52 protein-coding genes, 1 tRNA gene and 2 rRNA genes (1 of these 55 cut by a window edge) are annotated in these 56,026 nt (G+C 60.8%); 39 read left to right on the forward strand and 16 right to left on the reverse strand.

Annotated features, from left to right (window positions below; translation table 11 throughout):
- Positions 1-4: 4 nt before the first annotated feature.
- The 6 genes from rrf (ABD806_RS11490) (at position 5) to ABD806_RS11515 (ending at position 3,685) form a co-directional block, all read left to right on the forward strand.
- Positions 5-119, forward strand: a 5S ribosomal RNA gene (gene rrf, locus ABD806_RS11490).
- Between the two features lie 10 nt (positions 120-129).
- Positions 130-205: transfer RNA gene (locus tag ABD806_RS11495), tRNA-Thr, on the forward strand.
- 27 nt (positions 206-232) lie between these two features.
- A 5S ribosomal RNA gene (gene rrf, locus ABD806_RS11500) occupies positions 233-347 on the forward strand.
- A 239-nt stretch (positions 348-586) separates the two neighbouring features.
- A complete protein-coding gene (gene ccoG / locus ABD806_RS11505; protein ID WP_344958076.1) occupies positions 587-2,005 on the forward strand; it encodes a cytochrome c oxidase accessory protein CcoG in 1,419 nt (472 codons plus the stop codon).
- A gap of 65 nt (positions 2,006-2,070) precedes the next feature.
- On the forward strand, positions 2,071-3,042 hold the full coding sequence (locus tag ABD806_RS11510) for a serine/threonine protein kinase (protein WP_344958078.1): 972 nt from the start codon (positions 2,071-2,073) through the stop codon (positions 3,040-3,042).
- Positions 3,043-3,082: 40 nt separating this feature from the next.
- Positions 3,083-3,685 (forward strand): thiol:disulfide interchange protein DsbA/DsbL, encoded by a 603-nt coding sequence (locus ABD806_RS11515; protein WP_344958079.1) that lies wholly within the window; start codon positions 3,083-3,085, stop codon positions 3,683-3,685.
- Between the two features lie 31 nt (positions 3,686-3,716).
- Here ABD806_RS11515 and ABD806_RS11520 read toward each other — a convergent pair whose 3' ends face one another.
- Positions 3,717-4,022, reverse strand: a complete 306-nt coding sequence (locus ABD806_RS11520; RefSeq protein ID WP_344958080.1) for a hypothetical protein — start codon at positions 4,020-4,022, stop codon at positions 3,717-3,719.
- 68 nt (positions 4,023-4,090) lie between these two features.
- Complete coding sequence (locus ABD806_RS11525; RefSeq protein ID WP_344958082.1) at positions 4,091-5,602, reverse strand: YifB family Mg chelatase-like AAA ATPase; 1,512 nt, start codon at positions 5,600-5,602, stop codon at positions 4,091-4,093.
- A 378-nt stretch (positions 5,603-5,980) separates the two neighbouring features.
- On the opposite strand from ABD806_RS11525, the gene ilvG reads away from it, so the two are divergent.
- The 7 genes from ilvG (at position 5,981) to ABD806_RS11560 (ending at position 14,195) form a co-directional block, all read left to right on the forward strand.
- Positions 5,981-7,630: an acetolactate synthase 2 catalytic subunit gene (ilvG, locus tag ABD806_RS11530; protein WP_344958085.1), complete on the forward strand. Its 1,650-nt coding sequence runs from the start codon at positions 5,981-5,983 to the stop codon at positions 7,628-7,630.
- Positions 7,627-7,887 carry an acetolactate synthase 2 small subunit gene (ilvM, locus tag ABD806_RS11535; protein WP_344958087.1) on the forward strand — a complete coding sequence of 87 codons (261 nt, stop codon included), beginning with the start codon at positions 7,627-7,629 and terminating at the stop codon, positions 7,885-7,887. The genes ilvG and ilvM overlap by 4 nt, the downstream gene beginning before the upstream one ends.
- 11 nt (positions 7,888-7,898) lie before the next feature.
- On the forward strand, positions 7,899-8,822 hold the full coding sequence (locus ABD806_RS11540) for a branched-chain amino acid transaminase (RefSeq protein ID WP_344958090.1): 924 nt from the start codon (positions 7,899-7,901) through the stop codon (positions 8,820-8,822).
- A 67-nt stretch (positions 8,823-8,889) separates the two neighbouring features.
- Positions 8,890-10,740 (forward strand): dihydroxy-acid dehydratase, encoded by a 1,851-nt coding sequence (gene ilvD / locus ABD806_RS11545; RefSeq protein WP_344958092.1) that lies wholly within the window; start codon positions 8,890-8,892, stop codon positions 10,738-10,740.
- Position 10,741: 1 nt separating this feature from the next.
- Positions 10,742-12,295 (forward strand): threonine ammonia-lyase, biosynthetic, encoded by a 1,554-nt coding sequence (gene ilvA / locus ABD806_RS11550; protein ID WP_344958094.1) that lies wholly within the window; start codon positions 10,742-10,744, stop codon positions 12,293-12,295.
- Between the two features lie 173 nt (positions 12,296-12,468).
- Positions 12,469-13,308 carry an urea transporter gene (locus ABD806_RS11555; protein WP_344958095.1) on the forward strand — a complete coding sequence of 280 codons (840 nt, stop codon included), beginning with the start codon at positions 12,469-12,471 and terminating at the stop codon, positions 13,306-13,308.
- A gap of 2 nt (positions 13,309-13,310) precedes the next feature.
- Entirely contained in the window at positions 13,311-14,195 is an 885-nt protein-coding gene (locus tag ABD806_RS11560) for an NAD(P)-dependent oxidoreductase (RefSeq protein WP_344958097.1), read from the forward strand.
- A 272-nt stretch (positions 14,196-14,467) separates the two neighbouring features.
- Here ABD806_RS11560 and ABD806_RS11565 read toward each other — a convergent pair whose 3' ends face one another.
- The 7 genes from ABD806_RS11565 to hemC all read right to left on the reverse strand — a co-directional run bounded on the left by ABD806_RS11565 (position 14,468) and on the right by hemC (position 21,727).
- On the reverse strand, positions 14,468-15,553 hold the full coding sequence (locus ABD806_RS11565; protein WP_344958874.1) for a cytochrome-c peroxidase: 1,086 nt from the start codon (positions 15,551-15,553) through the stop codon (positions 14,468-14,470).
- Positions 15,554-15,593: 40 nt separating this feature from the next.
- A complete protein-coding gene (locus tag ABD806_RS11570) occupies positions 15,594-16,244 on the reverse strand; it encodes an SCO family protein (protein WP_344958099.1) in 651 nt (216 codons plus the stop codon).
- 52 nt (positions 16,245-16,296) lie between these two features.
- Entirely contained in the window at positions 16,297-17,631 is a 1,335-nt protein-coding gene (gene mtoX / locus ABD806_RS11575) for a methanethiol oxidase (protein WP_344958101.1), read from the reverse strand.
- A gap of 138 nt (positions 17,632-17,769) precedes the next feature.
- Positions 17,770-18,951, reverse strand: a complete 1,182-nt coding sequence (locus tag ABD806_RS11580; RefSeq protein WP_344958103.1) for a heme biosynthesis HemY N-terminal domain-containing protein — start codon at positions 18,949-18,951, stop codon at positions 17,770-17,772.
- A 10-nt stretch (positions 18,952-18,961) separates the two neighbouring features.
- Complete coding sequence (locus ABD806_RS11585; RefSeq protein ID WP_344958105.1) at positions 18,962-20,059, reverse strand: uroporphyrinogen-III C-methyltransferase; 1,098 nt, start codon at positions 20,057-20,059, stop codon at positions 18,962-18,964.
- Positions 20,049-20,801: a uroporphyrinogen-III synthase gene (locus tag ABD806_RS11590; protein ID WP_344958107.1), complete on the reverse strand. Its 753-nt coding sequence runs from the start codon at positions 20,799-20,801 to the stop codon at positions 20,049-20,051. The genes ABD806_RS11585 and ABD806_RS11590 overlap by 11 nt, the downstream gene beginning before the upstream one ends.
- Positions 20,798-21,727 carry a hydroxymethylbilane synthase gene (gene hemC / locus ABD806_RS11595; RefSeq protein WP_344958109.1) on the reverse strand — a complete coding sequence of 310 codons (930 nt, stop codon included), beginning with the start codon at positions 21,725-21,727 and terminating at the stop codon, positions 20,798-20,800. Before hemC ends, ABD806_RS11590 begins: the two co-directional genes overlap by 4 nt.
- A 203-nt stretch (positions 21,728-21,930) precedes the next feature.
- On the opposite strand from hemC, the gene ABD806_RS11600 reads away from it, so the two are divergent.
- Positions 21,931-24,450 (forward strand): class I adenylate cyclase, encoded by a 2,520-nt coding sequence (locus ABD806_RS11600; RefSeq protein WP_425583117.1) that lies wholly within the window; start codon positions 21,931-21,933, stop codon positions 24,448-24,450.
- Positions 24,451-24,537: 87 nt separating this feature from the next.
- Here the strand turns inward: ABD806_RS11600 and cyaY are convergent, their stop codons facing one another.
- Positions 24,538-24,849, reverse strand: coding sequence for an iron donor protein CyaY (cyaY, locus tag ABD806_RS11605; RefSeq protein ID WP_344958113.1), 312 nt, complete (start codon positions 24,847-24,849; stop codon positions 24,538-24,540).
- A 69-nt stretch (positions 24,850-24,918) separates the two neighbouring features.
- Between cyaY and lptM the strand changes: the two genes are divergently transcribed.
- From lptM to ABD806_RS11655, 10 genes are all read left to right on the forward strand, one after another.
- Positions 24,919-25,044 (forward strand): LPS translocon maturation chaperone LptM, encoded by a 126-nt coding sequence (lptM, locus tag ABD806_RS11610; RefSeq protein WP_344958115.1) that lies wholly within the window; start codon positions 24,919-24,921, stop codon positions 25,042-25,044.
- A gap of 11 nt (positions 25,045-25,055) precedes the next feature.
- The gene (lysA, locus tag ABD806_RS11615; RefSeq protein WP_344958117.1) at positions 25,056-26,312 is read left to right on the forward strand and encodes a diaminopimelate decarboxylase; all 1,257 of its coding nucleotides are present in this window, start codon (positions 25,056-25,058) and stop codon (positions 26,310-26,312) included.
- Between the two features lie 9 nt (positions 26,313-26,321).
- Complete coding sequence (dapF, locus tag ABD806_RS11620; protein WP_344958119.1) at positions 26,322-27,149, forward strand: diaminopimelate epimerase; 828 nt, start codon at positions 26,322-26,324, stop codon at positions 27,147-27,149.
- A complete protein-coding gene (locus ABD806_RS11625; protein WP_344958121.1) occupies positions 27,146-27,826 on the forward strand; it encodes a DUF484 family protein in 681 nt (226 codons plus the stop codon). The genes dapF and ABD806_RS11625 overlap by 4 nt, the downstream gene beginning before the upstream one ends.
- A complete protein-coding gene (xerC, locus tag ABD806_RS11630) occupies positions 27,813-28,730 on the forward strand; it encodes a tyrosine recombinase XerC (RefSeq protein WP_344958123.1) in 918 nt (305 codons plus the stop codon). The genes ABD806_RS11625 and xerC overlap by 14 nt, the downstream gene beginning before the upstream one ends.
- Before the next feature lie 75 nt (positions 28,731-28,805).
- Positions 28,806-29,513: an HAD-IA family hydrolase gene (locus ABD806_RS11635; protein WP_344958125.1), complete on the forward strand. Its 708-nt coding sequence runs from the start codon at positions 28,806-28,808 to the stop codon at positions 29,511-29,513.
- Between the two features lie 227 nt (positions 29,514-29,740).
- Positions 29,741-31,909 (forward strand): DNA helicase II, encoded by a 2,169-nt coding sequence (gene uvrD, locus ABD806_RS11640; RefSeq protein WP_344958128.1) that lies wholly within the window; start codon positions 29,741-29,743, stop codon positions 31,907-31,909.
- Between the two features lie 334 nt (positions 31,910-32,243).
- Positions 32,244-32,822: a ferritin-like domain-containing protein gene (locus ABD806_RS11645; protein WP_344958130.1), complete on the forward strand. Its 579-nt coding sequence runs from the start codon at positions 32,244-32,246 to the stop codon at positions 32,820-32,822.
- A gap of 8 nt (positions 32,823-32,830) precedes the next feature.
- Positions 32,831-33,217, forward strand: coding sequence for a c-type cytochrome (locus tag ABD806_RS11650; protein ID WP_344958132.1), 387 nt, complete (start codon positions 32,831-32,833; stop codon positions 33,215-33,217).
- A gap of 10 nt (positions 33,218-33,227) precedes the next feature.
- On the forward strand, positions 33,228-33,938 hold the full coding sequence (locus tag ABD806_RS11655) for an RNA polymerase sigma factor (protein ID WP_344958134.1): 711 nt from the start codon (positions 33,228-33,230) through the stop codon (positions 33,936-33,938).
- A gap of 28 nt (positions 33,939-33,966) precedes the next feature.
- Here the strand turns inward: ABD806_RS11655 and ABD806_RS11660 are convergent, their stop codons facing one another.
- Both ABD806_RS11660 and rarD read right to left on the reverse strand, forming a co-directional pair.
- Entirely contained in the window at positions 33,967-34,458 is a 492-nt protein-coding gene (locus tag ABD806_RS11660; RefSeq protein WP_344958136.1) for an AraC family ligand binding domain-containing protein, read from the reverse strand.
- Positions 34,459-34,467: 9 nt separating this feature from the next.
- Positions 34,468-35,382, reverse strand: coding sequence for an EamA family transporter RarD (gene rarD / locus ABD806_RS11665; RefSeq protein WP_344958876.1), 915 nt, complete (start codon positions 35,380-35,382; stop codon positions 34,468-34,470).
- A 173-nt stretch (positions 35,383-35,555) separates the two neighbouring features.
- Between rarD and recQ the strand changes: the two genes are divergently transcribed.
- On the forward strand, positions 35,556-37,382 hold the full coding sequence (gene recQ, locus ABD806_RS11670) for a DNA helicase RecQ (RefSeq protein ID WP_344958138.1): 1,827 nt from the start codon (positions 35,556-35,558) through the stop codon (positions 37,380-37,382).
- Between the two features lie 26 nt (positions 37,383-37,408).
- On the opposite strand, the gene ABD806_RS11675 is transcribed toward recQ, so the two are convergent.
- Complete coding sequence (locus ABD806_RS11675; RefSeq protein ID WP_344958140.1) at positions 37,409-37,708, reverse strand: c-type cytochrome; 300 nt, start codon at positions 37,706-37,708, stop codon at positions 37,409-37,411.
- 120 nt (positions 37,709-37,828) lie between these two features.
- On the opposite strand from ABD806_RS11675, the gene ABD806_RS11680 reads away from it, so the two are divergent.
- The 4 genes from ABD806_RS11680 to ABD806_RS11695 all read left to right on the forward strand — a co-directional run bounded on the left by ABD806_RS11680 (position 37,829) and on the right by ABD806_RS11695 (position 41,249).
- Positions 37,829-39,265 carry a protein adenylyltransferase SelO gene (locus ABD806_RS11680; protein ID WP_344958142.1) on the forward strand — a complete coding sequence of 479 codons (1,437 nt, stop codon included), beginning with the start codon at positions 37,829-37,831 and terminating at the stop codon, positions 39,263-39,265.
- Complete coding sequence (locus tag ABD806_RS11685) at positions 39,265-39,519, forward strand: DUF3630 family protein (protein WP_344958144.1); 255 nt, start codon at positions 39,265-39,267, stop codon at positions 39,517-39,519. Before ABD806_RS11680 ends, ABD806_RS11685 begins: the two co-directional genes overlap by 1 nt.
- A 41-nt stretch (positions 39,520-39,560) precedes the next feature.
- Complete coding sequence (locus tag ABD806_RS11690; RefSeq protein ID WP_344958146.1) at positions 39,561-40,460, forward strand: EamA family transporter; 900 nt, start codon at positions 39,561-39,563, stop codon at positions 40,458-40,460.
- 126 nt (positions 40,461-40,586) lie between these two features.
- Positions 40,587-41,249, forward strand: a complete 663-nt coding sequence (locus ABD806_RS11695; RefSeq protein WP_344958148.1) for a 7-cyano-7-deazaguanine/7-aminomethyl-7-deazaguanine transporter — start codon at positions 40,587-40,589, stop codon at positions 41,247-41,249.
- An 18-nt stretch (positions 41,250-41,267) separates the two neighbouring features.
- Here the strand turns inward: ABD806_RS11695 and ABD806_RS11700 are convergent, their stop codons facing one another.
- Both ABD806_RS11700 and elbB read right to left on the reverse strand, forming a co-directional pair.
- The gene (locus ABD806_RS11700) at positions 41,268-41,840 is read right to left on the reverse strand and encodes a hypothetical protein (RefSeq protein ID WP_344958150.1); all 573 of its coding nucleotides are present in this window, start codon (positions 41,838-41,840) and stop codon (positions 41,268-41,270) included.
- Positions 41,841-42,111: 271 nt separating this feature from the next.
- On the reverse strand, positions 42,112-42,759 hold the full coding sequence (gene elbB, locus ABD806_RS11705; protein ID WP_344958152.1) for an isoprenoid biosynthesis glyoxalase ElbB: 648 nt from the start codon (positions 42,757-42,759) through the stop codon (positions 42,112-42,114).
- Positions 42,760-43,105: 346 nt separating this feature from the next.
- Here elbB and polA point away from each other — a divergent pair, with 346 nt between their 5' ends.
- The 8 genes from polA to mnhG all read left to right on the forward strand — a co-directional run bounded on the left by polA (position 43,106) and on the right by mnhG (position 52,263).
- Complete coding sequence (gene polA, locus ABD806_RS11710; RefSeq protein WP_344958154.1) at positions 43,106-45,859, forward strand: DNA polymerase I; 2,754 nt, start codon at positions 43,106-43,108, stop codon at positions 45,857-45,859.
- Between the two features lie 667 nt (positions 45,860-46,526).
- Positions 46,527-48,824 carry a putative monovalent cation/H+ antiporter subunit A gene (locus ABD806_RS11715; RefSeq protein WP_344958156.1) on the forward strand — a complete coding sequence of 766 codons (2,298 nt, stop codon included), beginning with the start codon at positions 46,527-46,529 and terminating at the stop codon, positions 48,822-48,824.
- Complete coding sequence (locus tag ABD806_RS11720) at positions 48,821-49,252, forward strand: Na+/H+ antiporter subunit B (protein ID WP_344958158.1); 432 nt, start codon at positions 48,821-48,823, stop codon at positions 49,250-49,252. Before ABD806_RS11715 ends, ABD806_RS11720 begins: the two co-directional genes overlap by 4 nt.
- Positions 49,253-49,600, forward strand: coding sequence for a Na+/H+ antiporter subunit C (locus ABD806_RS11725; protein WP_344958161.1), 348 nt, complete (start codon positions 49,253-49,255; stop codon positions 49,598-49,600).
- Entirely contained in the window at positions 49,597-51,099 is a 1,503-nt protein-coding gene (locus ABD806_RS11730; protein ID WP_344958163.1) for a Na+/H+ antiporter subunit D, read from the forward strand. The genes ABD806_RS11725 and ABD806_RS11730 overlap by 4 nt, the downstream gene beginning before the upstream one ends.
- Positions 51,096-51,569 (forward strand): Na+/H+ antiporter subunit E, encoded by a 474-nt coding sequence (locus tag ABD806_RS11735; protein ID WP_344958165.1) that lies wholly within the window; start codon positions 51,096-51,098, stop codon positions 51,567-51,569. Before ABD806_RS11730 ends, ABD806_RS11735 begins: the two co-directional genes overlap by 4 nt.
- 4 nt (positions 51,570-51,573) lie before the next feature.
- On the forward strand, positions 51,574-51,849 hold the full coding sequence (locus ABD806_RS11740; RefSeq protein WP_344958167.1) for a cation:proton antiporter: 276 nt from the start codon (positions 51,574-51,576) through the stop codon (positions 51,847-51,849).
- A gap of 36 nt (positions 51,850-51,885) precedes the next feature.
- On the forward strand, positions 51,886-52,263 hold the full coding sequence (gene mnhG, locus ABD806_RS11745; protein ID WP_344958169.1) for a monovalent cation/H(+) antiporter subunit G: 378 nt from the start codon (positions 51,886-51,888) through the stop codon (positions 52,261-52,263).
- Positions 52,264-52,291: 28 nt separating this feature from the next.
- Here mnhG and ABD806_RS11750 read toward each other — a convergent pair whose 3' ends face one another.
- A complete protein-coding gene (locus ABD806_RS11750; protein WP_344958172.1) occupies positions 52,292-53,293 on the reverse strand; it encodes a 4-hydroxyproline epimerase in 1,002 nt (333 codons plus the stop codon).
- A 137-nt stretch (positions 53,294-53,430) separates the two neighbouring features.
- Between ABD806_RS11750 and ABD806_RS11755 the strand changes: the two genes are divergently transcribed.
- Both ABD806_RS11755 and nhaC read left to right on the forward strand, forming a co-directional pair.
- Positions 53,431-54,741, forward strand: a complete 1,311-nt coding sequence (locus ABD806_RS11755; RefSeq protein WP_344958174.1) for an NAD(P)/FAD-dependent oxidoreductase — start codon at positions 53,431-53,433, stop codon at positions 54,739-54,741.
- A gap of 30 nt (positions 54,742-54,771) precedes the next feature.
- Positions 54,772-56,026, forward strand: the 5' portion of a protein-coding gene (gene nhaC / locus ABD806_RS11760; protein WP_344958176.1) for a Na+/H+ antiporter NhaC. Its footprint extends 209 nt past the window's final position; only the first 1,255 of its 1,464 coding nucleotides appear in the window; its start codon is at positions 54,772-54,774; its stop codon lies beyond the right edge, outside the window.

Here is a 56,026-nt window from a genome sequence, read left to right on the forward strand (position 1 = left end):
TATGCCTGGCGGCGATAGCGTTGTGGTCCCACCTGACTCCATGCCGAACTCAGAAGTGAAACGCACCCGCGCCGATGATAGTGTGGCAGCTGCCATGTGAAAGTAGGTCACTGCCAGGCACCCAATTCTGCTGATATAGCTCAGTCGGTAGAGCGCACCCTTGGTAAGGGTGAGGTCCCCAGTTCAAATCCGGGTATCAGCACCATATTAAAATTAGATATAGTAAGTTTTGTTTGACTGCCATAGCGTTGTGGTCCCACCTGATCCCATGCCGAACTCAGAAGTGAAACGCACCCGCGCCGATGATAGTGTGGCAGCTGCCATGTGAAAGTAGGTCACAGTCAAACACCTATCACCAAGCCCCGCTCGCAAGCGGGGCTTTTTCGTTTTTGCATTCAACCTCAGACATCTATATCCATATATTTATTAAGTGATCATGCTATTAAAAGGTGAAGATGATCACCTTTTTTTATCTGTATTTACCGCAAAATGTGGCATAACAGGCATTTTATCTGCAAGTTAACAAAAGGTTACCAGTTTTCCTGGCGATTGGCTGCAGCAAAGTCCAACTAACCATGTGAGCAAGATGAACGACAAAAATAACCAGATTGACATCAAAGATGTCACAGGAGCTGTGCGTTCCCACAGGCCGGTAGACAATGGCCATATCTATGTCCGAGCCCAGCAAGGCCGGTGGCAGCGTCTGCGTAAACAGATGGGTTGGTTTTTTATGTTGCTGTTCCTGGTAGGACCCTGGCTGACCTGGGATAGCCGTCAGGCTGTTTTACTGGATGTGGTTGAGCAGCGGTTCCATATTTTTGGTACCACCATCTGGCCTCAGGATTTTACCCTGTTGGCCTTGTTGTTTGTGGTGGCGGCCTTTGCCCTGTTTTTTATCACCACGTTTCTAGGCAGGGTGTGGTGCGGTTACCTGTGCCCGCAAACCGTATGGACCTTTTTATTTATTTGGTTAGAAGAGAAATTCGAGGGCAGTGCCAATAAACGTAAAGTGTTGGACAAGTCCCCTTGGAACCTCAATAAAGTATGGCGTAAAACCGGCAAACATCTGAGCTGGCTATTGGTTTCCCTGTTCACCGGTTTCACCTTTATCGCCTATTTTGTGCCGGTACAAGAGCTGGGCCTCGGTTTGCTTACCTTCTCCGCCGGCTTCTGGTCTGCCTTCTGGGTGGTCTTTTTCGCCTTCTGTACTTATGGCAACGCAGGCTGGATGCGTACCATTATGTGTACCCATATCTGCCCCTATTCCCGTTTCCAGTCGGCCATGTTCGACAAAGACACCTATACCGTCAGCTACGATGCGAAACGGGGCGAGGCCCGTGGCCCCAGACCTCGTAAGAAGGACCCCAGGGAGCTGGGCCTGGGTGATTGTATCGACTGTGATATGTGTGTACAGGTCTGCCCGGCCGGTATTGATATCCGTGATGGTCTGCAGTACGAGTGCATCAACTGCGGCGCTTGTGTCGATGCCTGTGATCAAACCATGGATCGCATGGGCTATCCAAAGGGGCTTATTAGCTATACCACGGAGCACAAGCTGCAGCATGATCAAACTCATGTGGCCAGGCCCAAGCTGATTGGCTACGGTTTAGTGATGGTGGTGATGCTGGCGGCCTTCGTATATATGGCCGCCAGCATCATGCCCATGGGGCTGGAAGTGATCCGCGATCGCAACCAACTGTATCGCGAAACAGCCGAGGGCCTGATCGAAAATACCTACACCCTTAAAATCATCAATAAGACCCTGGCGGCGGAAACCTATCAGCTGCATGTGGAAGGGCTGGACGAGGTTGAGTGGATAGGCCCTACCGAGGTTATCGTCCAGGGGGGTGAGGTCTATACACTTCCCATCAGCCTCTCGATAGACCCTTATAACCTGGCCAGCCCGGTACGGGATCTGGAGTTTGTGGTGACTCGCGAGGGCGTCCGCCCGGACGAACGGATGGCGGCGAGCCGGAGTCCCAGCAAGTTTTTCAGTTCACGCTAACAAGCGTTTAGGCCATGGGGGTGATAACCTCCATGGCTGCCTTCCCGTGATTTGTAGGATTTTTTATGGAATATACCCAGCTGACGCCGGATTTTATTGCCGATGCCCTCGGCAGCATGGACATCTATCTGGACTCCGGCCTGTTGGCGCTCAACAGCTATGAGAACCGGGTCTATCGTTTTAAAAACGATGAGTTGGGTGCCCTGGTAGTGAAGTTTTACCGCCCCGAGCGCTGGTGCAAGGAACAAATACAGGAAGAACATGGCTTTCTAACGGCCCTGTCTCAGGCCGGTGTCCGGGTGGCGGCGCCGATGAGCCTGCAGGGAGAAACCCTGTTCGAGTATCAGGGACGGCTGTTTGCCCTTTGGCAAAGCGTGGGCGGCCGACAATTCGAAGCCGATAACCTGGAGCAGTTGGAGGCACTGGGCGAGCAACTGGGGCGTTTGCATCAGGTAGGAGGCGCTTTTCCCTTACGGCACAGGCCGAGACTTACCACCGCCGACTATCTGCATCAATCCTATGACATGCTGAAGCAAAAGGCACAGATCAAGGCCGGCAGCACTGCCAGGGAATTTTTCGGTGTCTTGGAAAGGCTGATTACCAAGGCCGAGCCATTGTATCGTCCCCGGCATGAGCTTACCCTGCATTGCGACTGCCATGTGGGCAATATTTTATGGCGGGACGGCCCCCTGTTGGTGGACTTTGATGATTGCCGCAGCGGACCGGCGGTACAGGATATCTGGATGATGCTCAGCGGTTCCCGTCAGGAGCAGTTGGTGCAACTGGATACCATACTGGCGGGCTATGAAACGGTACGGAATTTCTCCCAGGCTGAATTGGCGCTGATCGAGCCGCTTCGGGCCATGCGCATGGTGCACCATATGGCCTGGCTGGCGGCTCGCTGGCAGGATCCGGCGTTCCCGGCCAACTTTCCCTGGTTCAATACCGATGATTATTGGTTGCAGCAGACCCGAATACTCAGCGATCAGCTGACAGCCCTCGATGCTCCGCCTTTGTCCTTGACGTCCTGGAATTGATTGCTTAATTTGAAGACGCCTTTAATGAATGGGATCCACTATGAAAAATATACTGTTTTCGCTGTTTGTTTTTATGCTCACACCCCTGGCGATGGCTGCAACTGAGTTCAAGGAAGGCGTTGAATACACCGTCGTTAAAGAGACGGCGACCAGTACACCTGAGGTCATAGAATTTTTCTCTTATGTCTGCCCCCATTGCTACAGCTTCGAGCCCCTGGTTAACGGCTTGGCGGAGCGGGTACCAGACGCTGATATCAAAAAGGTACCGGTAAGCTTTTTGGGCCGTGACATGGGACCGGTATTGCAGAAGGCCTATGCAGCGGCCCGCTTGCTGGAAGTCGAAGACAAGATGACCCCGGTTATTTTCGAGCAGATCCATCGGCACAAGAAGATGCCCCAATCCATGGATGATGTGAAGGCGATATTTGTCGCCAACGGGGTGGAGGCAAGAACCTTCGACGGTGTCATCAACAGTTTCGCCCTGAATGGCATGGTGGCTCAGTATGACAGGACAACCGAGGCCTTCAATGTCAGGGGAACGCCGACCATAGTCGTTAATGGGAAATATGAGCTTAATATGGGTGAGATCGGTTCAGAAGAGCGTTTTTACCGCATCGTTGAACATTTACTCAGCATGGAATAAAGGATATCGAGGGGCCCTGGCCGGCCCCCTATCAACATTTGGTTTTTTTATCGGTAATGGCGTGTACATTGCTGGCTTTCGTTTCTTGAGAGCCTTCACCATGTATGATCCATTGTTCCGTGGGCAGGTGAAACAGATAGTATTTTTCCCGGTGGAGATCGCCGACAAAACCCATGCCGTAGAGGGCCAGTTCATAATGGATGTCACGGATAAAATCCGGTGTGAAGCGTTGCCGCCCCGACAAGGTGCCAATATCGCTTCTGGTTAGGTAGACACCGGATTTTACATCTTTCAGCTGCCCCGCCAGCCAGTTGGCAAACTCTTTTGCACTTTTCATCAACACTTCCTTTTGCCGCCAGCCCATCCTATTTATAGCAGCAGTTAAAGCCTCAGTCTTGTTATTGTTTAGCCCCGCAGCTGTCGCAATAGCCTGTCCATGGCCCTGTAGCCGAGGGCTTCGATCAGGTGAGCCCTGGCTATCTCTTGCGTTCCCTCCAGGTCGGCGATGGTGCGGGCGACCCGGATCAGCTTGTGCCAGGCCCGTATGGATAACTTCATGCTGTTCAGGGCCAGCTCGAGGAAGGCAGCGTCATCGGCCTTGAGCGGGCAGAGCCTGTCCAGTTCGGACGAGTTCAGGCGGCCATTGGTTTTGCCGGCCCTGGCCAGCTGTCTCGCCCGGGCCGCCAGTACCCTTTCCCTGATCGTTGCCGTACTTTCGGCTTTGGGCCTGGGGCGACTGAGGGCTCCGGGAGGCAGCAGGGGAATTTCAACCGACAGGTCGAATCTGTCCAGGAAAGGCCCGGATACCTTGCCCAGATAACGCAGGATCTGCTCGGGAGAGCTGCGGCTCATGCCATCACCATAGTGGCCGCAGGGGCTGGGATTCATGGCGCCGATCAGCTGGAAATGGGCGGGAAAGGTGACCCTGTGGGCCGCCCTGGAAATGGACACAGAGCCTGTTTCAAGTGGTTCCCTCAGGGCATCCAGCACTCGTCGTTCGAACTCGGTCATTTCGTCGAGAAACAGCACTCCGTTATGGGCCAGGGAAATTTCTCCTGGCCTGGGGTAGCTGCCACCGCCTACCAGGGCAACGGCGGAAGCGGAATGATGAGGTTGGCGAAAGGCCCGCCGCCGCCAGTCATGGGGGTCCAGCCCCTGGCCACTGATGGAACGAATCGCCGCCGCCTCCAGCGCCTCCCGCTCCGACATGGGCGGCAACAAGCCGGGCAGGCGGCTGGCCAGCATGCTTTTTCCCGTGCCCGGTGGTCCCAGCAGCAAGAGGTTATGTTCGCCCGCTGCGGTAATTTCCAGGGCCCGTTTGCCGCTCTCCTGGCCGATCACCTCACTGAGGCAACCGTCTTGCTGTTGTTGGTGGTGTTCTGTCGGAGCCGGTGCGGCCAGCTCTCCCTGCCGGTGCAGCCAGGCGGTGATGGCCAGCAGGTGGGGAGCTATCTTGGCGGGGGTGGGATGGATCAGGCCGGCTTCGGCTTCATTACTGGCAGGCAATATCAGTTGCCGGCCGGTTTCCCTGGCCGCCAGCACGGCCGGTAGGGCACCTTTGATCGATCTCAGTTCACCGGTGAGCGCCAGCTCCCCCAGGAATTCCAGCCGCTCCAGTGACTGAGCCGGGATCTGCCCGGAAGCGGCGAGGATGGCGATGGCGATGGGCAGATCGAAGCGTCCGCCCTCCTTGGGCAGATCGGCGGGAGCAAGGTTGACCGTGATCCGCTTGGCTGGAAATTCAAATCCGGCATTGAGCAGGGCACTGCGTACCCTGTCCCTGGCTTCCTTGACCGTGATCTCCGGCAGTCCGACGATGTTGAATGCCGGCAGGCCATTGGCCAGATGGGCTTCAACCGTGACCAATGGAGCGGTGATCCCCAGGCTGGCCCGGGCAAAAACAACGGCTAGTGACATCCCTGTACCCTTATTTTTTATTCTGATAAAGATAGTTTTGCTGGTATTTCATACTGGTTGGATCGGGGTTGAATCTGGACTTTTTATTTCCTTTCCCGGATAAAAATCTTGTTTCATCCGGCCGCCCGTGCTAGTTCTATAGGCCAGTTGCAGCCGGTTTAGCCGGCGATCTCATTTATTATGGTCGGTATATGAATTTGTTCGCTCGTTTCGTCAACATTATCGTGGTCCTAGTGGTGATTATTAAATCACCGCTCGGGGCACCGTGGTCTGACGAAAGGTAACAACGCCGACAGACGACAACAAAACCCCCGAGCAAACCGCTCGGGGGTTTTTTTTTAAGCATATTTTCAGGCAAGTGACAGGACAACAACGCAAATGAATGGCGCTCAATACATTGTTCAGGCATTAAAACAACAAGGGGTAACCCAGATCTTCGGTTACCCGGGAGGAGCCATCATGCCGCTGTATGATGCCCTGTACGATGGTGGCGTCGAGCACCTGCTGTGTCGGCACGAGCAGGCTGCGGCCCTGGGTGCCGTCGGCTATGCCAGAGCCAGTGGTCAGGTGGGTGTCTGTATGGCCACGTCCGGCCCGGGCGCTACCAACCTGATCACCGGTCTGGCGGATGCCATGCTGGACTCCATTCCGGTGGTGGCCATCACCGGCCAGGTGCCGATGGCGGCCATCGGCACGGATGCCTTCCAGGAAGTGGATGTATTGGGCATGTCCCTGTCCTGTACCAAACATTCCTATCTCGTTGAAAGAGCGGAAGACCTTGGTGCCATCATCGCCGAAGCCTTCGAGGTGGCCAGCTCCGGTCGGCCCGGCCCGGTGCTTATCGATGTGCCCAAGAATGTCCAGGTAGCGCTGGTTGAGCCCAAGCCGCTAGGCACCAGCAGCGTCGAACCCGAACCCCTCGATGAGGTGGGCATAGCGGCCGCCAGGGCATTGCTGGCCGCCGCCGAAAAACCGATTCTCTATGTGGGGGGCGGTGTCGGCATGGCGTCGGCAGAAGCAGAATTACGTGCTTTTGCCGCCGCCAGCCAGATCCCGTCGGTGACCACCCTCAAGGGTATAGGCACGCTGGAACCGGACGATGAACTGTTTTTGGGCATGCTGGGTATGCATGGAACAAAAGCCGCAAATTTGGCAGTACAGCAGTGTGATCTGCTGTTGGTGGTCGGCGCCCGTTTTGACGATCGGGTGACCGGCAAGCTGGATGCCTTTGCGGTTAATGCTAAAGTCATCCATCTGGATAAAGACGCCGCCGAATTCGGCAAGGTGCGCCATGCCCAGGTGGGTATAGCGTCCGAGCTGAAGGCGGTGCTGCCCGCCCTGACCCTGGGTGAATTACAGATCGACGACTGGCGGCAGCGCTGTCTGGCGTTAAAGGCCCAGCATCCCTGGCGTTACGATCACCCGGGCGACAACATCTTCGCACCGCTGATGCTCAAGCAACTGAGCGAGGCACTGGATGACGGCGCCATGGTCAGCTGCGACGTGGGCCAGCACCAGATGTGGGTGGCCCAGCACATGCGCTTTACCAGCCCCCGTAACCACCTGAGCAGCTCTGGCCTGGGCACCATGGGCTTCGGCCTGCCGGCGGCGATCGGTGCCAAGCTGGCCCGGCCCGGGGACGAGTCGGTGCTGGTGTCCGGTGACGGCTCTTTTATGATGAATGTACAGGAGTTGGGCACCCTCAAGCGCGCCCAGCTGCCGGTGAAGATGGTGTTGCTCGACAACCAGCGCCTGGGCATGGTGCGTCAGTGGCAGGAGCTGTTTTTCGATGGCCGTTACAGCGAAACCATACTGACCGACAACCCGGACTTCGTGGCCCTGGCCGCTGCCTTCAATATTCCCGGGGAAACCATTACCCGCAAGGCCGAGGTGGCGCCTGCCATCCAGCGTATGCTGGCGGCCGATACCGCTTATTTACTACATGTTCGCATTTCAGCGGAAGACAACGTCTGGCCCTTGGTGCCGCCGGGCGTCGCCAACGATCAGATGATGGAGGATCAAGCATGAACCAGCACAACCTGCAGATAGAGACCCAGTTTCGCCCGGAAGTGCTCGAGCGGGTATTGAGGCTAACCCGCCACCGGGGCTTCCGGGTCGATGATATGGAAATGTCTACCTCGGTTGATTGTCAAAAGTTGAACATTCGGGTTACTGTCAGCAGTGAGAGACCCATTCAGCTGCTGAGTCGCCAGCTCGAAAAGCTGATGGATGTCACCCGTGTGGAAGCGCAGTTGCTGGAACAACGGCTCAAAAAAACGGCTTGAGGAAACAATAAATGTCTACCGCGAAATATATCTGGTTCAACGGTGAAATGGTGCCCTGGGAAAATGCCCAGGTGCACGTTATGACCCATGCCCTGCACTATGGTTCTTCCGTGTTTGAAGGCATCCGCGCCTACAAGACCCCCCAGGGTTCGATGGTTTTTCGCCTCGAAGAACATGTGCAGCGATTGTTTGATTCCGCCAAGATCTACCGGATGAACATCCCCTATACCAAGACCGAGCTGATGGACGCCTGCCGTCATGCGGTCAGCAAGAACGATCTGGACAGCGCCTACCTGCGTCCGCTGGCGTTTATCGGCAATGTCGGCCTGGGCCTGAATGCACCGAAGGACGTGCCCTGCGAGGTGATTGTCGGCGCCATTCCCTGGGGTGCTTATCTGGGAGAAGAGGGTCTGGAGCAGGGCGTGGATGTGTGCGTGACCTCCTGGAACCGGCTGGCGCCAAACACCATGCCCACCGGTGCCAAGGCCGGCGGCAACTATCTGTCTTCCCAGCTGATTTCCGGTGAGGCCAAGCGTCACGGCTACGCCGAGGGGATTTCCCTGGACGTGCACGGCCATCTGAGCGAGGGGGCCGGCGAAAACCTGTTCCTGATCAAGAACGGCGTGCTCTATACCCCGCCGGTGACCGCCTGTATCCTGCCCGGTATCACCCGCGATACCCTAATGACCCTGGCCCGCGATGCCGGTTACCAGGTGCGGGAGGAAGCCATCTCCCGCGAGGCCCTGTATCTGGCCGACGAAATGTTTATGACCGGCACCGCCGCCGAAGTGACCCCGGTGCGCAGCGTGGATGGCATCGAACTGGGCGAAGGCAAGCGCGGACCCATCACCGCCCAGTTGCAGAAGGCCTTCTTCGGGTTGTTTGACGGCACCACCGCCGACCAATGGGGTTGGTTGACCCCGGTAAAAGATTGATTATCAGATAGAGAGAGGGGCGCAGCGCGCCCCTGTTTTCCTCAGTTGTTTTTTCAGGAGTTAAAGAATGCCAAGGTATCGTTCAGCCACCACCACCCACGGCCGCAACATGGCCGGCGCCCGCGCCCTCTGGCGTGCCACCGGTATGACCGAAGAAGACTTCGGCAAGCCGATCATCGCGGTGGTCAACTCCTTCACCCAGTTCGTGCCGGGCCATGTGCACCTTAAGGACATGGGCCAGCTGGTGGCGCGGGAAATCGAGGCCGCCGGCGGGGTAGCCAAGGAATTCAATACCATCGCCGTGGATGACGGCATCGCCATGGGCCACGGCGGTATGCTCTACAGCCTGCCCAGCCGGGATCTGATCGCCGATTCGGTCGAATACATGGTCAATGCCCACTGTGCCGATGCCATGGTGTGTATCTCCAACTGCGACAAGATCACCCCGGGCATGCTGATGGCCGCGCTGCGGGTCAATATCCCGGTGATCTTCGTCTCCGGCGGACCCATGGAGGCGGGCAAGACCAAGCTGTCCGATCAAATCATCAAACTGGATCTGGTGGATGCCATGATCCAGGGTGCCGATCCCACCGTATCCGACGCCCAGAGCGAGCAGATCGAACGCAGCGCCTGCCCGACCTGCGGTTCCTGCTCCGGCATGTTCACCGCCAACTCGATGAACTGCCTGACCGAAGCCCTGGGTCTGTCCCAGCCCGGCAACGGCTCGCTGCTGGCCACCCATGCCGACCGGGAACAGCTGTTCAAGTCTGCCGGCCACCGTATCGTCGAGTTGACCAAACGCTATTACGAGCAGGAAGACGGTTCTGTGCTGCCGCGCAATATCGCCACCAAGGCGGCCTTTGAAAACGCCATGGTGCTGGATATCGCCATGGGTGGCTCCACCAATACGGTGCTGCACCTGTTGGCCGCCGCCCATGAGGCGGGGGTCGATTTCACCATGACCGACATTGACGCCCTGTCGCGCAAGGTGCCCCAGCTGTGCAAGGTGGCGCCGTCCACCCAGAAGTACCATATGGAAGACGTGCATCGCGCCGGTGGCGTGATGGGCATCCTCGGCGAGCTGGCCCGTGCCGGCCTGCTGCACACCGACGTGGCCACCGTACTGGGCATGACCCTGGCCGATCAGCTGGCCCAGTATGATGTGATGGTGACCGGCGATGAGGCGGTGAAGACCATGTTCCGCGCCGGCCCCGCCGGTATCCGTACCACCAAGGCGTTCAGCCAGGATTGTCGCTGGCCGACCCTGGACGACGACCGCACCGAAGGCTGCATCCGCAGCATCGACAACGCCTACAGCCTGGAAGGCGGTCTGGCGGTGCTGGCCGGTAACCTGGCGGTGGACGGTTGCATCGTCAAGACCGCCGGTGTCTCCGACGACAACCTGACCTTCCGTGGCCCAGCGCGCATCTATGAAAGCCAGGATACCGCGGTGGCCGGCATCCTCGGCGGCGAAGTGCAGGCCGGCGAGGTGGTGGTGATCCGTTACGAAGGCCCCAAAGGGGGTCCGGGCATGCAGGAAATGCTCTATCCCACCACCTACCTCAAGTCCATGGGCCTGGGCACCAAATGCGCGCTGATCACCGATGGCCGTTTCTCCGGCGGTACCTCGGGCCTGTCGATCGGCCACGTGTCGCCGGAAGCCGCCTCCGGCGGCACCATAGGCCTGGTGCAGAACGGCGATATGATCAACATCGATATCCCGACCCGCAAAATCGAACTGGACGTGCCGGTAGCCGAGCTGGCGGCACGTCGCGAGGCGATGGAAGCCAAGGGCGAGCAGGCCTGGCGTCCGCTTGATCGAGAACGGGAAGTGTCTTTCGCCCTGCGCGCCTACGCCTCACTGGCGACCAGTGCCGACAAGGGTGCGGTACGCGATCTCAGCAAGCTGGGAGGCTAACATGGCGCATTCGGCACCCAAGGACAGCGCAAAACCCCGCTCGGCGGCCGAGTATTTACGCAAGATCCTGCTGTCTCCGGTTTACGAGGCGGCCCGGGTGACCCCCTTGTCGCCGCTGAAGAAACTCTCCGAGCGTTTGGGGCACCCTGTGTCCCTGAAACGGGAAGATATGCAGCCGGTGCATTCCTTCAAGCTCAGGGGCGCCTATAACAAGATTGCCCAGCTGAGCCGGGAACAGCAGCAGGCCGGGGTGATCGCCGCCTCCGCCGGCAACCATGCCCAGGGGGTGGCCTTGTCCGCCTCCAAGCTGGGCATTGATGCCACCATAGTGATGCCGACCACCACCCCGGATATCAAGGTGGAGTCGGTGCGCCGTTTCGGCGGCAAGGTGGTGCTGTTCGGCAACAACTTCGACGAAGCCTATGGCCGCTGTTGCGAGCTGGCCGCGGCCCAGGGGCTGACCCTGATCCCGCCGTTCGATGACGAAGACGTGATCGCCGGCCAGGGCACTGTAGGCCGGGAGCTGCTGGAGCAGGACACCCACCTGACCCATGTGTTTGTGCCGGTGGGCGGCGGCGGCCTGGCCGCCGGGGTGGCGGTCTATATCAAGCAGCTGTTACCCCAGGTCAAGGTGATCGGCGTCGAGGCCGAGGGCTCCGCCTGCCTGAAGGCGGCGCTCAATGCCCACGAGCCGGTCACCCTGGAGCGGGTCAGCCTGTTTGCCGACGGGGTGGCGGTCAAGCGTATCGGCAGTGAAACCTTCCGCCTGTGCCAGCAGTATCTCGATGGGGTGATCACCGTCAGTTCCGACGAGATCTGTGCCGCGCTCAAGGATATCTTCGAGGATACCCGGGCCATTGCCGAGCCTTCCGGCGCCTTGTCGCTCGCCGGCCTGAAAAAATACAGCCAGGCCGGTGATTACGGCCATGCCCGCATGGCGGCCATTCTCAGCGGTGCCAACGTCAACTTCCATGCCCTGCGCTATGTGTCCGAGCGTTGTGAGCTGGGTGAAAAGCGGGAGGGGCTGCTGGCGGTGACCATTCCCGAATGCAAGGGGGCCTTCCTGGCGTTTTGCGAGGTACTCGGCAACCGTATGGTCACCGAGTTCAATTATCGCTACTCCGCCGAAGACAAGGCGGCCCTGCTGGTGTCGGTCCGGCTCAGCGAGGGTGACCGGGAGCTGGCGCAGATCATGATGGAGCTGGAACAGGCCGGTTATCCGGTGGCCAACATGACCGACAACGATCTGGCCAAGTCCCATGTGCGCTATATGGTCGGCGGGCGTCCGCCCAAGCCGTTGCAGGAGCGACTGTACAGTTTCAAGTTTCCGGAGCAGCCGGGTGCCCTGATGCGCTTTTTGCGCACCCTGGGTACCCACTGGAACATCAGCCTGTTCCACTACCGCAACCATGGTGCCGAATATGGCCGCGTGCTCTGCGCCTTCGAGCTTCCCGATGCGGATCTGGCTTCCTTCGAGCAGCACCTGGCCGAACTGGGCTACGTCTGGCACGATGAAACCCGGGATCCCGCCTATCGGTTCTTCCTGGCGAATTAAGCGTTGCCCACAGGCGTCTCCGGCCTGGTGGTGAAAGGGGTGGGCTGGACAGTTCTGTCAGCCACACCTCCGCACCTCCGCCAGCAAGATTGTGCACAACAATGTATTGATAAAGCCCCATTATCCTGCTCTAATCCTGAGCGCTTCTTCATTGCTTTCAGGGGTCCCTATAGATGGGTCTGTTGTCTGCTGTACTGGCTGGGATCGGCCAGATCTACTTTATCAACCGCCCCCTTCCCGGTTTGTTGATCACCCTGGCAGTGGCCTGGGTCTCCCCCTACATGGCGCTGGTCATGCTGCTGGCCACGGCCGGTGCAACCCTGACCGCCCACTGGCTCAGGTTCGATGCACAGCTGCAGGCGGAGGGGGTCTATGGCTTTAATGCCGCCCTGGTGGGGCTGGCCCTGGCCCTGTTCGCGCCCGATAATCCCTGGGTACCTTTGGTCGCCGTGGTACTGGGTTGTGTTTCTTGCTTGGTATATTTTTTATTACGCAAGCTTGGAAATATTCCCTGGTATACACTGCCCTTCAACCTGTTGATCCTGCCTTGGCTGTACTGGAGCGGGCAGCGTCTGGCCGATGAAGTTCCGGATGGCTATCAGTTTGCCTTGTCGGCGGTGGGCCAGGTGGTGTTTCTGCCCGATACCCTGCCGGCGGTACTGATTTGTATTGCCTTGCTGATGGCGGGTATCGGTATGCTGGGTTGGGCGCTGGCGGGCGGATTGCTTGCCAGCCTGTTGGCATTGGGGCTGCTGGTCAACCCGGATTATATGAACTTTGGATTGACCGGCTATAACGGGGTGCTGGCGGCGATCGCCATGTTCTGGCAGCGATTGAAGTTCGGCTGGAGCTTGGCCGCCGCCCTGCTGGCCGGGGGGATGACAGCCGTCATGCTCAAGCTGGGCCTGCCGATGCTGACTATGCCCTTCGTGTTGAGTTGCTGGCTTTGCCTGCTGGCCCAGTGGCTGGCTGGAAATAGGTGTCAGCCCACACCTCCAAAGATAAGGATATAGAGATGATGAAACTGGGATTTATTGGTATCGGCCTGATGGGTCAACCCATGGTGCTACGTCTGCTGGCGGCGGGTTTTGAAGTTCGGGTGTGGAACCGCAGTCCGGACAAGCTGGCGGTGGTGAAGGCGGCGGGTGCCACCGAGGAGGCAAGCATCGCCGAGCTGGTGGCCGGGGTGGATCTGGTATTGCTGTGCCTGGCCAATACCCAGGTGGTGGAGCAGCTGGTGTTCGGTAAAGACGGGGCGGCGGCCCATGGCCGGCTCGGTCAGCTGCTGGTGGATTTCTCCAGTACGGATCCGGAAGCGACCCGAGATTTCGCCGCCCGTCTGCAGGCCGCCTGCGGTATGGGCTGGGTCGATTCGCCGGTGTCCGGCGGAGTGGCCGGAGCCGAGCAAGGCAGCCTGGCGATCATGTGCGGCGGTGAGGCGGCGGATATCGAACGCATCCAGCCGGTATTGGCGCCGTTGTCCCAGCGCGTCACCCATATGGGTCCAGTTGGGTCTGGTCAGGTGACCAAGGTCTGTAACCAGATGATCGTCGGCTGCAACCTGATGGTGCTGGCGGAGATGATGGCCCTGGCCAAGGCCTGTGGCGTGGATGCGGAAAAGATCCCCTTTGCGCTGGCCGGCGGCTTTGCCGATTCCAAGCCGATGCAGCTGACCGGTCCGCTGATGGCCGCCGAGTCGGATCCTGAGCCGAAATGGCATGTGCGCACCCTGCTCAAGGATCTGGATATGGCGGTGGTCCAGAGCCAGCGCGCCGGCAGCGCCACCCCCATGTCGGGACTGGCCGCCCAGCTGATGCGCCAGCACGGCAGTAAGGGTTTCCTGGAGCGGGATCCGGCAACCCTGATCAAGCTCTATAAAGACGGAAGCGCAGCTAAATAACTGATTTCAATTGTACTACAGAGGACAGGCCGAATGCCGCAACACCGTAGGTTAAGGCCACCTGCGTTTTAGGGCTACTGCGAACATTCACTGGATGTTCGGTCAGCCATAAAGCTTGGTGCAGGCAGCAAGCTGCCCCCTGGGGGCTCTGCCGCGCCACTGACCGCCAGGGATGGCGGAAATGTCGGAACGGCAGGAGCACTTTCCGGCCCTGGCGCGGAGGGCCTACTTATCGGATCCTGACCGCTGTCTCAAATGTAGCGGTATTTGTATCAGTTATTTAGCCTAAACTGGCTGACTGAGTGTCCGTCGAGCGGGCTAATGCTCGCGCCGGTCAAGGTCCGTAGAAATGCCGCCAGCGCCGCTTTTTCCTCATCGTTCAGCCCCAACGGCCCAACCAGCGGGGATTGCCCGGGCGCGCCCGGGCCCCCCTGATCATAAAAGGCGATCACCTGCTCAAGGGTGGCAAGCGAGCCATCGTGCATATAGGGGGCGGTGAGTGCGATATTCCTGAGCATGGGGGTTTTGTAGGCCCATCGGTCAGCCGGATCCCGGCTGACCTCGAAGCGACCAAGATCGCTGGGCGGCGGTTGCCCTATACGGCGGATATCCCCGGCGGTCAGTTCTGCCCTAGTGCCGGGGGCCAGCTGTACGGTGACACCGGCTGGCGGGCGGCTGCGCAGCCAGCCGATGCCGGTGTTGTGGAAGTCAAAATCAGAAAGCAGCGCCGAACGTTCGCCTATCAGGTGGCAGCTGGCACACCGACCCTTACCGATAAAAATCCGATACCCCTGTTTTTCCAGTGCGCCGAGTGCCTGTTCCTCCCCGCGGTAGCGGAAGCGATCGAAGCGGGAATGACCCGACACCAGAGAGCGCTGGTAGCTGGCGAGCGCCTGGCCCACCCGGTCGGCCGAAGGTCCCTGACCGGCAAAGGCCGTCTCGAACAGGCCATCATAATCGGGCAGTGAGCGCAGCCGCTCGAGCAGGTGGCCGACAGAGGGATTGGCCATCTCGTTGGTGGCCAGCAAGGGGTCCCAGACCTGGGTTTCCAAGCTGGAATCGCGGCCGTCGTGGAACAGCAGCGGATGGTAGCCTATGTTGAGCAGGGTCGGGGCGTTGCGGCGCACCGTCGCCCCCGCGTTGCCGACCGGGGTGCGCAGTTCATGGGCGGTGAAGCCTTGGGTGGGGATATGGCACATGGCACAGGACATGGTGCCGTTTAGGGACAGCCGGCGATCGAAAAACATTTTCTTGCCGAGCGCGATTTTTTCCTCCGTGGGCGGATTATCGGCGGGCACGGGTAGGGCGGGCAAGCCGAGCGGGATCGGGATAAGGGGCTGGGCGGCGAAGGCCGTCATCGCCAAGGCCAGGATCCAGGAACATGCCGCCCCGGCCGTTTTAGGAAGCCGGCCCGGTCTCGAGCAACAGGGTTTCGATGTCATTGAGCAGCACCTCCGGGATCAGGAAGGCGGTGCTGTAGATTTCCCGGATCCCGCCCTTGCCATCGATCAGAAACATCTTGAGCAGATGGTTCCGCACCCGCGTCGGTTTGCCCTTGTTATCCAACTCCACCGTCACCTCTTGCCCGAGGGCATCCAGCAAGGGTTTCAGCTCGGCCACCGAGCGGGTGGTCAGGAAATGCCAGCGTACCGGGCTGGCCGGATCGGCCAGTTTGCCGGCATAGTGTTTCATCGTCGCCGGATCGTCATGGCTAGGATCGAACGACAGACTGACCAGGCGTACCCTGCGAGCCTGCTCGGGCCGCTCCAGCAAGCGTTGCCGTACCCTCATCATGGTCTTGAAGGCCAGCGGGCAACCGAGCGGATCGACGCAATAGGTGTACATAAAGGTAAGCAGGGTGACTCGGCCCCGGGTGTAGCGGGAAAAGTCGCCGGCTTTGCCGTTGCTGTCCAGCACGGGCCCCTTGGGTGCCTGCTGGATAACCGGCAGCCGATAGCTGCCGGGCGGCGGGGCGGCGAAGTCCTGCTTGGGTTCCCGGAGCCTGGGCTCTGGCTCACCCGCCGCCAGCACGGAGGCCGTTAACAGCATACCAAGGCCTGCACACAGCCAGCGGGCGACAGCTTGGTGCCTGGCCATGGGCTCAGTCGTGCCGTGTCAGACCGACGGTCTCGGCCAGCGCCGCCGTCTGTGCCGGCTTGGCCGAGAATTTCATATGATGGGCGCGGCCGAGCTGCAGTTTGTTGAAGTCGAGCGCAAATTGTTCAGTCAACTCCTTGCCGTCCCAGTGGAACAGCTTAAGGAATTGCTCGTTGTCGTCATCCTGTTTGTCCCAGTTCGCCAGCAGGCTGCTGGTGAAATAGACCCGCTTGCCATCCCAGCTCTGACTCACCATATTGACCTGGGCACCGATCACCTTCTCATAAACCTGGACCGGTGCTTGTGGGTTGGAGATGTCGAAGTAGCGGGTCTTGCCGTCCATAAAGGTATTGACCCACAGGCCCTTGGCATCGGCCGTAATGGAAATATCCACCGGTAGCGGCACCTGGGCCGGATCACCGATGGTGGCGACTTCCCGCGCCTGCCATTCCCCGCCCTCGTCCTGCCTGATCAGCACTAGCTTGGAGGTCAGCGCGGCTGCGCTCAGTGCCCAGTTATCCCCCTCTTGCAACGACCAGCGGATTTCCAGCGGCGCCCCGGGCACACTCATGACCTTGTGTGGCGTCATCGCTTTCAGATCCCACATCACCATGGTATTGCCGAAGTGCTTCATCGCCTCCGGATCCTGCACCAGCTTGCCGAAATCCATCATATAGTTGTTCCAGCCAGTAAAGCTGGAGGTCAGCAGGACATTCTTCTGTGGGTTGATGCCTATGTCATAACCGTAGCCATCGGCCATCACCTCGCCGTACTGGCCGGTGGGCATATCGTATTGGGCGACAAAGTCCCCCTTGTTGTTGTAGATCACCAGGCCGGTGCGGCCGCCGTGATCCGAGGTGTTTGACAGCGCCTGTACCATTATCCTTCCCGGCAGCGCGTAGAAGGTGTGCGGGCCGACAAAGCCGGTTTTATCGGAAAAATCCGAGATCGTCCTGATCAGCTTGGGCTTCGCCGGATCCGTGCCGATATCGAAAATAAAGATCTTGTTGTCGTCCAGGCGTCCCGCCCACAGATATTTACGGTCGTCGGTGAAGCCGGCATGGTGCGCCTCGCCGCGGCCACCGACCGAGACGGAATCAATGACCTTGCCGTAGTCCCCGGATTGGGGGTTGACGTCCACGGTAACGAGTTTATCCGACTCGTCCCCCAGGCCTTTGACGCCCAGTGTCCAGACATGGATATAGTCTTCCTGGCCCTTGATAAGGGGTGCCGTGTACGGGGAGTTACAGGTTTCATCGGCAGCAACGGGAGCCGGGGCGACCAAGGCGGCCATCAGGACGAGTGTCAGTAGGCTTAAGGGGATAGCTGGCGTTTTCATTGGGGTTACTCCTTGCTGGCGTTGAATCCGGGCGGACTCGGCCACTCCTAAAAGGATAGGAAGCCATACCAGGGAGAGCAACCGGGCAAGGTGGGCACAAAGGGGAGCAATAAAAAGGGAGCCGAAGCTCCCTTATATTCAGGCTTGTGGCGCCAGCGCCAGGCTGTGCCGGTAGTAGTCGTTGGCCTTGGCCAGGTCCTTGCGTTGTTCGGCTAGGCCGGCCAGCAGCACATAATCCCGGGCCTCGGGTTTGAGGGCCACCGCCTTCTGCAGGTGCTCCTCGGCCTCTTTTGGCTGGTTGTCCTTCAGATACAGCTGGCCCAGTACCGAGTGCAGCTGATGACTGTTTTCCTGTTTGGCCCGTTTTTCCAGCTTGTTCAACAGGGGATGGTAGTCGCTCAGCTGCAGCTGGGTCATGCATGCCAGCAGGCGGTTGTCGGCACTTTTATCCATACCATCCAGCAGCAATTGCTGAGCTTCCTTATGCGCCTTCAGATGGATCAGCCGGTCACACAGGGGAACCAGGATGTCGGGCTGGTATTTCTGTTTGCGGGCCAGCCCCTGCCAGGCGCCGAGCAGGCCTTCGCTGCCGTCCCGTCGGGCGGTGTTGTCAAACCAGCCGGCGTAGGCCTGCTGTTGCAGGCGCTGTTTTTCGTCGGCCTGGATCAACTGCTTGCTGTCCAGGTTGTCGAGGATGGCCAGCAGCTTTTCCCATTCGCCCAGGGCCAGGTAGACCTCTTTCTGCAGCTTGAGGAGGGCGGGCTGGGTGCCGTGATCCTGTTCCAGCTGCTCCAGACCGGCCAGGGCCTGCTCAAACTGACCCTGCTGCATCTGCAGTTTGGCCTGGGTAATGCCCACCGCCAGGCTGGCGTCCGGGCTTTGTTCATGGGCCTGGCGCAGGTAATCATCCCGCTTGCTGTTATTACCCTGGGCCTGGGCGGCGGCGGCGGCATTCAGGTAGTTGAGTAGGGCCAGTTCATTACCTTTGGTGCCCTTGACCAGCATTTTCTCGGCGGTGGCGTAGTCTTCGGCCACCAGGGCCTGCATGCCGGTCTGGGTGAAATTCAGCGCCTTGCGACGGCGCCGGCCGATAAACCAGCCGCGGGTGCGATGGCTCAGGCCGAAAACCCGGCCTAGCAGCCACTCCAGAAACAGCAGCAGCAGGTAAAACAGCACGGCCGAAATCAGCAGCACGGTCACGGTCGATTCGATGGTGTATTGACCGGCGGCGATCAGCACATAGCCCTGACGACCGGCGATATCCGGGCCTATGATCAGGCCGGCGGCCAGGAAGGCGACAATAATGGCAAGGCGTATCATGGTCTCCCCCTTATAAACCGGTTAACAGGCGTTGCAGCCGGTCATCCAGCAGCTGTTGCAGCCGATCCTGGGCGCTGAACTGCTCGGGATAATCGACATCGATCTGCTGGCCACGCAGCTGTTCAATTTGCTCGAGCATAAACTGGCGTACGCTGTCGTCGGCATAGTAGTTGGTCAGCCATTCGCTGGCCTGGGCCAGGGAGCTGTCGAACACCGCCTGCTGTTCACGGTAGACCGCCAGTTGCGCCTGCAGCAGCTTGCCCTTGAGGTTTTCAGCTAGGTACCAGTGCTGCTGGGGCGAAATCAGGGCTTCCACCTTGCCGTCCCGACGGCGCACGGTGACGAAGTTTTCGCTGAAACCGGCCCAGCTTTTCTTGAGGTTTTCCTTCCAGTCGGTGACCGATTCGGACAGGGTATGATCGGGCTCGGCTGCCTGGGCCATGACGATGCCGGTCAGCTTGAGCTTATCGACCTGGTCGTTGATGGTGTTCAGCTTGATAACCAGGCCGTCCCGGTCGACCTTTCTCAGCGACTTGATGCTGGCGATATCCTGGGCCAGGGCCTGGCGTACCGACACCAGTCCGGGGTCGTTGAGGGCGGCGAGGCGCTCGTCGGCATTGGCCAGCATCATGGCGGCGGCGACCACATCCTGCTCCAGCCAGAGTTTACGACCGGCCATCCGCACCAGGTATTCGGCTTCGGCCAGCATCCAGTCGCTGGGCCGCTTGTTGTCCAGAGCCAGGAGTTTGCGGGACAGGCCGGCCAGTTGTTCGTCGGCACTGGCCTGGCTGCTGTCCAGCTTGCCCAAGTGGGACTGCAGGGCGGCCTGCTCGCCTTGTTGGCGATTGAGTTCGGCCTCCAGCTTGGCCAGTTGTGCCGCCTGGGCGACGGTTTGATTGTGACCGTGCCAATAAAGCCCGGCGGTCAGCAGTATGGCCAGCACGATGGCGATGACGGCCAGGATGATGGCGGAGGAAGAGGATGTTTTCTCTTTGGCCTGGGGCTGGGTTGCCGCCGGCTCGACCGGCTTTCCGGTGGCCGTATCAGGCACGGCGTTGGCGCTGCTCGTCACGGGTTTCGCTTGCTTATCTTGGTTATTATTTGTCATTCCTTTTCCTCTCATCCAGCGCCTGTAGCAGCGCTTGGTTGGATGCACCTTCTGCATTGATGACCAGAGTGAATCCCAGTGTCTTGGCTTCTTGGGCCACCCGCTCACTGGGTACTATCAACAAACGGCTAAGCAGCCAGTCCTTTGCACGGGTGGCAGCCAGCTGAAAAAGATGGTTCAGCAATCCGCCACTGGTGATGATAATACTGTCGACACCCTGCCTCTGCCAACCTTTCACCAGCGCTCCGCCGGGATCCGCTCGATATTGGCGGCGATAGACCTCGCAATAGCTTACCCGGGCTCCCCGGGCGCCGAGGGTAGGGGCTATCAGATCACGACCGCCATCACCGCGCAGGATCACCACCTGGCTGCCGGACGGCTGTTGCAGTTCGGGCAGGGCGATAATGCCCTCTGAACGAGGATCGTCGGGCACGCTGACCTTATGGATGCCGATAGCGGCAAAGGCCTGAGCCGTGGCCTCGCCGACCGCGATATAATGGCTGTCCGGCCAGGGTAACTTTTGGCTTTTCAAGGCATTATCGGCAAAAGTCACCGCCTGTACGCTGACCGCTATCACATAATCCAGGGGGCCGCATAACGCCAGTGCCGGACCCAGCCGGGAAACATCCCGGCCGGCGGCAAAGTCGAGCAACGGGCAGACCAAAGGCTGATGGCCCGCCGCCGCCAGCTGCCGCCGCAGGGCTTCGGCCTGGGGCTCGGGCCGGACGACCAGGGGGATCATGCCTGATAGATCTCGTCCAGTATCCGGTCGGCACCCTGGGCCAGCAGCTGCCTGGCCAGGGTCTGGCCCAGCTGTTCGCCGGTGTCGGCCGGTCCGCGAATTTCATCATAGATAATCTGGCTGCCGTCCGGCCGGCCCACCAGGCCCCGCAACCACAGCTGATCGCCCTCCAGCTCGGCATAGGCACCGATCGGTACCTGGCAGCCGCCTTCCAGGCCGTGATTCATGGCCCGTTCGGCCAGCACCCGCAAACGGGTAGGTGGGTGGTCCAGGGGGGCGAGCAGGTCCAGCAGTTCCCGGTCATCCAGACGGCATTCGATGCCGACGGCGCCCTGGCCATTGGCGGGCAGGCTTTCCTCCGGGCTCATCAGCACCTTGATGCGCTCTTCCAGCGCCAGCCGTTTCAGGCCGGCCGCCGCCAGGATAATGGCGTGGTATTCGCCCTCATCCAGCTTGCGCAGCCGGGTCTGGACATTGCCGCGCAGGGTCTTGACCACCAGATCCGGACGGCGGGCACGGATCTGACATTCCCGGCGCAGGCTGGCGGTGCCGACCACGGCCCCGGCGGGCAGCTCCTCCAGGCTGGCATAATCATTGGAAACAAAGGCATCCCGGGGATCTTCCCGTTCACAGATGACCGAGAGCCCCAGGCCCTGGGGGAACTCCACCGGCACATCCTTCATGGAATGAACGGCGATGTCGGCGCGGCCTTCCAGCATGGCCACTTCCAGTTCCTTGACGAACAGGCCCTTGCCGCCGACCTTTGACAGGGGGGTGTCGAGCAGCACATCGCCCTTGGTGGTCATGGGTACCAGTTCAACCTGGATATGGGAATGGAGTGCCTCCAGGCGTGCCTTGACATGGTTGGCCTGCCACAGGGCAAGCAGACTTTTGCGGGTGGCGATGCGGATAATACGACTGGCCATGTGCGTCTCTGTGTTGGTCCTCGATGTCCCGATATTATCACCCTTGACAGCCGATTTCAGGGAAGAAAGGTGCACGGATTTGTTGAACGTCAATATGTTGCATGAATGTGTCATCTAACATGTTGTTCATTCCTTGGCTAATTGTTACCATGATCACACTTTTGACCTGTAAGGTCGTTGTCGGTCAACCGAAGGCCCTTTCCTTGCACGAGAATTTTCATCGACTCGTTGAGCGATGCGAACAGTTTAATCAGCAAAAACAGGCTCGGGCGCTCGCCGTTATGAGCCGTCATGGACAGCAGGTCTTTCAGCTGCTGCCCGTGTTGCTGCATTATCATCATCCGTTGTTACCGGGCTTTGTTCCGGGCAAGGTGCCTGCAGGTGTCTGTCATTTCCTCCCCAACCGGCGGCAGCGGGAATTTATCGATGAGTTGTGCCTGGCGGCTAATGGCTGCCAGGGACTGCACGACGAGAGCCCTGAAATCTTCGGCCTCTATTCGATGGGCAGCACCTCTTCCGTCGGTCAGTGCCGGCATTCGGATCTGGATGTCTGGGTATGTTATTCCCACCAACTGCCCGCCGAACGGGTCGAATTGTTGCAGCAAAAATGTCTGTTGATTTCCAAGTGGGCAGAGCAACGCCAGGTTGAACTGAACCTGTTTCTTATTCCCGACAATAAATTCCGCACCGACAACCAGCAATGGGTCGAGGGCGAAAGCTGCGGCAGCGCCCAGCACCTGCTGCTGCTGGACGAGTTTTATCGCAGCCACCTGCGCATCGCCGGCAAGAAGCTGGTGTGGATGTTTGCCCCGGGCAAGCTGGGGCCCAACTACGACAAGTTTGTGGCCGAGCAGTTTGCCAACGGCACCCTGAACAGCGATGAATGGCTGGATCTGGGGGGCTTTGCCCGCATCCCGGCCGAGGAATATTTCGGCGCCGCCCTGTGGCAGCTGTACAAGGGCATAGACTCTCCCTATAAGGCGGTACTGAAAACCGTGCTGATGGAGGCCTATTCCCATGAATACCCGGATACCCAGTTGCTGTGCCGCCACCTGAAGGGGCATTTTCAGACCGCCGAGCAGCTGGACGAGCGTCAGGATCACTATATGCTGATGCTGAAAAAGGTCACCGACTACCTGGGATCTATCGGTGACAGCGCCCGGCTCGATCTGGTGCGGCGTTGTTTCTATCTCAAGGTCTCCGAAGGGCTGCACCTGACCCACGGTGATGACGAACAATATGGCTGGCGACAGCAGCTGATCAACCGCTTGGTGGCGGAATGGGGCTGGTCGGCAGACAAGCTCGCCTACCTGAACAACAGGGCCAACTGGCGGGTGGAAGAAGTGAAAGCCGCCTACGGTGAGCTGCTCGATGCCCTGATGCACAGCTATCGTAACCTGATCCAGTTCGCCCGGCGCAACAACATCAGCGAGTCCATCAACCCGGAGGATATCGGCATATTGTCGCGCAAGCTGTACGCGGCGTTCGAGAACCTGCCAGGCAAGGTGCGGCTGATCAACCTCAAGATAGCCCCCAACTTGAGCGAGGCCGACATCAGCCTGGTGCAGGTGCCGGAAGGCAAGGTCAACAAGGCCGGCTGGTATCTGTATAAATACGGCCTGAGCCCGGGCGAGATCATCGGCCGCAGCCCCCTGGAATACAACACCTACATCAGCAAGCTGGTGGCCTGGGCGCATTTTAACGGCCTGCTGGTGCCGGCCACCCGGGTGCACCTGTTCAATCAGGGTTCTGATGTGATCCATCAGCATCTGCGGGAATTTTGCCGCGATCTGGCGCAAACCTTTCCGGTGCGTTGTCCCGCCCCGACCAACCTGGCCCTGAGCCGCCCCTGCGAGGTGCGTAACCTGGGCATCTTCCTCAACCTGGAAGTCGATCCCACCAGTTGCTGGCAGGGCAAGGCCATCGAATTCAGCGCCGAGACCAGCGATCCCTTTAGCTTTGGCCAGCAGCTGGAAAACCTGGTGGGCTCGGTGGATATCCTGTACCGCAACTCCTGGGATGAGATTCGCACCCTGCATTTCAGCGGGCCGACGGCGGTGGTGGATGCCTTGACCACCATACTCGGCAAGATGCATCAGGATGCCAGCGGCCCGGAAAGCCTGAATGTCTTCTGCTACAGCCGGCATTTCCGCAGCTTGCTGCGTACCCGTTTCGAACAGCTGGTGAAGGAAAGCGTCAAGTTGCGGCTGGCCCGCCAGCAGGACAGCGCCATCAAGACCCTGGTGCTGGGCAGGGAAAAGTACGGCATCTTCTTCGAACGTCGCGGTGTCAGCGTGCAGAAGATGGAAAATGCGGTGGATTTCTACAACCAGCTGTCCGCCCAGAAACAACACCGCCACGCCCTGCGCCTGGACAAAACCGAGGACAGGACGGTGCCGGATATTGTCGATGCCTATGCCAGCGAAGGCCTGATGCAGTTTTTCTTTGAAGATACGCAGGAAGGCTTCAACCTCTATATTCTGGATGAAACCAACCGTATCGAAGTGTACCCGGATGTGTTCGGCAGCAAGGACGAGCTGGTGCAAAGCATCAACCGCTTCTATACCTCCAATCACGAGCACCAGCCTCCCGCCGGCAACTTCGCCAACTTCAACCTGCCCCAGTATTACGAAATCGTGGCCGGGGAAGATGGCCAGGTGCAGGTATTACCCTATCGCAGTATCAAGGAAGATAAGGACAGCACCCGGGCCTGTACCGGCTGAGGGGCCGCCCCGGCAAGTGAATCGCTGCGCTTTGCCTAGCCCTCGCGTGCAGGCGTAGGCTTGTACAGGGCGAGACGCCCGCCATTATTAAAAGGCTATTTCGGTGCCACCCTGGCGTTGTGCCTGCAGGGTCAGCCAGGCCATCAGCTCATGGCCCTGGCGGTTATCTATCCAGCGACCCTCCTGATAGGCGAAGTGGTGGCCGTTTTCCCGGGTGGCCAGCCAGATCTGGTGCAGGGGCTCCTGGCGGTTGAGCACAAACTTGACGCCGTTCTCGAAGGTCAGGTTCATTACCCCGCCGATGGTTTCGCAATCGATATCGACCCCGCTGTGATCGATGCATTCTTCTATATGCTGATAAATGGCGTCCGCCAAGGCATGGAATTCACTGTCGTTCATCGCCCGCTTCCTATTGCTTTTGAGAATCTGAATGCGATTATAAGAGCCTGGAACCATATTCACAGTCATATGATGCACAAAATCAAGCTGACCGTTCTCGCTGCCCTGGCACTGACCCTGGCGGGCTGCGGCCTCAAAGGCCCCCTGACCCTGCCTCAGGCCGAACAGAACAGCACTCAGGTTGCGCAACCTTAAAGGGAAGAACCTTGGATTACTTTAATTATCAGGATAACGGCCACCTCTACGGTGAAGCCTGCGAACTCGCCCGTCTGGCCGAACAACACGGCACTCCCTTGTATGTCTATTCCCGGGCCACCCTGGAGCGCCACTGGCACGCCTTCGATCAGGCGGCCGGTGAGGTCGAGCATCTGATCTGTTATGCGGTCAAGGCCAACTCCAACCTGGCGGTGCTCAACGTGCTGGCGCGCCTGGGGTCTGGCTTCGATATCGTCTCCAAGGGAGAACTGTGCCGGGTAATCGCCGCTGGCGGCGATCCCCGCAAGGTGGTGTTCTCCGGCGTGGGCAAGCGGGTCGACGAAATCCAGTTCGCCCTGGAGCAGGAGATCTTCTGCTTTAATGTCGAATCGGTGGCGGAGCTGGAGCGCATCAACCAGGTGGCCGGCGAGCTGGGCCGTCAGGCACCGATCTCCATCCGGGTCAACCCGAATATCGACGCCGGTACCCATCCCTATATTTCCACCGGGCTGAAAGAGAACAAGTTCGGTATTCCCATCGAACAGGCCCTGGACATTTACCGCCAGGCGGCCGCCCTGCCGAACCTCAATGTCAGTGGCGTGGACTGCCATATCGGCTCCCAGCTGACTGAGCTGTCCCCCTTCCTGGAGGCGGTCGACAAGTTACTGCTGTTGATCGACAGCCTGGCCGCTGAAGGCATTCATATCCGTCATCTGGATGTGGGCGGAGGCCTGGGCGTGAAATACGATCAGGAGGCGCCGCCCGAGCCTAGCCGCTATGCGGAGCAGCTGAAAGCCCGGCTCAGCAATCGCGATCTGACCCTGGTGTTTGAACCGGGCCGGGCCATCGCCGCCAACGCCGGCGTGTTGCTGACCCGGGTGGAGCATCTGAAGCCCAGCGAAGCCAAGAACTTTGCCATCGTCGACGCGGCCATGAACGATTTGATCCGCCCGGCCCTTTACAGTGCCTGGCAGGCGATCATCCCCACCGATCTGAACCTGCAGCGCGAGGCGGCGGTCTATGATGTGGTCGGTCCCGTGTGTGAAACCGGCGACTTCATTGGCAAGGACAGGGAACTGGCCATCGCCGAAGGCGATCTGCTGGCGGTCCGCTCGGCCGGTGCCTATGGCTTTGTGATGGCGTCCAACTACAACAGCCGTCCCCGTGCCGCCGAGATCATGGTGGATGGTGACCAGGCCTATGTGGTGCGTGAACGGGAACAGCTGGCCGATCTGTGGCAGGGCGAAACCCTGTTGCCCGACGCATAAGAGGTTGTTGTGATCCATTTCTCCAAGATGCACGGCCTGGGCAACGATTTCATGGTGGTGGACGGGGTGACCCAGAAGGTGTTTTTTAACCCCGAGGTGATCCGCCAGCTGGCGGATCGTCATTTTGGTATCGGCTTCGATCAGTTGCTGCTGGTCGAGCCCCCTTATGATCCCGAGCTGGATTTTCATTACCGCATTTTCAACGCCGACGGCTCCGAGGTGGAGCAATGCGGCAACGGTGCCCGTTGCTTCGCCCGTTTCGTGCGGCTCAAGGGCCTGACCAACAAGGACAGGATCAGGGTCAGCACCCAGAAGGGCACCATAGTGCTGCAGCTGGAGAATGACAACCAGGTCACCGTCAACATGGGGGTGCCGGAGTTCGAGCCGGCCAATATCCCCTTCAAGGCGCAGAAGGCGGAAAAAACCTACCTGGTGCGGACCCGGGAGCAGACTCTGATGTGTGGCGCCGTATCCATGGGCAACCCTCACTGTGTGCTGGAAGTCGATGATGTGAATACGGCACCGGTTGAAACCCTGGGTGCCGAGCTGGAAAGCCATGAACGGTTCCCGGAGCGGGTGAACGTCGGCTTTATGCAGATAGTCAATGCCAAGGAAGCCCGGCTTCGGGTCTTCGAGCGTGGCGCAGGTGAAACCCTGGCCTGCGGCACCGGCGCCTGCGCCGCCGCCGTGATGGGCATTAGCTGGGGCAAGTTGGCGGAGCGGGTGCAGGTCCATCTGCCGGGCGGCACCCTGACTATCTCCTGGAAAGGCCCGGGCAAGCCCGTCTATATGACGGGTCCGGCCGAACATGTCTTCGATGGACAACTCAACCTATGAGTGACGGAACCCTGCTGGACGACACCGAACTGGATGAAACGCAGGTAGCGGACTATCTGCGGGACAGGCCGGACTTCTTCTTGCGTCACCGCACGCTGCTGGAACAGCTTCGGCTGCCCCACCAGCAGAAGGGCAGCGTTTCCCTTGTCGAAGCCAGGCTGGAGCGCCAGCGTCAGCGTATCCAGGCCCTGGAAGAGGAGATCACCGGGCTGATGACGGTAGCCGGGGAGAACGAGCGTATCTTCCGGGTCTATGTGGACCTGTTCCCCCGGCTGTTCGCCTGCTCCAGCCTGAGCCAGCTGGAACGGCTGCTGGCCCGCACCTTCCAGCAGCTGCGGTTGTCGGCCATCGTGCTGGTGATCGATCCGCGCTGGCGGCCGGGACCCTCGGTGCTGTCCGGCGAGCAGCTGGAGCGGTTATACCGGGAGCGCCTGGTCAACCGGGATATCTATCTGGGCCGGCTCGGCAAAGACGAAAAGCAGCGGCTGTTCGGCGATGCGATGGTCAGCTCCTGTGCCCTGGTGCGGCTGGGCGCCAGGGGAGAGCAGGGGCTGCTGGCCTTCGGCAGTGTCGATGCGGGGCATTATGGGGCGGAAAAGGACACCCTGTTCCTCAGTCAGCTGGCGGATGTGGTGTCGCTGCTGCTGCCCAGGCTGGTGGTCGATGACCGGCCCTGAGCTGAGCGCCGGTATTGCCGATTTCGTCGAATACCTGAGGGTCGAGCGCCAGCTCAGCCCCCATACCCGGGACGGCTATCGGCGGCACCTCACCGCCATGGCCGAGCAGCTGGCGGAACTGGGCCTCGACGGCTGGCGGCAGCTGTCCGTCAGTCATGTGCGGGGGCTGGCCACCCGCCTGCATAAGCGGGGCCTGGCGCCCCGTTCCATCGCCACTCAACTGAGCGCGCTACGCAGCTTCTGCGACTGGCTGATCCTGCATGGCCTGCTGGCCGCCAACCCGGCCAAGGGCGTGAGTGCGCCCAAGCAGGGTCGGCCGCTGCCGAAAAACCTGGATGTGGATGAACTGCATCAACTGATGAATATCGACGAGTCGGATCCGCTGGCGCTGCGCGATCGGGCCATGATGGAGCTGATGTATTCTTCCGGCCTGCGCCTGGCCGAGCTGGTGGCGCTGGATTTGGGCGATATCCAGTTTGCCGAGCGGCAGGTGCGGGTGATCGGCAAGGGCAACAAGCAACGTATACTGCCGGTGGGCAGGATGGCCTTGGAATGGCTGGAAAAATGGCTCGGGGTGCGTGGCACCCTCGCCGGCACCGAGGAGCGGGCGCTGTTTGTCAGCAAGCAGCAACGGCGTATTTCCCACCGCAGCGTGCAGCTGCGGCTGGCCGAGTGGGGTAGCAGGCAGGCGCTGTCGAGCCATATTCACCCGCACAAGCTGCGCCACTCGTTCGCGACCCATATGCTGGAGTCGAGCGGCGATCTGCGGGCGGTGCAGGAACTGCTGGGCCATGCGGATCTGGCCACTACCCAGATCTATACCCACCTGGATTTTCAGCACCTGGCCAAGGCCTATGATCAGGCCCACCCTAGGGCCAAACGCAGCAAAGATGAAGATTCATAGCGGCCCGGATGCTGAGAGACACGGCGCGTAGGCTGGCCCTTGGGTCGACATCTTTTATCATTACGGGAGATCCCCATGCGCTTTTATAAACGGCTGACACCGATCAAGGTGGTCAGCTTCGATCTGGACGACACCCTGTACGACAATGTGCCGGTGATCGCGGCGGCGGAAAGCTGGCTGCTGGATGCGCTCAAGCATGATCACCCCGAGTCCACCCTGCTCGACAAGACCAGCCTGGCGACCATCAAGCGGCAACTGCTGCGGTGCAGGCCCGAGCTGGCCCACGATGTCGGAGCCTGCCGGCTGGCGGTGCTGACCGAGGGCCTGAGCCGCCAGGGCGTAGCTAACGGCCGGGCTAGAGAGCTGGCGGAAGAATACTACCGGGGCTTCCTGGCGGTGCGTGGCCGGATCCAGGTGCCGAAAGCCACCCACAAGGTGCTCACCGCCCTGGGCCGGCACTACCGGCTGGCGGTGATCACCAACGGCAATCTGCCGATCGAGCATACCGAGCTGGCCCCCTATTTTGAGCTGGTATTACAGGCGGGTAAAGACGGCCGGATGAAGCCGGCCCCGGACATGTTCCAGCGACTGGCCGAGCAGGCCGGGGTGAGTCTGTCGGAGATACTGCATATCGGCGACCACAGGGACACGGATGTGGCCGGTGCCGTGCTCAGTGGCTGCCAGTCGGTGTGGCTGAACGACGCCAATCAGTCGGAAGCCGGGTTAAGCTGTTTGCCCCATCTTACCCTGGAGCGGTTGGAGCAGTTGCTGGAGCTGTTATAATCGCCGACATACTGTAATTCCGGGATACAAGAGGGACGGAGGGTTGACACACCGACACGCTGTGAATACATCCTTGTAAGCTCGATGGCGCCATCTGACCGCCATGGATGGCGGAAATGTCGAAAAATGCAGGAGCATTTTTCGACCCTGGCGCCAACGGTCGGCTTAAGCAATCCCTCCGTCCCTCATCCGGCATTGCACCTCATTGAACAAGAATAGGAGCCAAGATGGATGTATCCAGCCTGCTTGACGGCATGAACGACAAGCAAAGGGACGCGGTGGCCGCCCCCGCCCAGAACATGCTGGTGCTGGCCGGCGCCGGCAGCGGTAAGACCCGGGTGCTGGTGCATCGTATCGCCTGGCTGATGCAGGTGGAGCAGGTGCCGGCCTCGGCGATCCTGGCGGTGACCTTTACCAACAAGGCCGCGGCGGAAATGCGCGGGCGGGTCGAGCAGCTGCTCGGCGGCCGGCTGTTCGGGCTCTGGCTCGGCACCTTCCATGGCCTGGCCCATCGCCTGCTGCGCGCCCACCACCTGGATGCCAAGTTGCCCCAGGACTTTCAGATCCTCGACTCGGACGACCAGCTGCGGCTGCTGCGCCGGATCCTGAAAAGCATGAACCTGGACGAGAAACAGTGGCCGCCGCGGCAGGCCGCCGGTTTTATCAATGCCCGCAAGGACGAAGGGCTGCGGCCCAAGGATATCCAGGTACTCAAGGATCCGTTGCAACAAACCTATCAGCGTATCTATCAGGTCTATCAGGACACCTGCGACCGGGCCGGGCTGGTGGATTTTGCCGAGCTGCTGCTGCGCGCCCACGAACTGTGGCTGCAGCAGCCCCATATCCTGGCCCACTACCAGGACCGGTTCCGCCATATCCTGGTGGACGAATTCCAGGACACCAACAGCATCCAGTACGCCTGGTTGCGGATGCTGGCCGGCGATCGCGCACGGGTGATGATAGTGGGCGACGACGATCAGTCCATCTACGGCTGGCGCGGCGCCCGGGTGGAAAACATTGCCCGCTTCCTGGCCGACTTCCCCGGCTCGGAGACCATCCGCCTGGAGCAGAACTACCGCTCCACCGGCACCATCCTCAAGGCCGCCAACACCCTGATCGCCAACAATGCCGAGCGCATGGGCAAGGAGTTGTGGACCGAGGGCAGCGAGGGCGAGCCGATCGCCCTCTATGGCGCCTTCAACGAGGTGGATGAAGCCCGCTTCGTGGTGGAGCGCATCAAGCAGTGGCGGCAGCAGGACGGCACCTTGAGCGAAGCCGCCATCCTCTACCGCAACAACGCCCAGTCACGGGTGCTGGAAGAGGCGCTGATCCAGGAGCGCATTCCCTACCGTATCTACGGCGGCCTGCGCTTCTTCGAGCGCCAGGAGATCAAGGATGCCCTGGGTTACCTGCGGCTGATCAACAACAGGGGCGACGAGGCTTCCTTCGAGCGTATCGTCAATACCCCCACCCGCGGCATCGGCGAGCGCACCCTGGGGCTGATCCGCGATGCGGCCCGGGACCGGCAGCTGACCCTGTGGCAGTCGGCCTGGGCGCTGGTGGAGGAAAAAATCCTCGCCGGCCGGGCCGCTTCGGCGGTCAGCCGCTTCCTGGCGCTGATCAACCAGCTGGAGGACGACACCCGCGAACTGCCCCTGCATGTGCAGACCGACCGGGTGATCGAGCTGTCCGGGCTCAAGGCCATGTATCAGGCGGAAAAAGGTGAAAAGGCCCAGGCCCGGGTGGAGAACCTGGAGGAACTGGTCAGCGCCACCCGCCAGTTCACCCCGTCCGATGAGGACGACATGCCGCCGCTGTCGGCGTTCCTGTCCCACGCGGCGCTGGAGGCGGGCGAGGGCCAGGCGGACCAGTTCGACGACGCGGTGCAGCTGATGACGCTGCACTCGGCCAAGGGCCTGGAATTTCCGCTGGTGTTCATGGTGGGGGTGGAGGAAGGCATGTTCCCCAGCCAGCAGTCGGCGGAAGAAAGCCGGCGGCTGGAGGAAGAACGGCGGTTGGCCTATGTGGGCATGACCCGGGCCATGCGCAAGCTGTATATCAGCCACGCGGAGAGCCGCCGCCTCTACGGCCGGGAGATGTTTCACCGGCCCAGCCGCTTTATCAGGGAACTGCCCGGCGGCTGCCTGGAGGAGATCCGGCTCAAGGCCAAGGTCACCCGCGCCCTGCCCAACGGCCGCTTCAGCCAGGATCGGGTGCAGCAGACCTTCGACCAGACCGGTTTCCGCCTGGGCCAGCGGGTTGCGCATCCTAAGTTCGGCGAGGGCATAGTGCTCAACTTCGAAGGCGCCGGCGCCCAGAGCCGGGTCCAGGTTAATTTCGACGACGGCGGCGCCAAATGGCTGGTCACCGCCTATGCCCGACTGGAAGCGCTTTAACAGACAGCCGTAAGCTGTAAGCGGTCAGCTCCTGGGGGCTGGCTGCTTTGGCGTGGTGCTGGTGACGTTTTCGCTGCGTGTCGGTTTGCGTCGGCTAAGGCGGTGCCTACAATTTTTGCCTCACGCCTCACGCCTCACGCCTCACGCCTCACGCCTCACGCCTCACGCCTCACGCCTCACGCCTCACGCCTCACGCCTCACGCCTCACGCCTCACGCCTCACGCCTCACGCCTTTTTTCAATGTTCCTCCCGTTGCCTGATTATCCGGGAACCTTTTTCCTCCTTGCCGCATTGATAGGGTAACAACGCCTTTTCAGTAGTAAGGAGCAGCAAGATGAACAAGCCAGAGCAATTGATCATTTCCCCGCGTCGTCGGTTTCTGTTCGACGGCCTGTGCCTGACCCTGTCCGGCGCCGCCATCGGGCTGCTGGCCGGCAAACCCCGACTGGCGTTGGCCACGGAGGCCGGCAGTGAAGCCCAGCAGACCGATATCCGTATCCTGGGCACCGCCTGGTTGGCGGAGCGGGAGGCGATTGCTGCCTACCAGCTGGGCGCCGACAGCGGTTTGCTGCAGGCGGAGGCATTCAAGGTGGCGGTGAGCTTTCAGGGGCATCACAGGGAGCATGCGGAGCTGCTTGCCGGCACCATTGATCAGCTGGGCGGCAAGCTGCCCGCCAGTCCCGCCGACTATGCCTTCCCGGTCGACAGGCTGAACAACCAGGCGGATGTGCTGGCCTTTGCCGCCGGCCTGGAGCGGGGGGCGGTCAGCGCCTATGCGGGCGCCATCCCCCTGTTTGACAACCGGGAACTGGCCTCGGCGGCGGCCAGCATACTGGCGGACGAGGCTATGCACTGGGCGGTGCTGCGCTCGGCGCTGGGTATGGATCCGGTGCCCGGCGCCTTCTTCTCGTAGGGGGACGGATGCAGGTGCCATCATGGTTGGCGGGGCTGGCCTGCCTCCTGCTCGGCCTGTCGCCGGCCCGGGCGGAGCCGGCCGGCGATCCGCAACGGGGCGAGCAGATTTACAGCCGCTGCATGGGCTGTCATTCGCTACAGGTGAATCGCACCGGCCCGCGCCATTGCGGGCTGATTGGCCGGCGGGCGGGCACTGTGCCCGGATTCGATTACTCGGCGGCGATGCGGGAGTCGGGCCTTGTCTGGGATCAAGATACCCTGGATGCCTTCCTGGCGGCGCCGATGGACAGGGTTCCGGGAACTACAATGACCTATGCGGGCATAGCCGATCCGCAACAGCGGCGTGAGCTGATCGCCTGGCTGGCCACAGCGGCGGGTCAATGCGCAGAATAAGGAGAATATTATGGATATGCCGGCTGCTCGAGCACAAACCCAGGGAGGGACGGAACCGGATCCGGCCGGATTCCAACTGGCAATACGGCTGCGGGAGGGCGATATCAAGCTGTTCGAATCCCTGATGCGCCGTTATAACCAGCGCCTGTTCCGCCTGGCCCGCAGCATCGTCACCGACGATGATGAAGCCGAGGACATACTGCAGGCAAGCTATATCAAGGCCTGGCTGCAGAGAGAACACTTCGGCGAGCCTTATTACTTCGCCGGCTGGCTGTCGCGCATCGTCACCCGCGAGGCGCTGATGCGACTGCGGGCCCGGCGCCGCACCGGCCTGCTGGATGATACCCTGGAGGAGATCATGGCTTCCCATGTACCAGCGGAGCGGCAGCTTGCCTCGCCGGAGCAGGAACAGGCCAACAGGCAGCTGTGCGGCCTGCTGGAACAGGCGGTGGATGCCTTGCCCCGCCCTTTCCGCAGCGTGTTTGTGTTGCGTGCCGTGCAGCAGCTGAGCGTCAGCGAAACGGCCCTCAGCCTGGCGTTGCCCGAGGCCACGGTCAAGACCCGATATCACAGGGCCAGGGGGCTGCTGCGCGAGGCGCTGATGGCGGAGATGGAACGGCAGGGGCTGAAGCTGTACGAGTTTGCCGGCCATCGTTGTGAGCGGATAGTGGCGGCGGTGCTGTGCCGCCTCAAGGAACAGGGATGCCAGCGCCGCCTCTGACCGTTATGGAGGGGGCGGTATGGCGTGGTTACCCCAGGCCCTCGCTCACTGCCAGCCACAGGATGGAGCCGGCCACGGCGCAGAACAGCAGGCCGAGCAGCCGCTCCTCGGTTTCCCGGGGAGAGAGCAGTCCCTGCTCCAGTTGTCGGTGCAGCGCCAGGCTGTGCCGGTACAGGCCGGGATGATCCAGCAGGGGCTGGGTGAAGAAGGGCTCCACCTGTTCCAGCTCGTTGGCCAGGGAAGCCATCAGCCCGGGCGCGATGGAAAACACCCGGACCCGGAAGCCCCGTTCATCGAAGCAGCCACCGTCATGGGCGATATCCGGGTTGAGCAGCGACAGCCGGCCCGCGGCCAGCGCTGCCGAGCTACCCTTATGGATAAATTTCTGGGCGCCCGACTCGACCAGGCCGATATGGTAGTCGAGGTGGATATGCCGGCCATAGCTGAAGGCGGCATGGTCGGCCAGGCACAGCTCCATGCCCGGCAGCGAAGGATGTTTCCAGTATCTTACGGCATTCATGACGCTATTTTAGCGGTGCAGCCGGGGGCTGTTTTGTAAAGAATTGCGCCGCCGCTGCCTGACCCCGTCCAGGGTATAGATCACCAGCGCCAGCCAGATCAGGGCAAAGGTGATTACCTTGTCCTGGGTGAAGGGCTCGTCATAGAGCAGCACCGCCAGCAGGAACATCAGGCTGGGGCCCAAATACTGGAAAAAACCCAGGGTCGACAGCCTGAGTCGTTTGGCTGCGCTGGCGAACAGCAGCAGCGGAGCCGTGGTCACCAGGCCGGCGGAGATCAACCACAGGTTGGTGTTCAGGGAGTTATGGCTCATCTGGCTGGTGGTGCTGTCGGCAAATCCCCACAGGTAGAGGGCGGCGGCGGGCAGCAGCACCAGGGTTTCCAGCATCAGGCCGGTAAAGGGATCGACCGGCACCTTCTTGCGGATCAGGCCATAGCAGCCGAAGGAGGTGGCCAGCGCCAGCGCCACCCAGGGCAGGCTGCCGAACACCAGCAGCTGGATCAGCACGCCGCCGCCCGCCAGCGCCACCGCCAGCCACTGGGTGGGCCGGAAGCGCTCACCCAGGAACAGCATGGCCAGCACTATGTTGAACAGCGGATTTATGTAATAACCCAGGCTGGCATCGAGCATATGATCGTTGTTGACCGCCCAGATAAAGATCAACCAGTTCAGCCCTATGGTGACCGAGGACAGCAACAGCATCAGCAGATGCCTGGGCTCGCGCAGCATGGCCCTGACCCTGGGCCAGTAACCAAGCGCGCTGATCAGTGCCAGCAGCAACAAGAAGGACCAGAGCACCCTGTGGGTGAGGATCTCGTAGGCCGGCACATGCATCAGCTGTTTGAAATAGATGGGGGCTATGCCCCATAGAAAATAGGCGCCAAGGGCGTACAGGGCACCCTGGGCGGCGTGATCTTTTTCCATAGCGAGAAATCTGGCAATTAGGTAGAAAACTAGTTTAGCCATAACAGCCAACCGCTGACCAGTAGCAAATGTAACTAAATAACCGGACGGGGAGCGGTGCCCGTGGCCTGCCCGGTTTATTGTTTGCCCCCCCTGCTTTACAATGCCCCTTCCTTCTGACATAGCGGATTCACATGACTGCCTCGCCCGAACAGCCCCAGGCCCTGACCATTCCCGACACGCCGCTGGCGGTGTTGCAGCAGGTGTTCGGCTACCAGAGCTTCCGCGACGGCCAGGAAGACATTATCCGCTCGGTGACCGATGGCCGCGATGCCCTGGTGATCAAGCCCACCGGCGGCGGCAAATCCATCTGCTATCAGATCCCCGCGTTGCTGCGACCCGGGCTGACCATAGTGGTGTCGCCGCTGATATCCTTGATGAAGGATCAGGTCGACAGCCTGGTGGCCAACGGGGTGGCCGCCGTCTATATCAACAGCGCCCTGAGCCGTGAAGAGATGGTGCGCCATTTCGCCGCCATGCGCCGGGGCGAGATCAAGCTGGTCTATGTGTCGCCGGAACGCCTGCTGCAACATGAATTCATGGAGCGGCTCGGCGAACTGGAACTGGCGCTGTTCGCCATCGACGAGGGCCACTGTATTTCCCAGTGGGGCCATGACTTCCGGCCCGAATATGCGGAGCTGGGCAGGCTCAAGCAATGGTTCCCCCATATCCCGGTGATGGCGCTGACCGCCACCGCCGACGAGGCCACCCGCCAGGACATGCTGGGCCGGCTGGGCCTGCATGACCCCTTGATCCATATCGCCAGCTTCGACCGGCCCAATATCCGCTATACCCTGGTGGAAAAGTTCAAGGGCATCGACCAGCTGCTGCGCTATGTGGCCGAGCAGCAGGGCCAGTGCGGCATCGTCTATTGTTCCAGCCGCAAGCGGGTGGAAGAGGTGGCCGAGCGGCTGCTGTCCCGGGGCTACCGGGCGGCCAGCTATCATGCGGGCCTGCCCTTGGCGCTGCGCCAGTCGGTGCAGGAGCAGTTTATCCGCGACGACATCGATATCGTGGTGGCGACCGTGGCCTTCGGCATGGGCATCGACAAGCCCAATGTGCGCTATGTGGTGCACTATGATATTCCCAAGAATATCGAGTCTTACTATCAGGAGACCGGCCGGGCCGGGCGGGACGGCCTGCCGTCGGAGGCGCTGTTGCTTTACGACCCGGCCGACGTGGGCCGGGTGCGGCGGCTGCTGGAAAACAGCGATAACGAGCAGCAGCTGCAGGTGGAGCTGTATAAGCTCAATGTGATGGCGGCCTTCGCCGAATCGCTGACCTGCCGCCGCCAGGTGCTGCTCAATTATTTCGGCGACTACCAGAGCAAGCCCTGCGGCAACTGCGATATCTGCCTGGATCCGCCCCAGGGTTACGATGGCACCGAAGACGCGCGCAAGGCGCTGTCCTGCGTATACCGGGTCGGCCAGCATTTCGGCGTCATGTACGTGGTGGAGGTGCTGCGCGGTGCCACCACCCAGCGGGTGCGCGACCATGGTCATGACAAGCTGTCGACCTATGGTATCGGTCGGGATAAAAGTCAGGAGCACTGGGTCAGCGTGATCCGCCAGCTAATCCATCTGGGGCTGCTGACCCAGAATATCACCCGTAATATGGTGCTGCAGCTGACCGAGGCGGCCCGCCCGGTGCTGCGGGCCGAGGTGTCACTGCAGCTGGCCGAGCCGCGGCTGGTGCGGGTCAAGCAGAAGGACAAGGGGGAGTCGGTGCTCAGCCGCGCCGAAGACAGGGCCCTGTTCAAGGAGCTGCGCCAGCTGCGCAAGAGCCTGGCGAACGATGCCGATGTGCCGCCCTATGTGGTGTTCAGCGATGCCACCCTGACCGAACTAGCCCGTTACCGGCCGAAAACGGAAGCGGAGCTGCTGGGCATCAATGGGGTGGGGGTGCGCAAGCTGGAGCGTTACGGCGCGGCCTTCCTCGCGCTGCTGCGCCGGCAGGGATAAGGTCCGCCAAGGCGGACCCTGATTGCTTACAGGCCGGCGAAGTGGGCGGCCAGATCCTCGATGTCCTGGTCGGACAGGGGCTTGGCCATGGGTGCCATGATGGGGTCGTTACGATCGCCATCGCGGAAGGCTTTCATCTGTTTTACCAGGTAGGCTTCTTTCTGGCCGGCCAGGTTGGGGTAGATGTCCATGGCGGAGATACCTTCGGCACCATGGCAGGCGGCACAGACCGCAGCCTTGGATTTGCCGGCGGCGGCGTCACCGGCCGCGAAGGCGGGAGCACTGAGCAAGGCCAGCATGGCGGCGGCTGTCATCAATTTTTTCATCGTTGGACTCCGTTATTGTTAGAAAGACGAATTGCTTCCGGGCTCCTTTATTGAGCAGAAGCAGTATAAAGTAAGCTATGGTGAAAAATAAAACGCTGGTGCAGGCCCGAGGATGAAAGTGTGATATTGAACAATTTGTATGCAACTTTTGACTGGGCCGGCACCCGGGTCGAGCCCACGCCCTTGGCGGAGCCCCGGCTGCTGCTGATTAACCATGAATTGGCGGATCAGATGGGGCTGCAAGGGCTGAGCGATCGCCAGTGGCTGGATATCACCAGTGGTACCCGGCTGCCGACCGGGATGGCTCCGTTCGCCCAGGTTTATGCCGGCCACCAGTTCGGCGGCTATAGCCCGCGGCTGGGGGACGGCCGCGCCCTGTTGCTGGGCGAGGTGGAGGCCCCCGATGGCCAGCGCTGGGATCTGCACCTGAAAGGCGCCGGCAAGACCCCTTATTCCCGCTTCGGCGATGGCCGGGCTGTGCTGCGTTCTTCCATCCGTGAATATCTGGCCTCAGAGGCCATGCATCATCTGGGTATTCCCACCACCCGGGCCCTCTGCCTGGTGGGCAGCGACGAACCGGTGTACCGGGAAGAGGTGGAAAGTGGCGCCGCCCTGCTGCGCGCCGCCGCCAGCCATGTGCGCTTCGGCCATTTTGAATACTTCTTTTACAGCGGTGGAGAGCAGCACATCGCCACCCTGCTGGATTACCTGATCGACACCCAATGGCCGGATCTGGCCAAGGACCCGCAGGGTTACGCGGCCCTGTTCGAGCGGGTGGTGGAGCGTACCGCGCACTTGATTGCCCAATGGCAGGCGGTGGGGTTCTGTCATGGGGTGATGAACACCGACAATATGTCGATCCTGGGGCTGACCCTGGACTACGGCCCCTACGGTTTTCTCGACGCTTATGATCCCTACCATATCTGCAACCATTCGGACTATGCTGGTCGCTACGCCTATGATCAGCAGCCGGCGGTGGGCTTCTGGAACCTGCAGCGTCTGGCGCAGTCCCTGTCCAAGCTGATCCCCATCGAGCAGCTGCAGGAGGCCCTGGGCAAATACGAGTACGCCTTGCTGTCGACCTTTTCCGAATTGATGCGACAGAAATTGGGGTTAAGCGGCTGGCAGGACGAGGATCCCGAGTTGTTCAGGCAGATGTTCACGCTGATGGCCGAGCAGCAGGTGGACTATACCGCCTGGTTCCGCCGGTTATCGAGCCTCGCGGCCGGCGGCCCCGTGCCCGAGGAAATACTGGCCTTGCTGACCAAGCCCGATGCCTGGCAGGAATGGTTCCGCCGCTATCAGGCCCGGTTGGCGGTCGAGCACCGCGGCCAGGTGGAGAAAAAAGCACAAATGGACCTGATTAACCCCAAATATGTGCTCCGCAACCATCTGGCGGAGCAGGCCATCAAGGGTGCCGAGCAGGGGGATATCGGCGAATGCGAACGGCTGCTGGCCATCTTGCGCCGTCCCTTCGATGAACAACCCGAAGCCGAATCCTATGCCCAGCCGGCGCCGGACTGGGCCAAACAAATCTGTGTATCCTGCAGCTCATGATGAACATACTGACAACCGAAACACCGCTGACCATGGACAGCTTTCCCGCCTGGGCCGCCGGCCTGGTGAGCACCCTGGAACTGCGGCTGATAGAGCAGGAGCTCGGGGCCGACTACCACCAGTGGCTGGTGGAATTTGAAGGCACCCGCCTGCTGCTCTGTTACCAACATTATCTCGACTGTGTCTGGTTCAGCCCCCTGAGCGAGCAGGACCAGCCGGTGGCCGACTGGCTGGCCGGGCAATGGCACGGCTGAGGCCGTCCATGTCTCTTACCATCACAACAGGATAGTACCGCATGGCACCCAAGGATTTGTTACTGGCACTGGTGGTGATCGGGGTCTGGGGCATGAACTTCGTGGTGATCCTGGTGGGGCTGGAAGGGGTGCCGCCCATGCTGCTCGGCGCCCTTCGTTTTACCCTGGTCGCCTTTCCAGGGGTGCTGCTGATCAGGCGGCCGCAGGTGCCCTGGCGCTGGCTGATCGCTTACGGCGGCACCATCTCGCTGGGGCAGTTCGCCTTTTTATTCTACGCCATGGCCAATGGCATGCCGGCGGGGCTGGCTTCTCTGGTGTTGCAGTCGCAGGCCTTCTTCAGCCTGCTGTTTGCCGCCGTGCTGCTGGGGGAGCGGGTCAAGCCGGTCCATCTGGTAGGGTTGTTGTTGGCGGCAACCGGACTCGTCGTGATCGGCCGGGGCGGCGACGGCACCATGACTATGTTGGGACTGGGGCTGACCCTGACGGCGTCGGCCATGTGGGCATTGGGTAACATAGTGACCAAGAAAATAGGCAGGGTCGATCTGATCGGGCTTATCGTCTGGGGCAACCTGGTGCCACCGCTGCCGTTCCTCGGCTTGTCGCTCTGGTTGGAGGGGTCGCAACAGATAGCGGACGCCTTGCGCCATATCGGCAGCCATACCCTGCTGGCACTGGGTTACCTGGCGTTTGTTGCGACCCTGCTGGGCTATGGTCTGTGGAGTCGCCTGTTGCAGCGCTATCCGACGTCCATGGTGGCGCCGTTTTCGCTGCTGGTGCCGGTGGTGGGCTTAAGCTCGGCGGTGTGGTTGTTGGATGAGCGGCTCACACCGGCTCAGTGGGCCGGAGCCCTGCTGGTGATGCTGGGCTTGGGGTTGAATGTATTTGGTGCGCGCCTGTGGAAATTACTTTCAGGTGAAGACAAGGCGGAAGCGAAAGAGTAAGATGGCGCCGCACGCATTCCGGTGGCTGAAAAACAGGCGGCTGTTGATCGCCTGGGTTGTCGGTAAGGCACGCCGCCACGCCGTTACCGGGATGGCTTCCGATTTCATCGCTCAACAAGGTAAACCATGGTTATTTCCGCCGCCCAGTACCGTACCGCCCTGATCCGGCTGTCGTTGCTGCACATCGCTATCATTGCCGCCAGCAACTACCTGGTGCAACTGCCCTTTACCCTCTTCGGCCTGCACACCACTTGGGGCGCGCTCAGCTTCCCCTTTATCTACCTGGCCACTGATCTGACGGTGCGTATCTTTGGTGCCGAGTTGGCCCGGCGTATCATCTTCTATGTGATGCTGCCGGCGCTGGCTACCTCTTATGTGCTGTCGGTGCTCTTCTATGAAGCCACCTATCAGGGGCTGGCCTCCTTAAACGAGTTTAACCTGTTCGTCGCCCGTATCGCCTTGGCCAGCTTTATGGCCTACGTACTCGGCCAAATCCTCGATGTATCGGTGTTTAGCCACCTGCGGCATTTGCGGGCCTGGTGGGTGGCGCCTACCTGTTCCACCATCTTCGGCAACCTGCTCGACACCCTGGCTTTCTTCAGCCTGGCCTTCTACCGTTCACCGGATCCCTTTATGGCGGCCAACTGGATGGAGATCGCCCTGGTGGACTATGGGGTCAAGCTGCTGTTCAGCCTCGGCCTGTTCGTACCCGCCTATGGCCTGCTGCTGAGGTATTTGAGTCGTAAACTCACCGGCGAAGCGACCCGGCAACCCCAGGCCTCGTGCTGATACAAGAACGCCCGCCGTTTACAGCCGGGTCAGGGCCTGATAGTCGACGGCCTCGGCATAGGCCGTCAGCTCCGCTTCGCTGAGGGCGTGGCCATTGAACTGCAGCAGGGTGTTGGCGATCAGCATCTGTAGCTCCATGCTGGTGCCTTCCTGCTTGAACATGGCTGTCTGCCCCTGAATGCGTTTTACCTTATAGCCGCCCATGGCCGCCATGCTGGGATTGGTAAACAGCATGGCCATGGTCTGCAGCAGGGGGGAATCCTTGGTAATGACGATTTCCAGACGTTTATCGTCCATGCGGTAGGTGCGGGAAGCATTGATGCCGCCGCCGAAGAGGGCGGCCGATCCCGCCTGGCTGCTGACTTCTTCCGCTTGCCAGCCATCCAGCGGTGCCGGAAACAGCTCGCCCATCCCGGCCGCCTGTTGCTGGCGGATCAGGGTGGCCACATAGTCGAACTGGGCGGCCGCCTGGGACAGTTCGCCGGCCTGGTAGGCCTTCTGGCCCTCTTCTATGGCCTGCTTGATATCGGCCTCGCTGGCCGTGAGCGCCCATGGCAGCCACAAGCCCAAGATCAGTAATCCGTGTTTCATGTCTGGTTCCTGGCCGATGGGGTTCTACCTAGTTTAGCCAAGGAAAGGGGTGTGCGGGAAAATGGAAAAAAGAGGCGGGCAGGGAAAAAGTGTTGCAATCAGTAATGATAACGATTATCGTTAACTTGCGTTCCGGACAGGCTTCAGATATTCTCCCAGTGCAGATGAAGGCTGCTTGTGAAGGCACGACATTGCTCACATTGCTTCCAGAGTTTTAGGCCGGCGTTTGCCGGCCTTTTTTATATTTCCAGCCGTCGTTGTCGATCCCGGCTTACATTTCCAGCAGGCGCTTTACCAGCTTGCCTATGCCGGTATCGGCCTCGGCGATACTGCCGGCCAGCATATAGGCGGGGGTGGAGATCACCTGATAGTGGCTGTCTTCCACCACATCGGTCACCGCGCAGCCCACATGGTCTCCGCCCATGGCGTTAAATGCCGCGGCTACCCCGGTGTCTGTCCCTATGGTGCCCTTGACCCCGGCGGGATAGACATGGGGGATCAGCACGGGGGCGATGCAGCAGTAGCCGGCCGGTTTACGTGCCTTGGCGAAGGCCTTGCAGGCGGCCAGCACCTGAGGATCAACCTGGGCCTGGGCTCCCTGGGCCGCGAAATCACAGAGGTTTTTGGCGGCGCCAAAGCCACCGGGCAGCAAGAGGGCATCAAACCGGCTGGCATCCAGTTCCTGCAGCGGCGTGATTTCGCCCCGGGCGATACGCGCCGATTCTTCCAGCACATTGCGTGTCCCGGATTGTTCTTCGCCGGTCAGGTGATTGACCACATGGTGTTGTGCCTTATCCGGGGCAAAACACTGGTAACGGGCTCCCTGCTTGGTCAGGTGCAGCAGGCAGAGCACGGCCTCGTGAATTTCGGTGCCGTCATACACACCACAGCCACTCAGGATCACGGCTACATTCTTCATCGATGCTTATCCTTATTGAGTCCCAAATAATGGTTTATCGCGACTGGCGCCCCGATAAAACTATGCTAGCATTATTTCACTTTATCGGTTACCCGCTTTCCCACTGACGCTGATTTTCCACATTTTAAAATGATCTTACAGGATCCATATTTTTATCCTACTTTATTGATATAAAAAGAAAACACATAATAACCTAGGGTGATGTTTGAACCATTTCGCACAGACTTATCCACAGGCTGGGCGGGCCGGTGGCCGGCGGGCAAGGGGGCACTCCTGCCGTCGATGATTTGGAACGGTCAGGTAGCTATGGCATGCTAGCGGCCAATCGAATAAAGAGAAAAACTTCATGGTCGCCATTCCTGCCAAACCCCTGATCCTGGTCGATGGATCCTCCTACTTGTACCGGGCCTATTTCGCCTCTCAACAGGCAGATCTGAGAACCAGCGACGGCCGCCCCACCGGCGCCATCCGCGTGGTCACCAATATGCTGCGCAGCCTGCACAAGCAGTTTCCCGAGTCCCGGGTGGCGGTGGTGTTCGATGCCAAGGGCAAGACCTTCCGTGATGATATCTATGCGGACTACAAGGCCAACCGGCCGGCGATGCCCGACGAGCTGCGACAGCAGATAGCGCCGATCCACGATATTATCCGTGCCATGGGCTTGCCGCTGATCGTCGAAGACGGGGTGGAGGCGGACGATGTGATCGGCACCCTGGCCCGGCAGGCGACCGAACAGCAACTGGACGTGCTGATCAGTACCGGCGACAAGGATATGGCCCAGCTGGTGTCCGCCCATGTGCTGTTGATGGACACCATGAAAAACAGCTTTATGGACAGGGACGGGGTGGTCGAAAAGTTCGGCGTGCCGCCCGAGCTGATCGTGGACTTCCTCGCGTTGATGGGCGACAAGGTCGATAACATCCCCGGCATGCCCGGGGTGGGTGAAAAAACCGCCCTGGCGCTGTTGCAGGGGCTGGGTTCGATCGACGATATCGTCGCCAAGCTGGATCAGGTCGCCGGGCTGGGGTTCCGCGGCGCCAAAAACTTCGCCGCCAAGTTCCAGGAGCACCAGGAAATGGTGCGGCTCTCGCGCCAGCTGGCGACCATCAAGACAGATGTGGCCCTGGAGTTTGGCCCGGCCGAGTTGCAGCAGGGCGAGCCCGATAGCGCAGCCCTGCGCAGCATTTACCAGGAGTATGAATTCCGCAACCTGCTGGAAGAGCTGGAGCGCGGACAGGGCCAGGGCAGCGAGCCGGCGGCGGACGCTCCCGCGCCGACGCCGCAGCTGACTACCGACTACCAGACGGTGCTTACCCAGCAACAGCTGGATGACTGGCTCGAGCGGCTGGCCCAGGCTCCCTATTTCGCCTTCGACACCGAGACCACCAGCCTCAACTACAGGGATGCCCGGGTGGTGGGGGTTTCCTTCGCGGTTGAGCCGGGCCAGGCCGCCTATGTGCCGTTCGGCCACGACTATCTGGATGCGCCCGGGCAGCTGAGCGAAGCGGCGGTACTGGGCGCGCTCAAACCGCTGCTGGAAGATGAGGGCCGCATCAAGCTGGGCCAGAACCTGAAGTACGATGCCAATGTGCTCAAGAATCACGGCATCGACATGAAGGGCATAGGCCTGGATACCATGCTTGAGTCTTATGTACTCAACTCGGTGCAGACCCGCCACGATATGGACAGCATGGCTTCCTTTTACCTGAACCATGACACCATTTCCTTCGAATCCATTGCCGGCAAGGGCGCCAAGCAGCTGACCTTCAACCAGATCCCCCTGGAGCAGGCAGGCCCCTATGCGGCGGAAGATGCGGACGTCACCCTGCGGCTGCACCATCATCTGGCACCCAGGCTCGCCGCCGAGCCGGAGCTGCAGCGGGTGTTCAGCGACATTGAAATGCCACTGGTACCGGTCCTGGCCAGGATGGAATATACCGGGGTGCGCATAGACAGCAAGCTGCTGGCGGCCCAGAGCCAGGAGATTGCCAAGCGCCTGCAGGAACTGGAGCAGGAAGCACATACACTGGCCGGCGAACCCTTCAACCTCAGCTCCACCAAGCAGCTGGGCCAGATTTTGTTTGAAAAGCTGCAACTGCCGGCGCTGAAGAAGACCCCCAAGGGGGCGCCGTCCACCTCGGAAGAAGTGCTGCAGGAGCTGGCCCTGGATTACCCCCTGCCCAAGGTGCTGATCGAATATCGGGGATTGAGCAAGCTCAAATCCACCTATACCGACAAGCTGCCGCAGATGGTCAATGAGCACAGCGGCCGCATCCATACCTCCTATCACCAGGCCAATGCCGCCACCGGCCGGCTGTCGTCATCCGATCCCAACCTGCAGAACATTCCCATCCGCACCCAGGAAGGGCGCCGTATCCGCCAGGCCTTTGTGGCCGAGCCGGGCTACAAGCTGGTGGCGGCCGATTATTCCCAGATCGAGCTGCGCATCATGGCCCACCTCTCCCGGGACAAGGGGCTACTCAATGCCTTTGCCTACGGCCTGGACATTCACAAGGCGACCGCCGCCGAGGTGTTCGGGGTGGCGGTTGATCAGGTCACCACCGAACAGCGCCGGCGGGCCAAGGCCATCAACTTCGGCCTTATCTATGGCATGAGTGCCTTCGGCCTGTCGCGTCAGCTGGGTATCCCCAGGGCCGAATCCCAAGCCTATATGGATATCTACTTCGAACGTTATCCCGGTGTGTTGCGTTATATGGAAGAGACCCGCATCCAGGCCGCCGAACAGGGCTATGTATCCACCCTGTTTGGCCGGCGCCTCTATCTGCCGGACATCCAATCCAAGAACGGTGCCCGGCGAAAGGGAGCCGAACGGGCCGCCATCAATGCGCCCATGCAGGGCACGGCGGCGGACATCATCAAGAAGGCAATGATCAAGGTGGCCGCCTGGGTCGATCAGCAGCCGGCCGACAGCATCCGCATGCTGATGCAGGTGCACGATGAGCTGGTGTTCGAGATCAAGGAGGATAGCGTCGAACAATATAAGGCGGAGCTGAGCGGGCTGATGGAGCAGGCGGCCAGCCTGGATGTACCCCTGCAGGTGGAGGCCGGGGTGGGGGATAACTGGGATCAGGCGCACTGAGTCAAGTTGTCAAAAAACAAAAGTGTAAAAATATTACATATCTGGCTTTTTTTTTCCGCATGCCTGTTGTACAGTGCTGGGCAGGGTACAGAGGTAAGACAGCTGTCTTACAGACCTTTTATTCACGTAATTGAAGCTGGCTAGCTAAGCCGCCCCCGACTTTGATTCGGGGGCTTTTTTTTATCTGCATTTTATCCGTAATCGTGCGGCTTTCCGGGGCATGACGTTTCAAACGATATCGTCACCGCCGGCAGTGGTGCGGCGGTCTGCGAGGCGCATCTACGTGAGCCGCCATAAAGTAGCCCTCCATATATTTTATGTTTTTTTATTACATGCTTTGCCGCTGCCGGCGAGCAGATCGCCGGGACGACGGCTCCCCGAGGGCAGGCAGCCAGGTTGGCATCGTTGGAGCAGCCATCGGCGGCCTGGGCGGATGGCGCCGTGTTTTCCAGTGCGGCCATACTTGCTGCCCGGGCAGGGAGGTCAACGGCCTGCCATCTTGCCTTTTACCGGGGGCTTGCTAGTATCCAAGGTGCTAATAATTAAAATAAATAACCGCTCGAAGGGTTATCCATCCATTCCCAAACTATAGTCTGCACAGTGCTGTTTCTCTGTTCCTTCAGCTGATCCTGGCCTGTTTCAGGTGTAGAAAGGAGGCGGTTTGCCCATGCTTGTTGCTGTTCTGGCGGGGTTTGTCCTGGCTTGTTTTGTGCCCCGGCTGTCTTTGCTGGTGGGGCCGCATATCGGCTGGTGTCTGGCCTTGCTGCCGGCGGCCCTGTTTACCTACTTTGCCGGCTTCCTGCCCGAGATAGTGCAGGGCCACAACCAGGTGATTGACTATCCCTGGATCCCCAGCCTGGGGATCAGCCTCAACTTCCTGGTCGATGGCCTCAGCCTGATGTTCGCCCTGCTGATCACCGGCATCGGCACCTTCATCCTGATTTACGCGGGCGCCTATCTTAAAGGCCATAAGGATATCCATAAGCTGCTGATGTATCTGCTGGCCTTTATGGCGGCCATGCTCGGCCTGGTGCTGTCCAGCAACCTGATCGCCCTGTTTGTGTTCTGGGAGCTGACCAGCATCACCTCCTATCTGCTGATCGGCTTCAACCACGAGCATGACCCTGCCCGCAAGGCGGCACTGCAAGGCCTGCTGGTGACCGTGGGCGGCGGCCTGGCGCTGATGGCGGGGTTGCTGTTGCTGGGCGTTATCGGGGGCAGCTTCGAGTTGCATGAGTTGCTCCCCCGTGGTGATGCCTTGCAGGCCAGCCCGCTGTTTATGGCGATGATGGTGCTGGTATTGGCGGGCACCTTCACCAAGTCGGCACAAACCCCCTTCCACTTCTGGCTGCCCAATGCCATGGCCGCGCCCACGCCGGTGAGCGCCTACCTGCACTCGGCGACCATGGTCAAGGCCGGGGTCTATCTGATGGCCCGGCTGCAGCCGGTGATGGCGGGCAACGAGGCCTGGACCCTGACGCTGACCCTGATCGGGGCGCTGACCATGCTGGTGGGCGGTGTGATGGCGGTATGCAGTACGGATCTGAAACGGATCCTGGCGTTTTCCACCGTGATGGCCCTGGGCACCCTAACCATGTTGATCGGCATAGGCACACCGGGTGCCCTGCTGGCGGCCATGGTGTTTCTGCTGGCCCACGCCCTCTATAAGGGGGCGCTGTTTATGGCGGCGGGTACCCTGGATCACAGCACCGGCACCAAGGATGTCCATGATCTGGGCGGCCTGCGCGGCCTGATGCCCCAGACCGCGTTTTTCGTCGGGCTGGCGGCCCTGGCCCTGGCCGGGGTTCCGCCCTTGTTCGGCTTTATCGCCAAGGAGCTGATGTTCGAGGCGGCGCTGCAGGCGGGGGCATTGTCCGGCTTGTTGCTGGTGATGGCCATGCTCACCGCCGTGTGCATTGTGGCCGCCGCCGCCCTGGTGGCGATCAAGCCCTTTATGGGCGAACTCAAACCGACTCCGAAAACGCCCCACGAGGCGCCGTTCGCCATGCGCCTGGGATTCAGCGTACTGGCCCTGGGCGGATTGTTGCTTGGCCTGGTGCCCGGCCTGGCCGAGCCCCTGTTGCGGGCGGCGGTGAGGGCGATCGGCGGTCATCCGGTGGCACCGCTCGAGCTGGCACTCTGGCATGGTTTCAACCTGCCCCTGCTGTTCAGCGGCCTGGCCCTGGTGGCGGGGGTCTGGCTGTATCGGGACTGGGACAGGTGGCGCGAGCCCTTGGCGGGCCTGATCAGGCCGCTGGCCTACGGCCCTGAGCGAGGTTATGAACGGATGATGGAGGCTCTGGTTCGGCTCGCCGACTGGCAGACCCGGGTGCTGCAAAACGGCTATATGACCCACTATATACTCACCATACTGGTGACCACCATAGGGCTGCTGGCTTACACCCTGGTCTCCCGGGATGCCTTCATTTATTCCCTGTCATTCGAGGGGGTGCGTTTCTACGAGGTGGTGGTCAGCCTGCTGATGCTGGTGGCTGTGGTCTATGCCAGCGCCACCCACCTGCGGCTGGGTTCGGTCGCCGCCATCGGGGCGCTGGGCTTTGCCATGGCGCTGATCTATGTGTTCTTCAGTGCCCCGGATCTGGCCATCACCCAGGTGCTGGTCGAGACGCTGACGGTGATCCTGCTGGTGCTGGTGTTGTTCCGCCTGCCCGGTTTTCAGGATCTGTCCAGCCCCTGGATACGCTGGCGCGACGCCCTGGTGGCCGGCGCCTTCGGCGTATTGATCACCCTGCTGGTGCTGACCGTCAACCAGTCCTCCCTCGGCGGGGGCATCAGCCGCTTCCTGGTGGAAAACAGCTATGTGGCCGCTCATGGCCGGAACATAGTGAACGTGATCCTGGTGGACTTCCGGGCGCTGGACACCCTGGGGGAAATCTTTGTGCTGGCGCTGGCGGCGATCGGCGTCAATGCCATGATTCGCCTCCGGGCTGAGGAGCAACCATGAGTACAGATTCATCCCTGATCCTGCAGACGGCGACCCGCTTCCTGGTGCCGCTGCTGCTGCTGTTCTCGGTGTTCCTGTTATTGCGCGGCCACAACGAGCCGGGCGGCGGTTTTATCGCCGGGCTGGTGGCCTCCAGCGCCTTCGCATTGCACCTGTTCGCCTTCGATGCCGGCAGCACCCGCAAGCTGATGGGGGTGGAGAGCCAGCTGATCATGGGCATGGGCCTGCTGCTGGCGTTGGCCAGCGGCATGGTCGGCATGTTGTTGCATGGCCAGCCCTTCCTGAGCAGCCAGTGGTGGAGCCTGACCCTGCCCGGCATCGGTGACCTGGACCTGAGTACCCCGCTGCTGTTCGACATCGGCGTCTACCTGGTGGTGATCGGGGTGGTGTCCACCATAGTGCTGTCCCTGGCCAAGGCGGAGGAATGAATGGAAAACCTGTTCGCGTTTGTGATCGGCGGCCTCTACGCCACCGCCCTGTTTATGATGCTCAGGCGCAGCATCGTCAAGTTGGTGATTGGCCTGATGATACTGTCGAATGCCGCCAACCTGTTGATCTTTACCGGCGGCGGCCTGGTGCGTGGCGCATTGCCGCTGATCTCCGAGGGCATGACCCTACCGGACGGCCCGATCGCCGATCCCTTGCCCCAGGCGCTGATCCTCACGGCCATCGTCATCAGCTTCGGGGTGCTGGCCTTTGCGGTGGTGTTGATCCACCGGGCCTATGAAGTGATAGGTGCCGATGATATGAATGAGATGAAGAGCACAGACACATGAGCACCGAAGTCGTCATCCCTATTCTGATCCCCATGCTGGCCGGTGCCCTGTCCCTGGTCGGCTGGCGCTCGCGACTGGTGCAGCGCTGGATAGCGGTGCTGGCCACCGGTGCCCTGCTGGGCGCCGGCCTGTATCTGCTGCATCAGGTGCAGCAGGAGGGCATCCTGGTGACCTATGTGGGACGTTGGGCGGCGCCTTTCGGTATTACCCTGGTGGCCGATCTGTTCAGCGCCATCATGGTGCTGGTGGCCGGTATCATCGGTTTTGCGGTGGCCGTCTATGCCCTGGCCACCATGAGCCGCAGCCACGAGGCCTTCGGTTATTATCCCCTGCTGCACCTGATGCTGGCCGGGGTGGTGGGCTCCTTCCTGACCGGTGACATCTTCAACCTCTATGTGTGGTTCGAAATCATGCTGGTGGCCTCGTTCGGCTTGCTGACCCTGGGTGGAGAGCGGGCGCAGATGGAAGGGGCGCTCAAGTATGTGACCCTCAACCTGATCTCTTCGGCGCTGTTTCTGACCGCGGTGGGTCTGCTCTATGGCTACGCCGGCACCCTCAACATGGCGGATCTGGCGCAAAAGCTGGGGCAGACGGAACAGACCGGCCTGGTGACGGTGATCGCCATGCTATTCCTGATAGCCTTCGGCATCAAGGCGGCTGCCTTCCCGTTGTTCTTCTGGCTGCCGGCGTCCTACCATACACCGCCGGTGGCGATCTCGGCGGTGTTTGCCGGTCTGCTGACCAAGGTGGGAGTCTATGCCCTGTACCGGGTATTTACCCTGATCTTCGCCCAGGATGTGGCCTTTACCCATCACGGCATATTGCTGTGGATGGGCATCTTCACCATGGTCACCGGGGTACTGGGCGCCGCGGCCCAGCACGAGGTTAGGCGGATACTGTCGTTCCATATCGTCAGCCAGATCGGCTATATGCTGGTGGGACTGGCGCTGTTTACCCCCCTGGCCGTGGCCGGAGGCGTTTTCTATATCTTCCATCACATCATAGTGAAGACCAACCTGTTCCTGGTCAGCGGCATCATGTACCGCTACCACGGCAGCTACGAGCTGGACAAGCTGGGCGGTCTGTACCGCTCGGCGCCCTGGCTGGCGGTGCTGTTCTTTATCCCGGCCATGTCGCTGGCGGGGATCCCGCCCCTGTCCGGCTTCTTTGCCAAATATACGGTGATCCAGGCGGGCCTGCTGGCCGAGTCCTGGTTTATGGTGGCCGTTGCGCTGCTGGTCGGCCTGCTGACCCTGTTTTCGATGGTCAAGATCTGGGCCGAGGTGTTCTGGAAGGCCAGGCCGGAGCAGGCGAAACCGCTGCGCGGCGGCCGGGATCCGCACCTGTATCTGCTCTATCTGCCGGTGGCCGCCCTGGCGCTGCTCACCCTGACCATCGGCTTTGGCGCCGAGTGGTTTGTGCAACTGGCCACCGCCACCGCCGGGCAGCTGATGTCGCCGGCTGGCTATATTGATGCCGTACTGGGGGTTAGCCGATGAGAGCCTTCGGTTGGAACATGCTGCTGGCCATGGCATGGGTGATCCTGTCCGGCACCTACAGCATAGGTAACCTGGTGGTGGGCATGGTGCTGAGCTACCTGGTGCTGGCCTACGTATTGCGGGATAAGCCGACCTTTGCCCGTTACTTCGGCAAGCTGCCGAAGATTATCGGCTTTGTTTTGTTTTTTATCTGGGATCTGCTCAAGGCCAATGCCCGGGTGGCCTACGATGTGATGACGCCCACCCACCTGATGCGGCCCGGGGTGATCGCCATCCCCCTGGATGTGAAGGACGAGGGAGCCATCACCATCTTCGCCAACCTGATCACCGTCACCCCGGGCACCCTGACCCTGGACGTGTCCAGCGATCGCAAGGTGCTCTATGTGCATATCATGTATCTGGATGATGAGGCCCGCCAGCTGGCGGAGCTGAAGGCCCTCGAGGCCCGTGTCATCGACTTGCTGGGATAAGCCTATGTTCGATTTTGTCCTGACCATTGCCTTTTTGTTTTTGAGCCTGGGGCTGGTGCTGGCGGCCATCCGCCTGCTGCTGGGCCCCACCCTGCCGGATCGGGTGGTGGCCCTGGAGTTGATCGCCTCCCTTACCGTGGGCTTTATCCTGTTGTATGCGGTGGCCTTCGAGCGGCCCCAGTTTATCGATGTGGCCATCGTGTTGGCGCTGACCTCCTTTATGACGGCGGTCGGCTTTGCCCGATACTTGGAGCGGGGAGGCCAGCGCGATGATGACTGAATGGCTTGGCGGTGTTGGGGGTAGGAGGGCATTGTCATGGTGACCGAACTGTTGACCGGCCTCTTTATGTTGCTCGGTTCCTTCCTGATGCTGCTGGCCGGCATCGGCATTATCCGCATGCCCGATCTGTTGACCCGCATGCACGCCACCAGCAAGGCCGGGGCCCTGGGCGCCGGGCTGATGGCCTGCGGCTTCGCCATTTACTTCCAGGAAGCGAGTGTGGTGGCACGCGCCCTGGCGGTGGTGGTGTTCGTGATCATGACGGCGCCGGTGGCCGCCCATGTGCTGGCCCGTGCCGGTTACTTCGTGGGTATCAGGCTGTGGGAGGGCACGGTCAAGGATGTGATCAAGGAGCGCTACGATCTCAAGACCCACCGGCTGGGCAGTTCGGCGCGCAAGCGGGAGGAGGATTGAATGGCATCCATGTTGGATGCCAGCTCTATCATTTCACTTCAAAACCATAGGCGTAGGGGTCCTCGCTGTCCACCCAGATGGTGTTGTGGCCGGTGACCCGGGCCCAGCCCTGGATGCTGGGCATGATGGCCGGGTGGTCGCCGACCCTGGTCTCGCTCTCCACCCGGCCGACAAACAGGCTGCCGATGATGCTTTCGTGCACGAACTCCTCGCCGACCGCGAGCCTGCCCCTGGCCACCCACTGGGCCATGCGGGCGCTGGTGCCGGTGCCGCAGGGGGATCTGTCGATCGCCCGATCGCCATAGAACACCGCATTGCGGGCATGGGCCCCCGGCCGGGTCGGTTGCCCGGTCCACATCACATGGCTGGCGCCGCGCACCGTGGAGTCCAGCGGGTGCACGCAGTCCACCACCCGGTTGATCGCCTCCCGTACCTTGGGTGAGTAATGCAGCACCTGATCGGCGCCGAACGACTCGAGCCCGGGGAAGTTGGCCTGGGGATCGACGATGGTGTAGTAATTGCCACCATAGGACACGTCCACCGTCAGCTGTCCCAAGCCCTCCACCTCAATGGTGACATCCCGGTGCGCCAGGTAGCTGGCGACATTATAGATGCGTACCTTCTCCACCTTGTCGCCGTTCTGCTCATAGTCGATGCGGATCTGGCCGGCGGGCACATCCAGGATCAGCTTGCCCGGGGTTTTCGGCCTGAGCAGGCCGTGCTCGATGGCGCTGGTGACCGTGCCTATGGTGCCGTGGCCGCACATGGGCAGGCAGCCGCTGGTCTCGATAAACAGGATGGAGGCGTCGGCCTGGGCGCTGCAGGGCGGGTAGAGGATGGAGCCGGACATCATCGAATGCCCCCTGGGTTCGAACATCAGCGCCTGGCGGATCCAGTCATGGTGGCTCAGAAAATCCTGCCGCTTCTCGCTCATGGTGCTGCCCTGCAGGGCAGGATAGCCCCCGGCCACCAGCCTTACCGGGTTGCCGCAGGTATGGGCGTCTATACAGAAAAAAGTGCCTTCACGCATGGTTTATCTCTCCTTGTTATGCCATCGGTTAGTGAGATCTGGATCGGGTTTTTACAAATGATTAACCGGTAACTCTGGCATCCAGATATAAATTGTATATTTTATACAATCAAGGAATTTGGCGAAGGGATACTCAGATGCAAGACCTGAATCACGATTTAGTGGTCATCGGTGGCGGAATTATCGGCGTTAGCTGCGCCTGGCGGCTGACCCGGGCCGGTTACAAGGTGTTGCTGCTGGAGAAGGATGACATCGGACGGGGCGCCTCCTTCGGCAATGCCGGCCATATCGCCACCGAGCAGGTCCTGCCGCTGGCCTCGCCCGCCGTATTACGGCAGTTGCCCCGCATGCTGCTGGATCCCCTGGGTCCCCTGCGCCTGGACTGGCGTTACCTGCATCGTATCGCCCCCTGGCTGCTCAGGCTGGTGGCCAATATGCGGCCCCGGGCCCAGCGTGCCGGCAGCGCCGGGTTACGCCTGCTGAATGAGGCCAGCCTGCCGGCCTGGCGGCAATTGTTGCAGCAGGCGGGCCTGAGCCGGTTGCTGAAGGAGGAGGGATCCCTACTAGTGTGCGAAAGCGAGCAGGCGTTTGCCGAGTTGCAGCGTTATTCGCATGTGCTGGGCGAGTTGGGTGTGTCAAGTGAACCCTGGTCCGCACAGACATTACATCGGCAGGTTAGCGGTTTGGCACCTGCGGTCAGCGGTGGCCTGTCTTTCCCCGATACCGGCCATGTGACCGATCCTTACCAGCTGGTCAGGCGGCTGTTTGAACAGGCACAGGCCGCGGGTCTGGCGCAGTTGCAGGCCGAGGTTCACGGCGGCCGCTGGCTGGCCGACGGCATCGAGCTCGGCACCAGCAGGGGCCCTCTGTTCGCCAAGCGGGTGCTGATCGCCGCCGGCGCCTGGGCGGCGCCTCTGGTCAGGGAACTGGCCGGCCTCAAGGTGCCCCTGGACACCGAACGAGGCTACCACCTGATGCTGCCGGGTGAGCGGGCTCGCCCGCCGGTGGCGGTCAGCTCCCTGGAGCGTAAATTCATCATGACCCCGATGGCGGACGGCCTGCGCCTGGCGGGGACGGTGGAATTCGCCGGCCTGCAACGGCCACCGGACTACCGGCGGGCCTGGGGGCTGATGCGCCATGCCGATGCCCTGTTTGCCCGGCCGCTTGCTACAGAGGGGGCCACGCCCTGGATGGGCTGCCGGCCCTCGTTGCCCGACTCATTGCCGGTGATCGACAGGGTCGGCCCGCAGGGCCGCCTGCTGCTGGCTTTCGGCCACCATCACCTGGGCCTGACCCAGGCGGCGGTCACCGCCCGCTTGATGCTGAGCCTGCTGTCTGGAAGTGCTCCCGAGCTCGATATGGCGCCTTTCAGGTTAGCTCGATTCGGACAATTACCCCCCTCGCACAACTTTAATAACAGTGTTTGTCTGCCCGGCTCAGAAATTTAGCCGGGTTAACGTACCCCTAGGAGAAAGTATATGGATATTACTCGGAAAACCCCGTCGGCCCGGGTCCGCCTGCCCAACGGCGCGGAAGTGCTGGGCCTGCTGGCCGCCTTTATCGGCGTCATGTATCTGTTTTTGAATGTGTGGGCCCTGCCCATACAACTGGCCCTGTTCGTATCCTGGTTCCTGGTGATCGGCCTGGGTATCCGGCTGGGCCTGGGCTATGAGAGCATTCAGAAAGGATTGCTCAATGGCATCCATAACGGCATGGAAGCCGTGCTGGTGCTGATCACAGTTGGTGCCCTGATCGGCACCTGGATTGCCGGCGGCATAGTGCCCAGCATCATCTATTACGGCCTGTCGGTGATGAGTCCGAGCATCTTCCTGTTCGCGGCCTTTATCATCTGTGCCCTGACCTCGCTGGCGACCGGCACCTCGTTCGGCACCGCGGGCACCGCCGGCATCGCCATGATGGGCATCGGCCACAGCTTCGGTATCCCGATGCCGCTGGTGGCCGGGGCGGTCATTTCCGGCGCCTATGTGGGTGATAAGCTGTCGCCGCTGTCCGATACCACTGTGATGACCGCCTCCCTGTGCCGGGTGGATCTGATCGACCATATCAAGTCGATGCTCTATGTCAGCGCGCCTTCCGCCCTGATCGCCAGCCTGCTGTTCCTGGGGGTGGGCTATTTCTATGTCGACGGCGCCGCCGACACCAGCCGGGCGGATGCGGCCATGGTGGCCCTGGCCGAGCAGTTCAACATCGGCTGGTACCTGTTGTTGCCGACGGTGGCGGTGATCGCCCTGCTGGCCATGCGCAAGCCGTCTATTCCGGTGATCAGTTTCGGCGCCGTGCTGGGCATTGTCTGCGCCGTGCTGTTCCAGGACATGGCGGCGCTGGATGCGGTCAATACCGCCTACTTCGGCAATGCCATGAGTTCCGAGGTGGACTTCCTCAACACCCTGCTGAATCGGGGCGGTATTGAGTCCATGTTCGGGGTCATCGCCCTGGTGCTGTTCGCCCTCGGGCTGGGCGGGCTGATGGACAAGATTGGCGTACTGACCGTTATTTGTAACGGCTTCCTGTCCTGGGCCAGCAATGCCGGCCGGCTGACGCTGTCCACCCTGCTGGGCGGCTTCTTCGGCAATTTCTTCGGCGGCGCGGCCTATGTCTCGCTGATCACCGCCAGCACCATCACCGAGAAAAACTACGACAAGCAGGGCATCGATCGCCGGGTGCTGTCCCGCAATGCCGAGGCCGGCGGTACCGTCACCACCCCCATGGTGC

Origin of the sequence: Zobellella aerophila (assembly GCF_039539325.1) — a bacterium.
GTDB lineage: Bacteria > Pseudomonadota > Gammaproteobacteria > Enterobacterales > Aeromonadaceae > Oceanimonas > Oceanimonas aerophila.

What these genes read in the sequence shown, in the direction of transcription:
- ccoG (WP_344958076.1), top strand. Translation starts at nt 587, where the DNA reads ATGAACGACAAAAATAACCAGATTGACATCAAAGATGTCACAGGAGCT.
- ABD806_RS11510 (WP_344958078.1), top strand. Translation starts at nt 2,071, where the DNA reads ATGGAATATACCCAGCTGACGCCGGATTTTATTGCCGATGCCCTCGGC.
- ABD806_RS11515 (WP_344958079.1), top strand. Translation starts at nt 3,083, where the DNA reads ATGAAAAATATACTGTTTTCGCTGTTTGTTTTTATGCTCACACCCCTG.
- ABD806_RS11520 (WP_344958080.1), bottom strand. Translation starts at nt 4,022, where the DNA reads ATGAAAAGTGCAAAAGAGTTTGCCAACTGGCTGGCGGGGCAGCTGAAA.
- ABD806_RS11525 (WP_344958082.1), bottom strand. Translation starts at nt 5,602, where the DNA reads ATGTCACTAGCCGTTGTTTTTGCCCGGGCCAGCCTGGGGATCACCGCT.
- ilvG (WP_344958085.1), top strand. Translation starts at nt 5,981, where the DNA reads ATGAATGGCGCTCAATACATTGTTCAGGCATTAAAACAACAAGGGGTA.
- ilvM (WP_344958087.1), top strand. Translation starts at nt 7,627, where the DNA reads ATGAACCAGCACAACCTGCAGATAGAGACCCAGTTTCGCCCGGAAGTG.
- ABD806_RS11540 (WP_344958090.1), top strand. Translation starts at nt 7,899, where the DNA reads ATGTCTACCGCGAAATATATCTGGTTCAACGGTGAAATGGTGCCCTGG.
- ilvD (WP_344958092.1), top strand. Translation starts at nt 8,890, where the DNA reads ATGCCAAGGTATCGTTCAGCCACCACCACCCACGGCCGCAACATGGCC.
- ilvA (WP_344958094.1), top strand. Translation starts at nt 10,742, where the DNA reads ATGGCGCATTCGGCACCCAAGGACAGCGCAAAACCCCGCTCGGCGGCC.
- ABD806_RS11555 (WP_344958095.1), top strand. Translation starts at nt 12,469, where the DNA reads ATGGGTCTGTTGTCTGCTGTACTGGCTGGGATCGGCCAGATCTACTTT.
- ABD806_RS11560 (WP_344958097.1), top strand. Translation starts at nt 13,311, where the DNA reads ATGATGAAACTGGGATTTATTGGTATCGGCCTGATGGGTCAACCCATG.
- ABD806_RS11565 (WP_344958874.1), bottom strand. Translation starts at nt 15,553, where the DNA reads ATGACGGCCTTCGCCGCCCAGCCCCTTATCCCGATCCCGCTCGGCTTG.
- ABD806_RS11570 (WP_344958099.1), bottom strand. Translation starts at nt 16,244, where the DNA reads ATGCTGTTAACGGCCTCCGTGCTGGCGGCGGGTGAGCCAGAGCCCAGG.
- mtoX (WP_344958101.1), bottom strand. Translation starts at nt 17,631, where the DNA reads ATGAAAACGCCAGCTATCCCCTTAAGCCTACTGACACTCGTCCTGATG.
- ABD806_RS11580 (WP_344958103.1), bottom strand. Translation starts at nt 18,951, where the DNA reads ATGATACGCCTTGCCATTATTGTCGCCTTCCTGGCCGCCGGCCTGATC.
- ABD806_RS11585 (WP_344958105.1), bottom strand. Translation starts at nt 20,059, where the DNA reads ATGACAAATAATAACCAAGATAAGCAAGCGAAACCCGTGACGAGCAGC.
- ABD806_RS11590 (WP_344958107.1), bottom strand. Translation starts at nt 20,801, where the DNA reads ATGATCCCCCTGGTCGTCCGGCCCGAGCCCCAGGCCGAAGCCCTGCGG.
- hemC (WP_344958109.1), bottom strand. Translation starts at nt 21,727, where the DNA reads ATGGCCAGTCGTATTATCCGCATCGCCACCCGCAAAAGTCTGCTTGCC.
- cyaY (WP_344958113.1), bottom strand. Translation starts at nt 24,849, where the DNA reads ATGAACGACAGTGAATTCCATGCCTTGGCGGACGCCATTTATCAGCAT.
- lptM (WP_344958115.1), top strand. Translation starts at nt 24,919, where the DNA reads ATGATGCACAAAATCAAGCTGACCGTTCTCGCTGCCCTGGCACTGACC.
- ABD806_RS11625 (WP_344958121.1), top strand. Translation starts at nt 27,146, where the DNA reads ATGAGTGACGGAACCCTGCTGGACGACACCGAACTGGATGAAACGCAG.
- xerC (WP_344958123.1), top strand. Translation starts at nt 27,813, where the DNA reads ATGACCGGCCCTGAGCTGAGCGCCGGTATTGCCGATTTCGTCGAATAC.
- ABD806_RS11635 (WP_344958125.1), top strand. Translation starts at nt 28,806, where the DNA reads ATGCGCTTTTATAAACGGCTGACACCGATCAAGGTGGTCAGCTTCGAT.
- uvrD (WP_344958128.1), top strand. Translation starts at nt 29,741, where the DNA reads ATGGATGTATCCAGCCTGCTTGACGGCATGAACGACAAGCAAAGGGAC.
- ABD806_RS11645 (WP_344958130.1), top strand. Translation starts at nt 32,244, where the DNA reads ATGAACAAGCCAGAGCAATTGATCATTTCCCCGCGTCGTCGGTTTCTG.
- ABD806_RS11650 (WP_344958132.1), top strand. Translation starts at nt 32,831, where the DNA reads ATGCAGGTGCCATCATGGTTGGCGGGGCTGGCCTGCCTCCTGCTCGGC.
- ABD806_RS11655 (WP_344958134.1), top strand. Translation starts at nt 33,228, where the DNA reads ATGGATATGCCGGCTGCTCGAGCACAAACCCAGGGAGGGACGGAACCG.
- ABD806_RS11660 (WP_344958136.1), bottom strand. Translation starts at nt 34,458, where the DNA reads ATGAATGCCGTAAGATACTGGAAACATCCTTCGCTGCCGGGCATGGAG.
- rarD (WP_344958876.1), bottom strand. Translation starts at nt 35,382, where the DNA reads ATGGAAAAAGATCACGCCGCCCAGGGTGCCCTGTACGCCCTTGGCGCC.
- recQ (WP_344958138.1), top strand. Translation starts at nt 35,556, where the DNA reads ATGACTGCCTCGCCCGAACAGCCCCAGGCCCTGACCATTCCCGACACG.
- ABD806_RS11675 (WP_344958140.1), bottom strand. Translation starts at nt 37,708, where the DNA reads ATGAAAAAATTGATGACAGCCGCCGCCATGCTGGCCTTGCTCAGTGCT.
- ABD806_RS11685 (WP_344958144.1), top strand. Translation starts at nt 39,265, where the DNA reads ATGAACATACTGACAACCGAAACACCGCTGACCATGGACAGCTTTCCC.
- ABD806_RS11690 (WP_344958146.1), top strand. Translation starts at nt 39,561, where the DNA reads ATGGCACCCAAGGATTTGTTACTGGCACTGGTGGTGATCGGGGTCTGG.
- ABD806_RS11695 (WP_344958148.1), top strand. Translation starts at nt 40,587, where the DNA reads ATGGTTATTTCCGCCGCCCAGTACCGTACCGCCCTGATCCGGCTGTCG.
- ABD806_RS11700 (WP_344958150.1), bottom strand. Translation starts at nt 41,840, where the DNA reads ATGAAACACGGATTACTGATCTTGGGCTTGTGGCTGCCATGGGCGCTC.
- elbB (WP_344958152.1), bottom strand. Translation starts at nt 42,759, where the DNA reads ATGAAGAATGTAGCCGTGATCCTGAGTGGCTGTGGTGTGTATGACGGC.
- polA (WP_344958154.1), top strand. Translation starts at nt 43,106, where the DNA reads ATGGTCGCCATTCCTGCCAAACCCCTGATCCTGGTCGATGGATCCTCC.
- ABD806_RS11715 (WP_344958156.1), top strand. Translation starts at nt 46,527, where the DNA reads ATGCTTGTTGCTGTTCTGGCGGGGTTTGTCCTGGCTTGTTTTGTGCCC.
- ABD806_RS11720 (WP_344958158.1), top strand. Translation starts at nt 48,821, where the DNA reads ATGAGTACAGATTCATCCCTGATCCTGCAGACGGCGACCCGCTTCCTG.
- ABD806_RS11725 (WP_344958161.1), top strand. Translation starts at nt 49,253, where the DNA reads ATGGAAAACCTGTTCGCGTTTGTGATCGGCGGCCTCTACGCCACCGCC.
- ABD806_RS11730 (WP_344958163.1), top strand. Translation starts at nt 49,597, where the DNA reads ATGAGCACCGAAGTCGTCATCCCTATTCTGATCCCCATGCTGGCCGGT.
- ABD806_RS11735 (WP_344958165.1), top strand. Translation starts at nt 51,096, where the DNA reads ATGAGAGCCTTCGGTTGGAACATGCTGCTGGCCATGGCATGGGTGATC.
- ABD806_RS11740 (WP_344958167.1), top strand. Translation starts at nt 51,574, where the DNA reads ATGTTCGATTTTGTCCTGACCATTGCCTTTTTGTTTTTGAGCCTGGGG.
- mnhG (WP_344958169.1), top strand. Translation starts at nt 51,886, where the DNA reads ATGGTGACCGAACTGTTGACCGGCCTCTTTATGTTGCTCGGTTCCTTC.
- ABD806_RS11750 (WP_344958172.1), bottom strand. Translation starts at nt 53,293, where the DNA reads ATGCGTGAAGGCACTTTTTTCTGTATAGACGCCCATACCTGCGGCAAC.
- ABD806_RS11755 (WP_344958174.1), top strand. Translation starts at nt 53,431, where the DNA reads ATGCAAGACCTGAATCACGATTTAGTGGTCATCGGTGGCGGAATTATC.